Source organism: Pseudomonas sp. TE6283 (genome assembly GCF_054060555.1).
The window spans coordinates 56860-111643 of record NZ_JBSSDH010000012.1 but is presented as its reverse complement, the minus strand read 5'-3'; the positions used below and the strand labels follow the sequence as shown (position 1 = coordinate 111643).

The following is a 54784-nucleotide window of genomic DNA, read 5'->3' as shown; positions in this document are numbered from 1 at the left end:
GCGGTCGAGTATCAGGCAGCGCACGGCGCGAGTTGGTCGGAGAAATGGCGCAAAGGCTGGTTGCGCAAGTTAGAGCTGTACGCCTTCCCAGTCATCGGCAAGCTGCCTGCCGGAGAGATTCAGACTGAACATGTCTTGAAGGTGCTGCAGCCGATCTGGGCAACGAAAACCCGTACCGCCGATGAAGTGCGCGGCCAGGTTGAGCAGGTGTTAGATGCCGCCAAGGCTCGCCGACTGCGTGATGGCGACAACCCGGCCCGCTGGCGTGGCCACCTGGATAACCTGCTGTCCAAGGCCGAAAAGAAGAAGGCCCGTCAGCGCCAGCACTTCCCCGCGATGAGGTGGCAGGACGTGCCGGCCCTGATGCAGAAGCTGGCGCAGGATGAGAGCCACGCAGCCGTCGCCGCTAGGCTGATGATTTTGTCGGGCGCACGTGCGCAGATGATCCGGTTTGCCGCTTGGGGCGAGTTTGACCTAGATGCAGGCGTTTGGTCGCTGCCTGCTGAGCGCATGAAAATGCGAAAAGCCTTCTCTGTTCCTCTGTCTGCCGAAGTCGTCGAAATGCTCAAGTATCTGCCGCGTATCGAGGGCAGTCCGTATTTATTCCCTGGCCAGGGTAAGACCGGCGCCATGCACGCCAACGCCGTCCGAAATCTGTTGCACGGACTTGGGCATGACGACGTGACCCGCCACGGCTTCCGTTCGAGCTTTCGAGATTGGGCGAACGAATGCACCCACTACCCGCGTGAAGTGTGCGAACTGGCGCTAGCGCATGACGAGCGCGACCAGACTGAGGCCGCATATTCCCGATCCGATTTTCTGGAGAAGCGCCGCGCCCTGATGGCCGATTGGGCGACCTACTGCACAAGCACTCCAGCCAATAACGTTGTCCCAATGCGGAGGGCGAAGTGATGAGCACGAAAAAGGCTCAGGCAGCTTCATGGAAATTCAAGTTTGGAAATGACGACGCACTAACACCGGCGATAAACGTGGCATTCCAAGAAATTGTCCAGTGGGCTCAACTTTACCGAACTGGCGACCTTATCAGTCGGGAAAATTGCCGCAAAAGGCTTATGGATGTTGCCGAGTCGTGGGTGGCATGGAAGTTTGAGGAAGCACAGAACGCCCAAAATGGATTCAAAGGTGCTAAGCAACGTCGGGAGGCACGCCAGCATGAATGGGATCTATGGCAGAAGCGTGCCGACGATATTTATGCGGGAAATCCGCACCTGAGCAAAACCGCCGTTTGCACTAAGGTAGCCGAAGAGTTTGGAGTCACTAGGGAGGCTGTCGGCAATCACGTTACCGGAGTGGGTAAGCCAAGGAAAAGCCGAAAGTAATCTTTTTCGGAAACCAGCGTCCGCGTTCCCATTTTTTCTGCCATTAAATCCGTAGCCACACATCCACAGCGCGCCAGCTAGGCGTATGGGAGTTTGGCTATGGCAGTTCGTTACATCATGCGCTTGCCGGAGGTTATGGCGGCGACCGGCTACAAGCGTTCCAGCATTTACAACTTCATGGATCGGGGCGAGTTCCCGAAGTGCCACCGCATCGGCCCGCGCGCCGTCGGCTGGGACAGCTTGGAAATTGAAGCCTGGATTCGCTCCAAGCTGGGAGGTCGCGCTTAATGACCAGCCAACAAAAAAGCGCCCTACCGGCGAGTGACTGGTACCGGATGGGTGGCGGCTATTCTTGCCGCTTCATCCTACGAAATGGCGAATTTGAGGTGGTTTGGGCTCCACGCCCTCCAAACCCGCGAAACCAACGACGGATCATCAAAGCAGGCAAATATTTCGCTGCCCGGCATGAGTTTCTAACGAAAGTGGCGGAGGACATTGGCGGCAATGTTCTTTGCGTCGACGTGTGAAAGGGGGCGAACTATGAATATCGCCTCCAGCGTACTGGCCATGTCCAGCGACGCGGCAAGTCATGAAAAAGTAGCAGTCGGATTTCTGGACCACTGCCGGGCGGATGTATCCGAGGTAAAACAACTCACTGTTAACGAACTCAACGAGTTGCTAAAGGAGCCGTCTATTGGTTGCAAAGATGGCCCTGCAATCGTGCCCGCGAATATGCCCAAAGGCCCACGCAAAGCGGAACGTGTACAGTCTGTTTCCCTACTCGCGCTGGACATTGAAGCCAAGGCCGTGGCGGTCAAGGATGAACACGGCAACGGCAAAAAAGACGAAAACGGCGATATCATTAAGCAAGTGATTGGCACCGAGCCACCATCGCCGGGGGAAATGCAAGCTGAGCTGCAATTGCAAGGCTTTGACAGCATTCTGCACACGACCTATTCGCACACCACCGAGCATCCGCGCTACCGCATCATTCTGTTTCTATCGAGGCCACTGAAACCCAGTGAACTCAAGCCACTGGGATCATATGTTATCCGTTTGCTTGGCCTTGCCGACTGCGCCGACACGGCCTGCCTGGACCCTTCGCGTCTGTTCTACATGCCGCGATGCCCAAACGAGGAACGTAAACTCCACTATTGCCATGCGCGGGTAGCGGGCGAGCGGCTGAACGTTGATGTCATGCTGCTGGAGGCAGGGCGTGAGCAAGCGGCGCAGGAGACGTTGCAGACGCAACGCCGGGCGCCGCTTAACGGAAGTGTGATAGACGCATTCAATGCGCAGAATGAAGTGGGGCCGATCCTGGAGCGCTACGGGTACACACCACAACGCGGCGGGAGATGGTTGTGGGAAGGATCGACGACCGGCGCGGCGGGTGTGCGGCTATTGCCGGACGGGGGCAAGGGGGAACGTGTTTATTCCAGCCATGGTGGCGACCCGCTGAACGATGGCCACGCTCACGATGTGTTTGACTGCTTTCGAATCCTGGAGCACGGAGGGAACACCGCTGCGGCAATGAAAGATGCGCGGCGACTACTGGGGATGGTGGCTGCCGATACGGCCTCGCTTACTCCAGTGGATCTGTCAGATGTTATGAGCACCCAGCTCGATCCGGTGCACTATGCCGTTAATCCCTGGATGCCAAGAAGACATGTGACGTTATTCGGCGGGCACGGAGGTATCGGTAAGTCGAGCTTGGCATTGGCTATCAGTGCACACGTAGCGTGTGGTCTACCGTTCGCCGGCTTTGAGGCCCAGCAGTGCTCGGTGCTGTTCGTAAGCCTTGAAGATGAGCCAAGCATCGTTCGATATCGCCTTCGTAAAATCATCGACGCCTACACTCTGCCAGCGGACAGCGTGCTGGCAAACATGCGACTACTCGATGGCACCCAGGGCTTCGCCGCGCTGATGACAGAGGGGACAGGCTTCAATGCGGAGCCTGAGTTCACCAAGGCTTTTCGGGAACTGGAGGATCAGGCGGCGGGGGCAGGGCTGATAATCATCGACAATGCCTCCGACGCCTTTGACGCTAACGAAAACAGCCGTAGAAGCGTGCGAGCATTTATCAGAAGCCTAGCCATCATGGCTCGCACAAATGACGCCGCCGTAGTCCTGCTGGCCCATATTGACAAAGCGTCGGCCAAGAACGGCGCACAAGGTAACAGTTACAGCGGCTCTACAGCGTGGCACAACTCTGCTCGGTCGCGCTTATCATTGCTAGAAGTAGACGGCCGCATTCAACTTGCCCATGAGAAAGCAAACATGAGCAAAAAAGCCGAACCATTGAGTATCACTTTCAGGGACAGTGTTCCGATGCCGGAATCTACTGCCTGGAGCGACACAGGACTAACTAACGAAGATTACGATCAGTGCGAAATAATGCGCGCTCTGGAGGCTGCAGTAGAAGCCGGAATCAACGTACCAGCCAGCGTAACCCCCGGAGCTTATTCGGCTATGAAAGCCTTGGAGTCACTACCTGAGTACATGGATACGTTCAGAGGTAAGGCGGGCTCCGCCCGCGCAGCTCGCGCCATTACGGCACTTGCCAGATCGGGTCGCATTGAGCGCATCGAGTACCGGAAACCTAACCGCCACCCCGCTGAGCGATGGGAAATAGTTCCGCGCCCTGCGTCACAGGCATAGCCAAAATGTGCGCTGCGTCACCCCCTTATACCCCCAGCGCACTGGCGCAGCGCCTTGGAGGGCTTGCGCTAGTGCGTTGAACTAGTTCAGCGCAGGATCGACGCAGTGGCGCAGGGCCTTTGAAGGCTTACGCTAGTGCTGCCCCAAGCATGGAAAGCTATGACTCCTGACCGTTCGTCGATTATTTTTCGATGGCTGGAAGCTGCTGGAAACCTCTGGAAAATAGGCAGCATCAGCGCCGAAAATCTGGATTGATAAGCAGTATTTTCAGCGCTAGGGTCTCAATCGGAAATCCATTTTCGTTTGAGGCTCAAGCACTTATGAACCTGCATCAGCTCCGCGAGCAGCGCACCGCAAAAGTCGCCGCCATGCAATCACTGGTCGATACCGCTGGCGCTGCTGGCCGTGACTTGACCGCCGATGAATCCAAGCAGTTCGATGCCCTGAAAGGCGAGGAACGCGCCCTCTCCGCCAGCATCGAGCGCCACGAACACTTAGCCACCCTGGAAGTACGCACCGCCGCACCGGTTGGCAAAGACACTGCCGCGTCTTTGGAAGGCCGTGTGTCGCTGCTGTCTGTTCTGCGCGCTGGTATGGAAGGCCGTAGCCTGACGGGCGCCGAGGCCGAGTATCACCAAGAAACTGAGCGCCGCACTGGCCGTAAAGCCGAAGGTGTGTTCGTGCCCATGGGCCTGCTGGAGCGCCGCGCCAACACCACCGGCACTGCGCCGGAGCTGGTGCCGACTGACCACCGCGCCGACCAATACATTGGCCCCCTGCGTGAAGCCCTCATGGCCCGCCGCTTGGGCGTGCGCGTGCTGTCTGGCCTGCGTGGCAATGTCGTTATTCCGAAGTTTGGCAGCGGACTGGAAACTGGGTGGGTCGCTGAAGGCGGCGCAGTGCCGGAAGGCGAGATGGCCTTCGACAACGTAACCCTGGCGCCCAAGCACGTCGGTGGCAAGACCGAAATGTCCCGCCAGCTTATCCAGCAGTCCAGCCCGGACATTGAAGCCCTGGTGCGTCAAGACCTAGCATTCCTGATTGCCAAACAAATCGACCGTGCCATCATCGCGGGCAGCGGCGCTAGCAACGAACCGCGAGGCATCATCAACACCGTTGGCATTCAGACCGGCAACCTGGCCACCTTGGACTGGGCCAGCGTCATGACCATGGTTCAGCAGTTCGAGGACACCGAGCTGACCAACGCCGCATGGCTGACCACCAGCACCGCAAAAACCAAGTTCGCCACCACTCTCAAGGAAGCCGGTCTGCCGGGTTACCTGTTGGAGAACGGCCAAGTGGGGGGCTACCCGCTGAATGTCACGCGCCAGTTTACCGCCGACAGCGCCGGCGACTCCCCGGTGCTGCTGGGTGACTTCTCGCAGGTGCTGCTGGGCATCTGGTCCGAGCTGGACATTCTGGTAAACCCGTTTGCCGAACCAGCCTACAGCCGAGGCGGTGTGCAGGTGCGCGCGATGGCCACCTGTGACGTGGCCCTGCGCTACCCCGAAGCCTTCGTATTGGCCGAGGCGTAACCATGGAACTGGAGCGCCGTTTTTCTGCCGGTGCTGCCGTGGAAGGTCGCCAGCTTGTCGGGCTGGCGGCCCCCTTCGGGGCAGAGACGAGCATAGGCGACTTCCGCGAGGTCATCGCGCCGGGAGCTTTCACCCGCACCTTGAGCGATAACCCGGACATTCTCGCCCTGGTGGATCACGACACCGGCAAGGTGCTGGGCCGTACCCGATCCGGCACGCTGGAGCTGCGCGAGACGCCCGAGGGACTGGAATACCGTCTGACCCTCCCCGATACCAGCACCGGCAATGATCTGCGCACCTTGGCCAAGCGCGGCGACCTGGGCGGCGTGTCATTCGGCTTCCGTGTCCTGCGTGACTCTTGGACCGGCGACCTACGCACGCTGCATGAAGTCGAGTTGCACGAAATCAGCATTGTGCAGGCACACCCGGCTTACCCGACCACTAGCGTTAGCCTGCGTTCCCGTGTAGGCGACTGCACCCGTCTGGCACTGGCTCGTCGCTACCTGGAGGCCATTGCGTGAAATTTCCCTGGTTCAAAAAGCACGAAACCCGCTCCGACACCTTCGACCCGTACTGGTCGCAATTCCAGTTCGGGCAAGACACTGCTGGCGTCCACGTTGACCACCGCACCGCAGAAGGCGTGAGCGCCGTCTATGCGTGTGTGAGTGCGATTGCAGAGACGGTGGCCAGCCTGCCGCTGGACGTGTACCGCCGTACTGATGACGGACGCGAAAAGGCTCGCAATCACCCGTTGTATCCCCTGCTGCATGATGCGCCCAACGATTGGCAGACCGCTCTAGAGTTCCGCGAGCTGCTGCAACGTCACGTCCTGCTGCGTGGCAATGGTTATGCGCGCATCGTCTGGAACGGCGCGGGCCGAGTCGAAGCACTCAAGCCACTGCATCCGGATAGCGTCACCGTCCTGACCAATGCCAGCAGCGACCGCTTGCTATACGACGTGACCGACCGCAACGGCAGGCTGACCCGCCTCACCGCTGATGATGTTCTGCATCTTCGCTTCCACTCTGATGATGGCGTGCTGGGCCGTTCGCCCATTCACGTGGCCCGCGACACAATCGGCCTTGCCCTAGCTGAGCAGACCCACGGTGCGAAGATGTTCGAGCAGGGCACCAAGTTGTCGGGCGTTATCGAAACCGCGCCAGGCACCACCAAAGAGCAAGCCGCGCAGATTCGCGAAAGCTGGGCCGTCGGCCAATCGGGCGTGGGCAACCACGGCAAGACCGCCGTGTTGCCACAAGGGGCGAAGTTCAACACCGTTTCCATGACGTTGGAGGATGCCGAGTGGATCGAGGCCCGTAAGCTGTCGGTCATCGAAGTTTGCCGTCTATTCCGCTGCCCGCCCGTCATCGTGCAATCCATGGAAAGTGCGAACTACTCCAACAGTGTGGAGCTGGCCCGCCAGTTCATTACCCTGACCTTGCGGCGCCACCTGGTCGCCTGGGAGCAAGCCGTTAACCGCACCCTGCTAGGCGGTTCATTCTTCTGTGAGCACAACGTCGAAGGCCTGCTGCGTGGCGACTCGACCACTCGCGCCGAGTTCTACCAGCGAGGCATCGAGGACGGCTGGCTGCTTAAATCAGAGGTGCGCCGTATGGAAAACCTACCCACTGTAGAAGGTATCGATGATGAGCAACAAACCACGCGTCAAGATGCAGCCAGACCGAATCACAGTAATCGACCCGTTCGAGGAAAGGAGGAAGAAACAAGCCACAGGGGAGCGGCCTGATGTCCCCGAAGAAAAAGGCGAGTTCGACATCACGCACCAAAGCGAGAAGTGTTCCGTTATGCAGCGCCGCGTGGCGCCGGATAAGGACTCAGGTTCTAGCTGAAGAACCGCTGTGCCGTACGTGCGCGGCTCGTGGTCTGGTGGTACCCGCCACTGATGTTGACCACATCAAAGACAGCCGCGCCGACTACAGCGACGACAACAGCCGCTCTAACCTTCAATCACTTTGCCACTCATGTCATTCGATCAAGACTGCCCGCAGCATGGGCAAGAGCGTGACGCTAGGCTGCGATGTGTCCGGCCTCCCTGTCGATCCGGCGCACCCTTGGAACCTCAAAAAATCACCAGCAGTTGACGGCACGCTGATCGCGCCCGACCTGCTTTTTAATCGTTAACTGCCTGAAAATCATGAAGACGACCGCTCGCCGCCCCCGATCTGACAGTGCCAAGGCCGCTGTAGCCGCTAGCCAGGCCGTTGCGCTTGGCCCGCTACAGCCGCCCACTCACGTCCGGCTGCGTGAGTCTGATCGCCCTTTCTGGAACGCCATTGTGACCGCTCGCCCACGTGATACCTGGACTGACGCTGACCTGGTGCTGGCCGGCAACCTCGCTAGGGCGTATGCCGACATGGAGACCTTGCAGGAGAGCATCGAGCGCGACGGCTTGTTGGTCGAAGGGAAGGTGAACCCAGCCTGTGAGCTGCTGGACAAGATGACCCGTCGCGCCCTGGCGACTGGCCGGCAACTGATGGTCGCCACCATTGCCACTGTGGGCAAGGCCCAGGACATTTACAAAGGGGCTGCGCTGGAGCGTGGCGCACGTCAGCACGAGGATGACGACCTGATCCCGACCTTGGGGACGCTGCAATGACCCGCGCTGAAAAGATCATCGCCTTTATCGAGCGCTATTGCGTCACGCCCGAGGGCGCGGACGTGGGCAAGCCGCTGCGCCTGGCCGAATTTCAACGCCAGTTCATCCGCGACGTGTACGACAACCCGCACGGCACCCGCCGCGCCATCTTATCCGTGGCCAGAAAGAACGGTAAGTCGGGCCTGATTGCTAGCCTGCTGCTGGCGCACCTTGTTGGCCCCGAGGCGAAGCAAAACAGCCAGCTTGTGTCTGGAGCCATGAGCCGAGACCAAGCCGCCCTGGTGTTCAACTTGGCCGCCAAGATGGTGCAGCTATCGCCCGCCCTGTCGAAGATCGTCCGCATCGTGCCCAGCGGCAAGCGGCTGCTGGGGTTGAACCTGAATACCGAGTTTCGTGCGCTTGCTGCCGATGGCAAGACCGCTCACGGCCTCTCCCCAGTGCTCGCCATTCTCGATGAAATCGGCCAGATTCGCGGCCCGCAATCCGACTTCGTGGACGCCATCACCACCAGCCAGGGAGCCCACTCGGCACCGCTGCTGATCGCCATCAGCACCCAAGCAGCCAACGACGCTGACCTGCTGAGCCAGTGGATCGACGACGCCAAAATCAGCAAAGACCCGCGCATTGTTTGTCGCCTCTACGCTGGAGCTGAAGGCTGCGACCTGATGGACCTGGAAGCGTGGAAAGCAGCCAATCCAGCATTGGGTCTGTTCCGCTCCGAGACAGACTTGCGCGAACAGATGCAACAGGCCGAGCGGATGCCTAGCATGAGCAACACCGCCCGCAACCTGCTGCTCAACCAGCGCGTCAGTCTGGACAGTCCATTCATCAGCCCAGACGTGTGGATGGCCTGTGACACCATGCCTGAGCCATTCGAGGGCCTGGTATATGCCGGCCTCGACTTGTCCGCCCGAACCGATTTAACGGCGCTGGTGCTGATCGGCAAGGCCGAGGGCGTGTGGCAGGTTCGCTCGTACTTCTGGACACCTGAGCAAGGGTTATTCGATCGCGCTAGAAAAGACCGTGCGCCCTATGACGTATGGGCGCGGCAAGGATTCATCCGCACCACGCCGGGGGCCACGGTTGACTTGGAAGCGGTGGCGCTGGACATGGCCGAAATCTTGAGTGACTGCGACGTGGCTGCAATCGCCTATGACCGATGGCGCATCGACGTGCTGAAGAAGGAATTGGAACGCCTGGGGCTGGAGCTGCCATTGGTGCCGCACGGCCAAGGGTTCCGAGATATGGCGCCGGCACTCGACGCCCTGGAGGCTGAGTTGCTGAATGGCCGTGTCGCCCACGGTGGCCACCCTGTCCTGACCTTTTGCGCGGCCAACGCCGTTGCAGTGAAAGACCCTAGCGGCAACCGCAAACTAGACAAGAGCCGTCGCACTGGCCGAATTGACGGCCTGCAGGCCCTGGCGATGGCGTTCGGCGCCGCACAGGTAGCCGAGGCCCCCGCCGATCTTGATACCGAGGTATTTTTCGTATGAGCCTGACCACCGCCGAAGCCAAGCAACACCTCAGAGTCTTGCATGCGCTGGAAGACGACTTGATCCAGCTTTATCTGGATGCCGCCAAGGGGCACGTTGCCAAGTATCTGGGGAACGATCTGCCCGATCCTATGCCCGAGCCAATTCAAGCTGCCGTGCTGCTGCTGACGGCCGACCTGTATGTTAATCGGGAGCGCCAGGGGGATCGCATTCTGTATGAGGGCACGGCCTATTCATTGTTGCTGGCGCCGTATCGAACAATGGAGGTGCTGTGATGAATACCGGACGCCGACGACACCCTATTGCAGTGGAAGCATTCACCTACACCCGAGACCCTGATACTGGCGGGACAATCGAAGGATGGGCCGCTATCGGGACTGAGTGGGCCAGTCTGGACGGTATCAGCGGGAGAGAGTTCAACGCTGCTGGCGCACCGCAAAGTGTAGCAACGCACCGTGTGACCATTGCTTACCGGGACGACCTCACCACGTCGCACCGGTTTGTTTACCTAGATAAGAAATACGACCTCAAAGCCCTTCTGCCTAACAACGATCGCACCGAGCTGGTGTGCATGTGTCAAGAAGGGCTGTTGACCTAATTCACCGCTGCCCGTGCGGCCCTTCGGGGGTTACGGGACGGGGTATAGTCGTGAGTCACCCGTCATGAAAGAACCGCGACAGCTTGCAGGCACTCCCTCCTACCGACATTGACGTCGGGCCGTGGCAAGCATACCCGCCCGCGCTTGGGCAAAAAAGAAGCCCCGTCTGAGTGATTCAGTGCGGGGCTTTTTTCTCGCCTGTTCAAAGTACCAACATTTTATGTTCTGGATCTGGTTTTAGCTCCTCGGCTGCATCTGCCCATTCCTCTGCAGTGTCATAAATCTTCTTCAACGCTTCAGGTGATGGTTTTTCCTTGCACGCTGCAACCATTGCTGGGATCAGCAATTTTAAGAATTCTGCTTTAGTGCCTGTGTTCATGGTCGCCCCCGTTGAAATAATGCACGCCACCCCAGCCTAGCAACAGATTCATTCCGACGCCAAAGTGTGGGTCAAAGTGTGGGTCGAGATGGCGAAATTGCGCAGAGACCAGTAATTACGCGATTTATAGGCATTAAAAAGCCGGCTTGTGGCCGGCTTCTCGGGGACGGTCTTGGCTCATTTTTGATAAGCCGCAACCGCCTTAAACGGTTGGCAACATGGCCTGAAAAAGATGGCGGACGGCTGTGTGAGGCGTCGCCAGGCCCTCTGGAATGCGGCTTGCACCATCAGGGGGCGTGATGTGCGGCGTAGCATACCCGTGTGTGCGACACATGCCCAGCAAAAAGTGAGGTGCTTTAGGCGGGGCGTGCCGGGCGCAGGCTTGACCACCAGAACACCCAGCCGAGGATTTCCACGTTCTGCACCCGGCGCTGATAGGCCGTATAGCGTTCGCTGGGGTGGTTGAGACGGTCATGGCTGTGCAGGCACAGCGTGCCATTGTGGCCAAGGGTGAGGTGCTGCACCCGCAGGCGGCCATTGTGCAGCAGGGCATAGCATTCGCCCTCGACCACCCGGGTACAGCTGCGGTCGATAGCCAGCAGGGTGCCCTGGGGCAGCAGGGGGGCCATGTTGTTACCCGGCATGCCGAGGCAGATGGCCTTTTCTGCGTTGACCTGCACGCACTCCAGCGCTCGCCGGGGTATCGGCTGGTAGTGCCCAGGCAGTGCCAGCAGTCTGCCATCCCGCACCTGGTGCAGGGGCAGGTGGGCCAGGTCGGTGTCCAGGGCCTGCAGCGGCGGCGGCAGGGCCAGGTCTGGCACCGCCGGTGATATGGGTGCCAAGGGCGTCGGATGCTTTGGTCCCTCGCCACTGCGCAGCCAGCGCCTGCGCACGCAGAACAGGTCGGCAATCTCGTCGATCCGAGCCTGGGGCACACCGCGCTTGAACCAGTTGTTGACGTGCTGCGGCGTTACCTTGCGCTGGGCGGCAAAGTCGGACGGGGTCAGGTTGCACTCCAACAGGAGGCCTTTGAGACGGTCACCGGATGTTTTCATGGTGCCGAGTCTATAGACCCTGGAAGGGTGTGGAAATCAACCCGATGTCGAAGGGATTTGTAGGAAATGTGGTGGCTTGTAGGGCAATACCTAGGGGCGGGTAAGAAGTTTCGCTCTGTGTGTGATTTCCCTTGGCGATCGCCCATAAAAAAGCCCTGCCAAAGCAGGGCTTTTCCTTGTGTCAGCCTCAGCCCTTGTAGGCAGCGACCGACTTGGTGATCGCGGCGCGGGCGGCGTCGGCGCCTTCCCAACCTTCGATCTTGACCCACTTGCCCTTCTCGAGATCCTTGTAGTTCGCGAAGAAGTGTTCGATCTGCTGGATCAGCAGGGCTGGCAGGTCGGTGTATTCCTTCACGTCGACGTACAGCTGGCTCAGCTTGTCATGAGGCACGGCGATGACCTTGGCGTCGCCGCCGCCGTCGTCGGTCATGTTCAGCACGCCGACCGGACGGGCGCGGATCACCGAGCCTGGAGCGACCGGGTACGGGGTCACGACCAGCACATCCAGCGGATCACCGTCGTCGGCCAGGGTGTTGGGGATGTAGCCGTAGTTGGCCGGGTAGAACATCGGGGTGGCCATGAAACGGTCGACGAACAGGGCATCGCTGTCCTTGTCGATCTCGTACTTGATCGGCGCGTGGTTGGCCGGGATTTCGATGGCGACGTAGATGTCGTTCGGCAGGTCTTTGCCGGCTGGAATCTTGCTGTAGCTCATTGGGCAATGCCCCCGTGTTTGATCAAAAAAGTGGCGGCGATTATAGGCATATTCCCACGGTGGGTGCCACGCCCGGCCTGATGTGCGGGCGTTCAGGCGTGGCTTTCGCGGTAGTCCGGGTGTTCGGCCTGCAGGCGTGTCAGACGCTCGAGCGGGTCCTGGCGGTAGAACAGCTTCAGCTGCTGGTAGACCTGCGGCCAGGCCTGGTGCAGCAGGTCGGGGGCGCTGAAGAAGTATTCGCTGGTGACGGCGAAGAATTCGGCCGGGTTTTCCGCAGCGTAGGGGTCGATGGCCGTTTCGGCGTCCGGGTCGGCATCGAGCTGGCGATTCATCTCGTCATAGGCCTGCTGCATGGCCTGGGCCCATTCCTCCACGCGCATGCCGTGGTGCAGCGGCGGAAGGCCGTTGGCATCGCCGTTGAGCATGTCCAGCTTGTGCGCCAGCTCGTGGATCACCAGGTTGTAGGCTTCCCAGCCGCCGCTGGCCAGCACGCCGGGCCAGGCCAGGATCACCGGGCCCTGCTGCCAGGCCTCGCCGCTGTGCTCGGCGTCCCAGACATGCTCCACGCCGCTGGCATCGCGGTGGCGCTGGGGGCTCTTGAAATCGTCGGGGTAGAGGATTATCTCGTGGAAGCCCTGGTACCAGTTCAACTCGCCCAGGTGCAGCAACGGCAGTTGGGCCTGGGCGGCGAGGAACAGGCGCTGCTCGTCGTCGAGCTCGACGCCCGGCAGGGTGGTCAGGTGTTTGTCGTGCAGGAACAGCACGCTGGCTTCACGCAGCCAGCGGTCTTCCTCGTCGCTGATGCCGTCCAGCAGCGGCAGGCGATCGCGGATCACTTGCCACATGTGCGGATCGACTGGATAGCGGGCCAGGGTGCGCCGGCGGCGCCAGGCGCTGAACGACCACATGCGCCGGTCAGTGGGCCTTGGCCGTGCGGCCGAAGCGACCGCGCAGCAGGCCGAGGATCATCGGCACCAGCGACAGGACGATGATGCCGACCACCATCAGCGACAGGTGCTGCTTGATGAACGGCACGTTGCCGAAGAAGTAGCCCAGGGTCACCAGGCCGCCGACCCACAGCAGCGAGCCGGCCACGCTGAACGCCAGGAAACGCGGGTAGTGCATGTGGGCGATGCCGGCGACGAACGGCGCGAACGTGCGCAGGATCGGCAGGAAGCGCGCCAGGGTGACGGTCTTGCCGCCGTGGCGTTCGTAGAACTCGTGGGTGCGCTGCAGGTAGTCCTGGCGGAAGATCTTCGAGTTGGGGTTGCGGAACAGGCGTTCGCCTGCGGTGCGCCCGATCACGTAGTTGGTGCTGTCGCCGAGGATCGCCGCGGCCATCAGCAGGCCGGCCAGCAGCACCGGATCCATGCCGCCACCGGCGGCCACGGCGCCGGCGATGAACAGCAGCGAGTCGCCCGGCAGGAACGGCATGACCACCAGGCCGGTCTCGCAGAAGATCACGGCGAAGAGGATGGCGTAGATCCAGGGACCGTAGTTGTTGACCAGCAGGTCGAGGTAGGCATCGAGATGCAGGATGAGGTCCAGCGGGTTGAAATCCATGTACAGCACCTGTGTTCTTGACCCGCTTCTACGGGCGCGCAATGACGGACAGTGCCATGGTTTGGGACGGTTTACCGGCTAGGCGGGTAACTTTTCGCACATGACAGGAGGGGGATTATACGGCGAAGTCCGGATTGTGCCCGGAGAGTTTGTAGCGGAGCGTTACGACGGGGTCATTGTGCTTCCAATGGGCGAGTCTGCTGTAACGCGGCTCCTGGAGCGGCCTTGCGTCGCGATGGGGGGCGCAGCGGCCCCAAAATGTCGAACCATGCAAAATCGCCGGGGCCGCTGTGCGGCCCATCGCGACGCAAGGCCGCTCCCACAGCGATCACAAGAGCGCCAGGCATCAATCCTGACTGATCGGCAGGATGTAGTTCTCGAACTCGGTGTCCTTGCGAAACCCCATGGATTCATAAGTCTTGCGCGCCACCTCGTTGTCGCTGCTGGTGGACACGCGCATGCGCACGGCGTTGGATTGCTTGGCCATCTTCTTGGCCTCGCGCATCAGGTTGTCGGCGACCAGCATGCGGCGTGAGTCCTCGGCCACGTAGATGTCGTTGAGGATCCACACGCGCTTGAGCGACAGCGAGGAGAAGCTCGGATACAGCTGGCAGAAGCCCAGCAGGCGGTCGTCGCCGTCATCCGGCAGCGCCAGGTAGATGATCGACTCCTTGCGCTTGAGGCGCTTCTCGAGAAAGGCCCGCGAACTGTCCGGGTAAGGCAGTTGCCCATAGAACTCACGGTATTTCACGAACAAAGGGGTGAGCAGGTCGAGGTGTTCCAAGGTTGCCTGGATGATGCGCATGGGCGGGCCTCTGAGTCCATTGGGGGTACGGCGGATTGCCTGCAGCGTCCTCTGGCATGCTGCCTAAAGCAGGCTAGAAGCGCAATCCGCCTTCCGTGACATGTTTTTTACCCTTCGCCGAGTAGGAAGTTTCCGTTTTTGCTGGTGGATTCCTCACTGTCGATGCTGTGGACCTCCGCTTCGTCCTTCAGATTCACCCCCGACAGCTGACGCCTGCACGCCTCGCGCATCAGGTACAGCAGGCGGTGGGCGGCCAGGCCGTAGCTCAGGCCCTCCAGGCGCACGTTGGAGATGCAGTTGCGGTAGGCATCGGTCAGGCCGACCTTGGGTGCGTAGGTGAAGTACAGCCCCAGGCTGTCGGGTGAACTCAGGCCTGGACGTTCGCCGATCAACATGACTGTCATGCGCGCGCCAAGCAGTTCGCCCACTTCGTCGGCCACCGCGACCCGGCCTTGCTCCACCAGGATCACCGGGGCGCTGCTCCAGCCATCGGCGGCGGCCTGCTCCTCGAAACGGCTCAGGAAGGGCAGGGTGTGGCGGTGCACGGCCAGCGCCGACAGGCCATCGGCGACAACGATCGCCAGGTCGACGCCGCCGGGGTTGGCGTGGGCGTGCTCGCGCAGGCACTGGGCCGAGTCCTCATGCAGGCGCCGGCCAAGATCCGGGCGTTGCAGGTACTGGTGGCGGTCGCAGGCAGCGCTGTGCAGCAGCAGGCTGTCGCGGCCGCGCTCGCCTAGTTGCTGGCGCAGGCCGACGTGGTCGAACGGCAGGTGCACGGCATCGCGGGCCTGGGCATGGGCGAACTGGAAATCGAGCTGGGCGCCGGTGGGCAGGCTGATGCCGGTGCGGCCGAGGGCGATGCGCGCCGGGGTGAGGTTGCGCAGGGCCAGCCAGGGGTTCTCGGGGGTCGGGGTGTGTCGGTCCATGGTCATCCCTATGCAAGCTGCGCCAGGGCCTGGCGGAAGGCCGGCGGCAGGTTGTCGCCGAAGCGGATGCGGCCGTCGGCCTGGGTGAAGATGCCGGTGCGCTCCAGCCACGCCTCGAATTCCGGCCCGGGCTTCAGCCCCAGGGTCTGGCGCGCGTAAAGCGCGTCGTGGAACGAGGTGGTCTGGTAGTTGAGCATGATGTCGTCAGAGCCGGGGATGCCCATGATGAAGTTGATCCCGGCCACCCCCAGCAGGGTCAGCAGGGTGTCCATGTCGTCCTGGTCGGCTTCGGCGTGGTTGGTGTAGCAGATGTCGCAGCCCATCGGCACGCCCAGCAGCTTGCCGCAGAAGTGGTCCTCGAGGCCGGCGCGGATGATCTGCTTGCCGTTGTACAGGTATTCCGGGCCGATGAAACCAACCACGGTGTTGACCAGGAACGGCTTGAAGTGGCGGGCCACGGCGTAGGCGCGGGTCTCGCAGGTCTGCTGGTCGACGCCATGGTGCGCGTTGGACGACAGCGCGCTGCCCTGGCCGGTCTCGAAGTACATCAGGTTCTGCCCGACCTTGCCGCGCTTGAGCGACAGGCCTGCCTCGTAGCCCTCCTGAAGCACGTTGAGGTTGATGCCGAAGCCGGCGTTGGCCGCCTCGGTGCCGGCGATGGACTGGAACACCAGGTCCAGCGGCATGCCACGGTTGATCGCCTCGATCGAGGTGGTGACGTGGGTCAGCACGCAGGATTGGGTGGGAATGTCGTAGCGCTGGATGATCGCATCGAGCATCTCCAGCAGCGCGCAGATCGAGGCGATGCTGTCGGTGGCCGGGTTGATGCCGATCATGGCATCGCCATTGCCGTACAGCAGGCCGTCAAGGATGCTTGCGGCGATGCCGGCCGGCTCGTCGGTCGGGTGGTTGGGCTGCAGGCGCGTCGACAGCCGCCCGCGCAGCCCCATGGTGCCGCGAAAGGCGGTGACCACGCGGATTTTCTGCGCCGCCAGCACCAGGTCCTGCACGCGCATGATCTTCGACACCGCCGCCGCCATTTCCGGCGTCAGGCCCGGCGCCAGGGCGCGCAGGCTGTGCTCGTCGGCGTGCTCGCTGAGCAGCCAGTCGCGCAGCCCGCCGACGGTCAGGTGGCTGACCGGAGCGAAAGCTTGTGCGTCGTGGGTGTCGATGATCAGGCGGGTGACTTCGTCCTGTTCATAGGGAATCAGCGCCTCGTTGAGAAAGTGCTTGAGCGGGATGTTGGCCAGGGCCATCTGCGCCGCCACCCGCTCGCCGTCGTTGCTGGCGGCGACCCCTGCCAGGTAGTCGCCAGAGCGCGCCGGACTGGCCTTGGCCATCACCTCTTTGAGGCTGTCGAAGCGGTAGACCTGGTGGCCCACCGTATGGGTGAAACTTGCCATACAGAATCTCCAGGGCGCCGCAGGCTTGGCCTGCGGCGCAAGTCGGCAATCAGTGCAGGGCCTCTTCGGCCTTCTGGATCGCGGCGAATTCCTCTTCCGGGGTACCGGCCACCAGGTGGTGACGGCTGTAGAAAGCAAAGTAGGCAATTAATACTGCATAGATCACTGCAGCGCCAATCACCACCCTTGGATCGACCAGGAACCCGGCGACCACGGCGATGCAGGCCAGCACCAGGGCAACGCTCGAGGTGAAGATGCCGCCGGGCGTGCGATACGGACGCTCCATTTTCGGGCGGCGGATACGCAGGGTGATGTGCGCGGCCATCATCAGTACGTAGGACAGCGTGGCGCCGAACACCGCCACCAGGATCAGCAAGTCGCCCTGGCCGGTCAGCGACAGGGCGAAGCCGATGATGCCGGGGATCACCAGGGCCAGCACCGGGGCCTTGCTCTTGTTGGTTTCCGACAGCTTGCGCGGCAGGTAGCCGGCACGGGAAAGCGCGAAGATCTGCCGCGAATAGGCGTAGATGATCGAGAAGAAGCTGGCGATCAGGCCGGCCAGGCCCACCAGGTTGACGAAGCCGCCCATCCAGGTGGAGCCGCCGTAGGCCTTGGACAGTGCCTCGACCAGCGGGTTGCCGGAGGCCTTGAGGGCTTCGGAGCCGGCGCCGCCGGGGCCGACCACCAGGATCAGCAGGGCGAAGGCCAGCAGCACCAGCATCGCGCCGATCAGGCCGCGGGGCAGGTCGCGTTTGGGGTTCTTGGTCTCTTCGGCGGCCAGCGGCACGCCCTCGACCGCGAGGAAGAACCAGATTGCGTAGGGAATGGCCGCCCACACGCCGACATAGCCGAACGGCAGGAAGCTGCTCGCACCGACTGCGTCAGTCTTGGCGATGTCGAACAGGTTGGCTGCATCGAAATGGGGCACCATGCCGATCAGGAACACCGCCAGGGCGATGGCGGCGACGGCGGTGATGATGAACATCAGCTTCAGCGCCTCGCCCACCCCGAAGATGTGGATGCCGATGAACACGATGTAGAAGGCCAGGTAGATCATCCAGCCGCCGATGCCGAACAGCGACTGGCAGTAGGCGCCGATGAACACGGCGATGGCCGCGGGGGCGATGGCGTACTCGATGAGGATCGCCGTGCCGGTGAGGAAGCCGCCCCAGGGGCCGAAAGCGCTGCGGGCGAAGCCGTAGCCGCCGCCGGCGGTGGGGATCATCGACGACAGTTCCGCCAGGGAGAAGCACATGCACAGGTACATGGTGGCCATCAGCAGGGTGGCGAGGAACATGCCGCCCCAGCCGCCCTGGGCCAGGCCGAAGTTCCACCCGGCGTAGTCGCCGGAGATCACGTAGGCCACGCCCAGGCCCACCAGCAGGACCCAGCCGGCGGCGCCTTTTTTCAGTTCACGTTGCTGGAAATAGTCCGATCCGACTTTTTCGAAGTCGACGGAGGAACTCGCCGGCGCGCTGCCGGAATGATCGCTTGGCATAGGGTTCACCTGTTGTTTTTCTTAGGTTGCCGGAGGGACTGCCGGCCACTGGTGATTCGTTTTGCAGGAAGCGGGCCAGAGCGGTTCGTGCACGCGAGCCGCACTGGTCTGATGGGCCTCATCGCGGGGCAAGCCCGCTCCCACGTTGGGGCGTGGAGCGGGCTTGCCCCGCGATTGCGTGCTTAGAAGAAGCCCAGCGGGTTGATGTCGTAGCTCACCAGCAGGTTCTTGGTCTGCTGGTAGTGGTCGAGCATCATCTTGTGGGTTTCACGGCCGACGCCGGACTTCTTGTAGCCACCGAATGCGGCATGCGCCGGGTACAGGTGGTAGCAGTTGGTCCACACGCGGCCGGCCTTGATACCACGGCCCATGCGATAGGCGCGGTTGATGTCGCGGGTCCACACGCCGGCACCGAGGCCGAACTCGGTGTCGTTGGCGATGGCCAGGGCCTCGGCTTCGTCCTTGAAGGTGGTGACGCTGACCACAGGGCCGAAGATCTCTTCCTGGAACACGCGCATCTTGTTGTTGCCCTTGAGCAGGGTCGGCTGGATGTAGTACCCGCTGGCCAGCGCGCCTTCGAGCTGCTCCACCTTGCCGCCGGTCAGCAGCTCGGCGCCTTCTTCCTGGGCAATCTTCAGGTACGACTGGATCTTCTCGAACTGCTGCTGGGATGCCTGGGCGCCGACCATGGTGTCGGTATCCAGCGGGTCGCCGCGCTTGATCTGCAGGACCTTCTTCATCACCACTTCCATGAACTGCGGGTAGATCGACTCCTGCACCAGGGCGCGCGACGGGCAGGTGCACACCTCGCCCTGGTTGAAGAACGCCAGCACCATGCCTTCGGCGGCCTTGTCGATGAACGCAGGCTCGGCCTGCATGATATCCTCGAAGTAGACGTTGGGCGACTTGCCACCAAGCTCGACGGTGGACGGTATGATGTTCTCGGCCGCGCATTTCATGATGTGCGCGCCGACCGGGGTGGAGCCGGTGAAGGCGATCTTGGCGATGCGCTTGCTGGTGGCCAGGGCTTCACCGGCCTCGCGGCCATAGCCTTGGACCACGTTGAGCACGCCCTTGGGCAGCAGGTCGCCGATCAGTTCCAGCAGCACGGTGATGCCCAGCGGCGTCTGCTCGGCGGGCTTGAGCACCACGCAGTTGCCGGCGGCCAGGGCCGGGGCCAGCTTCCAGGCGGCCATCAGCAGCGGGAAGTTCCACGGGATGATCTGCCCGACCACGCCCAGTGGCTCGTGGATGTGGTAGGCCACGGTGGTTTCGTTGATCTCGGCGGCGCCGCCTTCCTGGGCGCGGATGCAGCCGGCGAAGTAGCGGAAGTGATCGACCGCCAGCGGGATATCTGCGTTGAGGGTTTCGCGGATCGGCTTGCCGTTGTCCCAGGTCTCGGTGATGGCCAGCAGTTCGAGGTTCTGCTCGATGCGGTCGGCGATGCGCAGCAGGACGTTGGAGCGGTCCTGCACCGAGGTGCGACCCCAGGCGTCGGCGGCGGCATGGGCGGCGTCGAGGGCCTTTTCGATGTCTTCGGCGCTGGAGCGGGGGAACTCGGCGATCGGCTGGCCGTTCACCGGCGAGGTGTTGGTGAAGTACTCACCCTTTACCGGAGGAACGAACTCACCACCGATGTAGTTGCCGTAGCGGCTCTTGAAGGAAACCTTCGCGCCCTCGGTACCGGGATGTGCGTAACGCATGGTGTGTCTCCTGGTCGTTGTGATTGTTGCGGAGTGTCCAAGCGTAGAGCAAAGGTCGGGCCAGCGCCTGGAGGTCCTTGTATATCAATGACTTGGGTCAAGATCGGGCAGTGGCTGGCGCGGCCCTGTGCCAGGGCCGGCACGGCCTGGGTGACACTTTGTACCGTTTGCGACACAACCTGTGACCACAGGGTCAGTGCAGCATTGCAAAGCGTTGCCGCCTGGAGGATGCTGGCAACACGCTCTATCTGCGGAGAACAACTACAAATGCAGAGCAATCCGTTCAGTCGCCATGCCCAGCAAGTGCTCACGGTCGCCCACGGCCAGGCCAGCGGGCCGGGCAGCGACCCGTCGATCGCCCGCTCCTGGCTGCGCTGCCTTGAGGATTACCACCTCGACCCGGCCCGGGCCCAGGCCCCGGTGGTGCTCGAGCACGGCCGCCTGCTGGAGAGCCGCGAGCGCCTGCATCAGGTACTGCAGATCGCCGACAACGAGATGAACAGCCTGCATCAGCAACTGTCCGGCAGCGGTCACGCGGTGCTGCTGACCGATGCCCGCGGGGTGATCCTCAACTGCGTCACCGCCCCTGGCGAGCGGCGCATCTTCGAGCGGGCCGGGCTGTGGCTGGGCGCCGACTGGAGCGAAGCCCGCGAGGGCACCAACGGCATCGGCACCTGCCTGGTCGAGCGCCAGGCCCTGACCATTCACCGGGACGAACATTTCCGTGGCCGACACACCGGCCTGACCTGCTCGGCCAGCCCGGTATTCGACCCCCATGGCGAGCTGCTGGCGGTGCTCGACGTATCGTCGGCACGGCCGGATGTGTCGCGCCAGAGCCAGTTCCACACCATGGCCCTGGTCAACCTGTCGGCGAAGATGATCGAAAGCTGCTATTTCCTGCGTCATTTCGAGCAACAGTGGTTGCTGCGCTTCCACCTGCAGGCGGAGTCGGTCGGCCTGTTCAGCGAAGGGTTGCTGGCCTTTGACGGCGACGGGCGGATCTGTGCCGCCAACCAGAGCGCCTTGAACCTGCTGGGCACCATCCGTGGCGGCGTGCTGGGCAAGCCGCTGGACAGGTTCTTCGCCTGCAGCCACGACGAGCTTTTCAGCCGCGCCACGCCCCAGGGCAGCAGCGCCTGGCCGCTGCACACCCGCGATGGCCGCCAGGTGTTCGCCAGCCTGCGCGGCCAGGCCCGTGTGCCGGTGTGGTCGGTGCCGGTGGCCTTGCCCCGCGCCAGTGCCCCCGGCATTTGCCTGCTCGACCCGGCTCTGCGCGAGGACTTTCGTCGTGCCGTGCGGGTGTTCGAGCGCGACGTGCCCCTGCTGCTGCGCGGCGAGACCGGCTGCGGCAAGGAGGCCTTCGCCCAGGCCGTGCACCAGGCCAGCTCGCGTCGGCACAAGCCGTTCGTGGCAATCAACTGCGCGTCGATTCCCGAGAGCCTGATCGAGAGCGAGCTGTTCGGCTATCGCGGCGGCAGCTTCACCGGCGCGCGCAAGGAGGGCATGCGCGGCAAGCTGCTGCAGGCCGATGGCGGCACCTTGTTGCTGGACGAGATCGGTGACATGCCACTGGCGCTGCAGACCCGCCTGTTGCGGGTGCTCGAGGAGCGCCAGGTGGTGCCCATCGGCGGCGAGCCGCAGGCGGTGGATGTGCGGATCGTCAGCGCCACCCACCGTGACCTGCTGGAACGGGTGGCGCAGGGCGGTTTCCGCGAAGACCTCTATTACCGGCTCAATGGCCTGGAAGTCGCCCTGCCGGCGCTGCGCGAGCGCAGCGACAAGGCGCAGTTGCTGGACTTCCTGCTGGCGCAGGAGACCGAGGGGCAGGCCATCACTCTCGACCCGCCCGCCCGCCAGGCGCTGCTGGACTTCAACTGGCCGGGTAACGTGCGGCAGATGAGGAATGTGCTGCGTACGTTGGTGGCGCTGTGCGAAGGCGCGCATATCGAGTTTTCCGATCTCCCGGCAATTGTCCGCCATGGCGCGCCCTCTGTACGAGCGGCCTTGTGTCGCGAAAGGGCCGCAGAGCGGCCCCAGGATCCTGATCATGTCGCTGAAATCGCCGGGGCTGCTGCGCAGCCCTTTCGCGACACAGGGCCGCTCCTACACGCCGAGCGCGATGCGCTGCTCGCCGTACTGGAGGCAAACCGCTGGCACCTGACCCGCGTCGCCGAGCATCTGGGCATCAGCCGCAATACCTTGTATCGAAAACTGCGCAAACACGGCATCGCCAGGGCCGGTTGAGCGAAACAGCGAGTGCGATTTCCCTCGCCCTGGGCTACCCTGCCTCGACGTTTTGCGAGGTCGATCATGCACATTCATATTCTCGGTATTTGCGGCACTTTCATGGGTTCGCTGGCCGTGCTGGCCAAGGAGCTGGGCCACCGCGTCACCGGCTCCGACGCCAATGTCTATCCCCCGATGAGCACCCAGCTCGAGGCCCAGGGCATCGAGCTGACCCAAGGCTACGACCCGGCCCAGCTGGAGCCGGCACCTGACCTGGTGGTGATCGGCAACGCCATGTCGCGGGGCAACCCGGCGGTGGAGTACGTGCTGAACAAGGGCCTGCCCTATGTCTCCGGCCCGCAGTGGCTGGCCGACCATGTGCTGCAGGGCCGCTGGGTATTGGCCGTGGCCGGTACCCATGGCAAGACCACCACCAGCAGCATGCTGGCCTGGGTCCTGGAACACGCTGGCATGAGCCCGGGCTTCCTGATCGGCGGCGTGCCGCAGAACTTCTCGGTGTCGGCGCGCCTGGGCGGTACGCCGTTCTTCGTGGTCGAGGCCGACGAATACGACAGCGCCTTCTTCGACAAGCGCTCCAAGTTCGTCCACTACCACCCGCGCACCGCGATCCTCAACAACCTCGAGTTCGATCACGCGGACATCTTCCCCGACCTGGCGTCCATCGAACGGCAGTTCCATCACCTGGTGCGCACCATCCCCAGCGAAGGCCTGGTCATCCACCCGACCACCGAGCAGGCGCTGGAGCGGGTCATCGGCATGGGCTGCTGGACCCCGGTGCAGACCACCGGCGAAGGCGGGCAATGGCAGGCGCGCCTGCTCAGCGCCGACGGCTCGCGTTTCGAGGTGCTGTTCGACGGTGAGGCACAGGGTGTGGTGGATTGGGCGCTGACCGGTCAGCACAACGTCGCCAACGCCCTGGCTACCTTGGCCGCCGCCCGTCATGTCGGCGTGGCGCCGGCCATGGGCATCGAAGGCCTGAGCGCGTTCAAGAGCGTCAAGCGGCGCATGGAGAAGGTCGCCGAAGTGCAGGGCGTGACCATCTATGACGACTTCGCTCACCACCCGACCGCCATCGCCACCACCCTCGACGGCCTGCGCAAGCGCGTCGGCGAGGCGCCGGTGATCGCGGTGATCGAGCCACGCTCCAACTCCATGAAGCTCGGCGCCCACCGCGATGGCCTGCCGGAAAGCGTCAACGACGCCGACCAGGTGATCTGGTACGCGCCGCCCAACCTGGGCTGGGACCTGGCGGGCACCGCCGCGCAGTGCAAGGTGCCGAGCGTGGTGGCCGACAGCCTCGAAGCCATCATCGAGCGCATCAAGGGCCAGGCACGCCCGGGCACCCATGTGGTGATCATGAGCAACGGCGGCTTCGGCGGCCTGCACGGCAAGCTGGCCGAGGCGCTGAAGTGAACGGGCCGGAACGCATCACCCTGGCCATGACCGGCGCCTCCGGGGCGCAGTATGGCCTGCGTCTGCTCGACTGCCTGGTGCGCGAGGACCGCGAGGTGCACTTCCTCGTCTCCAAGGCCGCGCAGCTGGTGATGGCCACCGAGACCGACGTGCTGCTGCCGGCCAAGCCCCAGGCCATGCAGGCGTTCCTCACCGAGTATACCGGCGCGGCCGACGGGCAAATCCGCGTGTACGGCAAGGAAGACTGGATGTCGCCGGTGGCCTCGGGCTCCGGCGCGCCGGCGGCGATGGTGGTGGTGCCCTGTTCCACCGGCACCCTTTCGGCGATCGCCACGGGCGCCTGCAACAACCTGATCGAGCGTGCCGCCGACGTGACCCTCAAGGAGCGTCGGCAATTGATCCTGGTGCCGCGCGAGGCGCCGTTCTCCACCATCCACCTGGAGAACATGCTCAAGCTGTCGCAGATGGGCGCGGTGATCCTGCCGGCGGCACCGGGGTTCTACCACCAGCCGCAGAGCATCGACGACCTGGTCGATTTCGTTGTGGCGCGCATCCTCAACCTGCTGAACATCCCGCAGGACATGCTGCCGCGCTGGGGCGAGCATCACTATGGGGTCGATGATTGAAGCGGGTGCTGGCGGGGCTGGTGATACTGGCCCAGCTCGGCGGCTGCGCCACGGTGCGTACTCTCGACGCCAACAAGCCGGGGGCGCCGGTGGTGTATGCCGGGACGCGTCTGGACCTGTACGTGATCAACGGCGGTTGTTGTCCCCGGGACCGCTTTGGCGCCGAAGCGCCGGACTATCCGGGGCTGGACCTGCCGGGCAGTGCGTTGCTGGATACCTTGCTGCTGCCGTTGTCTTTGTTGACGGCAGCGGGGGTGGGCTTTAACGCCACCGGCGGTCTTTGATAGCCAAAGGCTGCTGTGCAGCCCAATCGCCGGCTTGCAGGCGATTGGCGTGGTTCAAGATTGACTATTTCTTCCCCAGCTTGCGCAGCTCGTCGGACTCAACCACCCGAATCCCGTCTTCCTCTTCCAGCGCCAGACGCCACAACGCCCGAGCCAGGGTGCAGGCCTCGATGCCCCGGTACTTGCCCGGTATCAGGCGGGCGAAGGGCGCCGCCATCCGTTCACCCAGACGCGGCTCGATCCGCTCGCCCAGCAACAGCGAAGGCCGCACGATGGTCAACTGCGGCCAGTCCTGCTGCTTGAGCGCCTCTTCCATCTCGCCCTTGACCCGGTTGTAGAAAACCGACGATTTCGGATCGGCGCCCAAGGCGCTGATCACCAGCAGGTGGCGGGCGCCCATCTCGCGGGCACGCTTGCTGAAGGCCACGACCATGTCCAGGTCGACGGCGCGGAAGGCGTTTTCCGAGCCGGCCTGCTTGAGCGTGGTGCCCAGGCAGCAGAAGGCGATATCGACGCGGCCGGCCAGTTGCGGGAGAAACACTGCCGGGTCGCCCACCGGGTTTTCCAGGTGCGGGTGCTCGGCCAGGGGGCGGCGGGTCGGTGCCAGCACGCGGCTGATGGTGGGCTCGTTGAGCAGGCGGTCGAGCAGGTGTTCACCCGTCAGACCCGTGGCACCGGCAAGCAGGACATGTTGAGGCGTCAGGTACATGATGTCTCTCCCTCGTTACTACACAGCTTAGTGGGCGCCAGGTGTTTTTGCCCGTTGCCCAGAAGCTGGCTGGGCTTCATTGCGCAGGGCTTGCTCGGCCTGTTGGCGGCGCAGGCGCTGCCAGTGGCTGATCACTGCCGGCGGCGCCCAGAGCTGCGGCTCCGAGGCTTCGAAGCCCTCCCTTCGTTCTCTTTCGGCAACGCTTTGCCGCGCCAGTTCAAACGCCTGTTTCAAGTCGTCAGTCTGGTTCAGCGCCTGGGCGAACAGGGCGTCGCCGAAATAGGTGAAGTCGGCTTCTTCTGAGCAGCCGAACGACACCCGGTCGGGGCGCGCGGCGGTCATGACCAGGGTGCGGTCGTCCTTGAGCGGAGCGATGTAGCCACCCGAATAGCAGGCCGAGATGACGATTACCTTGTCGCGGTCTTTCAGCGGGGCCAGGGCGCTGGCCAGCTCGTCCGCGGAGAGGTCGGCCAGTTGCAGGCGCGGCTGGTCGAGGACCAGTTGGTGGTCATGGCTGCCATGGCTGGTCAGGTAGATGAACACCAGGTCCTCGGGGCCGCTGCGCTCGGCCAGGGTGCGGGCGGCACGGGTGAGGTTCTCGCGGGTGGCCATCGGGCGGTCGGCCAGGTGGTCGCGATGGTTGACCAGGGTCACCTGGCCGTGGGCGCCGAAGCGCACCTTGAGCATGTTGCTGACATAGTCGGCCTCGCGCAGGAATACGCTCTGCTGGCCGTCGCCGGCTACCACCAGGCTGTACAGCTGCACCGGCGGCACCGACGCCGGCACCTTGGCCAGGGCATCGGCCAGCAGCTTGCCCTGGTTGAGCAAGGCCAGGTCCAGTGGGTCGGGCAGCAGGTTGCCCTGGGCATCGCGCACGCGCACGCCGTTGACCCAGGTGCCGCTCTCGATCCGTCCGTCCGGGTGGGTCAGCTTGCCGCGACCGTGGTAGGTGTCGTCGGCGAAACCGCCGACGTACTGGCTGCCGTCGGCCAGCTGCAAGGTACCGCTGCCGGCGAAGCGCCAGTCGCGAAAACCGCCCTTGTAGCGGCTGCCGTCGCTGCCCAGCAGTTCGCCCTGGCCGACCAGTGAGCCATCCTTGAAGTCGCCGATCCAGACGTCGCCGTCGGCGCTCTCGTAGCGCCCCCGGCCTTCGAGGCGGTTGTCCTTGAATTCGCCGATGTACTGCTCGCCATCGGCGCTGTCGTAGGTGCCGGCGCCTTGCAACTGCCCGTCGATGAAGTGGCCGCTGAACTGGTTGCCGCTGGCGTCGCTGCGCACCCCGGCGCCATTGGGCTTGCCCTTGGCGAACAGGCCCTGGTAGCGGCTGCCGTCGGCCAGTTCGAGTTGGCCGGCGCCTTCGTACTGGTCGTCCTTGAACTGGCCGCGGTAGGTCTGGTCGTTCTGCTTGAGCGTGCCCTCGCCGTCGCGTCGGCCATGCTTGAAGGTGCCTGCATAATGGCTTCCGGGGGTGGTCAGGTCGCCCAGTCCCTGGAACAGGCCTGCACTGAACTGGCCGCGATAGACCTCGCCGTTGCTGCCATGCCATTCGCCCTGGCCATGCCACTGGCCGTCCTTGAAGGTGCCGGCATACCAGCTGCCGTTGGGGTAGTCGATGCGTCCCTCGCCTTGCAGCAGGCCATCGACCACCTGGCCGCGGTAGCGGCCGCCGTCGGGCAGCCGGGCGTCCGGAGGCGACAACGGTTCACCTTCGCCGCAGGCGGCAAGCAACAGGATCAAGGTCAGGGGAAGCAGGGGGCGCATGGCGGGTTCCGCGGCAATCGATGCGCCGAGTATGCCGCAGAACGCGCGGGTGCGTGAATCGGGGCCGCGTGGCGGCCCCAGGGGCGCATCAAACGAAGCAGAGCGACAGCGGTTCGGCGATGTAGGCGGGTTTTTCTTCGCCTTCGATCTCGAGGGTGACGGTGGCCTTGAGCAGCCACTGCCCCGGTTTCTTCTCGGTGGCGTCGGTCAGGTCGACCTTCAGTCGTACCTGGCTGTCGACCTTCACCGGCTGAATGAAGCGCACGCTGTCCAGGCCGTAGTTGACCACCATCTTCAGCCCTTCGGGCAGCACGAGGATGTCTTCCATCAGCTTGGGGATCAGCGACAGGGTGAGGAAACCATGGGCGATGGTGGTACCGAACGGCGTTTTCTTCGCCTTTTCGGGATCGACATGGATGAACTGGAAATCGCCAGTGGCCTCGGCGAACAGGTTGATGCGTTGCTGATCGATCTTCAGCCAGGCGGAACGTCCCAGTTCCTTGCCAACGTACTGCGAAAGCTCTGTAACGGGTACATAGGGCATCGCGACATCTCCAGATTGTCATTTGGTACGACTGTGCAAGATCAGCACGGCGAACCGTTTCAGTCAAGTTGACTGCTTTTCGCCGAATATCGCCTTATAGGCAGTTGCTTAGCGTGCTTATAATGGCCGCCATGCTCTGAGGGAGGTCCATATGCTGTTGCGTGGTTTGACCTGGCTGGTGCTGTTCCAGTTGCTGGGAACGGCGATCAACCACCTGTTGCTGCCCATCCTGCCCGGGCCCATCATCGGCCTGTTGTTGTTGATGGCCTTCCTGATGACCCGTGGCGAGGTTGGCGAGCCGCTCAACGAGGCCGCTGGCAGCCTGTTGCGCTACCTGCCGCTGCTGCTGGTGCCGCCGGCGGTGGGGGTGATGGTCTACGCCAGGGACATCGCCGCCGACTTCTGGGCCATCGTCGGGGCCTTGCTGATCTCCTGCCTGCTGACCCTGGTGTTCGTCGGCGTGCTGATGCAGAAGCTGATCCACCGCCAGGGCAAGCGCGAGGAGCAGCCATGATCCTCGACTGGCACGGCGCGCTCGAGGCGGTCATCCATCATCCGTTGTTCGGCATCGGCATCACGTTGGCCGCCTACCAGCTGGTGCTGGCGGGCTACGAGAAGACCCGCTGGATCTTCCTGCAACCGGTGCTGGTGTCGATGCTGGTAGTGATCGGTATCCTCCTGGCCTGCGGCATCGACTACGCCGAATACCGCAAGAGCACCGAGATCATGAACATCCTCCTGGGGCCGGCCACCGTGGCCCTGGCGGTACCGCTCTACCTCAACCTGCGGCGCATTCGGCAGCTGTTCTGGCCGACATTTACTACGCTGGTAGTCGGAGGCCTGTTCGCCACCGTGGCGTGCCTGGCGCTGGGGTGGTGGTTCGGTGCCGAACACATGATCCTGATGACCATGGCGCCGAAATCGGTCACTTCGCCGATCGCCATGCTGGTGGCCGAGCAGATCGGTGGTGTGGCGGCCCTGGCCGCGGTGTTCGTGCTGATCACCGGGGTTATCGGTGCGATCTTCGGCCCGGCGCTGTTGACCCGATGCGGCGTGCTCAGTCCCGAGGCGCGAGGCATGGCGCTGGGGGTGACCGCCCATGCGGTGGGCACTTCGGTGGCCTTGCAGGAAAGTGATGAATGCGGCGCCTTCGCCGCGCTGGCGATGAGCCTGATGGGGGTGGCCACGGCGGTGTTCCTGCCGTTGGCGGTCAGCCTGGTGGCTTGAGGAGTCGAGATGACGTTACCGCTGTTTCCCCTCAATACCGTGCTGTTCCCCGGTTGCCTGCTCGACCTGCAGATCTTCGAGGCGCGCTACCTGGACATGATCGGCCGCTGCATGAAGCAGGGCGCCGGTTTCGGCGTGGTGTGCATCCTTGAAGGCGAGCAGGTGGGCAAGGCACCGCCGGTGGTGGCCTCGCTCGGCTGCGAGGCGCTGATCCGCGATTTCGTGCAGCAGGACAACGGCCTGCTGGGTATTCGCGTCGAGGGCGTGCGGCGGTTTCGTGTCGAGCAGACCGAGGTGCAGAAGGACCAGCTGATGCTCGCCGAGGTGCAATGGCTCGCGGACCTGCCGGACAGTCCGTTGGTGGAGCAGGACGACGACCTGCTGGCCTTGCTGCTGGCGTTGGGCGAGCACCCGATGGTCGAGGCGCTGGACATGCCGCGCGACGTGGACGGGCGCCAGTCGCTGGGCAACCAGCTGGCGTACCTGCTGCCGTTCATGGAAGAGGACAAGCTCGACCTGCTGGCCATCGATTCGCCACAGCTGAGGCTGGAGGCGATCCAGGCGCTGCTCGAGCGGATCCAGGGCGAGTTGTTCGCCTGAGCTGCCCAGGCCCGCTCCAACACCTCGCGAGTGCATCAGTACTGGTAACGCAACAACGCCTTTGGCAGTGCATGCAGGGCAAAGAACGCCAGCAACGCGACGCAGGCCGGCAGCACCAGCCACCACACCCGTTGCGGCAGCGCCACCAGCGGCTGGCGATGCTGCACTAGGGTCAGGCTTGCCGCGCACACGCAGCACGCCAGCAGTGCCCCGGCCAGGATGTCGGTCGGCCAGTGCGCCCCGAGGTACACCCGCGACAAGGCGATCGCCAGTGCCGGCAGGCAGCCCAGCATGACCCAGGTCAGGCGCATGCGCGGTGGCTGCCCGCGACCGGCCAGTACCGCCAGCACCAGGAAGAAGGCGAAGGACGCCGAGCTGTGGCCGCTGGGCATGCTGTAGCTGGTCAGCGGATCGACCAGCACTTCGGGGCGGGCGCGGGCGAACAGCCATTTCAAGGTGCCGTTGGCGGCGGCGGTGCCGATCAGCGTCGCCCCGGCGAACAAGGCATGGCGCCATTGCCGGGCCAGCAGCAGCAGGCCGGTGAGCAGGCCGCCCAGGAAAAACTGGGTACGGAAGTCGCCCAGGCGGGTGACCAGCACCACGGCGCCGTCGATGACCTGGCTGCGGTGTTCCTGGACCAGGGTCATCACGCCCTGGTCGAACTCGCTCAGGTATGGCCAGCCGATGAACAACGCGGCCACGGCCAGGCCGCTGAGGGCGGCGATCAGGCGGGTGCCATGGCGCTGGTCGCGGATGCTGGTGCTCAGGCTCAGGCCGATCAGTACCGCCAGGGTGCCGACGACGATTCCGGCGTCCAGCCAGAACCCTTCCGGCAGTGGCAGGCGCATGGCCGCGCCGGTGGCCCAGCCCGGCAGCAGGTAGGCCACCGACCAGCCGGCGCCGGCCACCAGGCTCACGGCGATGAAGCGCGGCAGTGGCATGTCGAACATGCCGGCAACCATCGGCAGCATCGGCCGTAGCGGGCCGATGAAGCGGCCGACCAGCAGGCTGGCGATGCCGTAGCGCTGGAAGTACGCCTCGGCGCTGCCGATCCACTGCGGGTGGCTGCGCAGCAGCGGCAGGCGGCGGATGTTCTGGTGGAAGTACTTGCCGATGCCATAGGAGATCGCATCGCCCAGCACGCCGCCGAGGAAGCCCAGCAGCAACGTCTCGCCGAGGCTGAAGGCACCGCTGCCGGCCAGCACGGCGACGGCGAACAGCAGCACGGTGCCGGGCACGATGATGCCGGCGATGGCCAGGCATTCAACGCAGGCCACGATGAAGATGGCCAGGCCCAGCCACTGCGGGTTGGCGCCAAGCCAGGCGGTCAGGCTGTCCAGCCATTGGCCCATGGTTCAGTTTCCTTGTTCGAGCATGAAGAAGTCTTTCCCTTCGACCTGGCCGCGGCGCAGCGGGTTTCGGGTGCAGAAGCGCGCGTAGTCGGCATCGACGAAACGGTAGGGCAGGTGTTCGTCGCGACCGTGGGGGATGCCCAGGCGGGTGGTCTGGATCACCCTTGGCACCGGGATGCCGCAGTCCTCGACATACAGGCGCTCGGGGTCGAAGCGCCGGGCGTCCCAGTGCGGCACCTTCAGGCCCATGGCCCGGCACAGCAGAGTCTGGCCGTTGCACAGGCGTTCGGGGGGCCGCAGGTTGCCGCTGGTGTCGGGGTTGTTCAGTTGCATCCGGGCCAGGCTGTTGGCGTCGGACATGGTGTCGGTCCACGGGTAGGCGGACTTGATCAGCACCGCGTTGCCTGGGCCGTGGGCGCTGAAGTTCAGCGAGTCGCCGCCACGGGCGTAGTACATGTAGATGTGCCCGCCGTCGAGGAACAGCGCCTTGCGCTTCTCGGTGAAGCCCAGGGAGGCGTGGCTACCCTTGTCGGTCAGGTAGTAGGCCTCGGTCTCGATGATCCGCGCCGCCAGCCAGAGATCGCCTTGGCGATGGCGAATGACCTTGCCCAGCAGCTCGCGGGCGAGGGTCTGGGCATCGCGGTCGAAGAAGCTGTCGGGCAAGGCCCGGGCCGGGCAGGGTGCTGGAGCGGACATACGCACGGTTCGTGGTTGTGAAGGCGGCGATGATAGCAATGAATGGCTTAATCGAGACTGAATCAGATTGACGCGATGGCAGGGCATTTCCGCTTGCGCATATCGGGCTGCATGCCCCAAAGGGCGTGGGCGCCGGCTTTCCCCTTGCTGGGGTTGAGGTATTTTTCGATACGGGTGGTTACATCTTTCCTACACATTCCTTCCAGCATTTTCTACCATCCGCCACCCGCCGCTGGGCGTACCCGAGCGCTCCAGTTATAATCAGCCGATTTCCCCTTTGCCAAGACATCGAGCCCATGACCGAGTCCGTTCTTGACTACATGACCCGCCTGGGTCGCGCCGCCCGTGAGGCCTCGCGGGTGATCGGCCGTGCCAGCACCGCGCAGAAGAACCGCGCCCTGCAGGCCGCCGCCGACGCCCTCGACGCGGCCCGCGACGCGCTCACCGCAGCCAACGAACAGGACCTGGCCAACGGTCGCAAGAACGGCCTGGAGCCGGCGCTGCTCGACCGCCTGGCACTCACCCCCGCACGCATCGACGGCATGATCACCGGCCTGCGCCAGGTGGCCAGCCTGCCGGATCCGGTCGGCGCCATCCGCGACATGAGCTACCGTCCGTCGGGCATCCAGGTCGGCAAGATGCGCGTGCCGCTGGGTGTCATCGGCATCATCTACGAGTCGCGCCCCAACGTGACCATCGACGCCGCCAGCCTGTGCCTGAAGTCAGGCAATGCCACCATCCTGCGCGGCGGCTCCGAAGCCATCCACTCCAACCGCGCCATCGCCGCCTGCATCCAGCGCGGCCTCGCCGAGGCCGGCCTGCCGCCGGCGGTGGTGCAGGTGGTCGAGACCACCGACCGCGAGGCCGTGGGCGCGCTGATCAGCATGCCGGAGTTCGTCGATGTGATCGTCCCGCGCGGCGGCCGTGGCCTGATCGAACGCATCAGCCGCGATGCCCGGGTGCCGGTGATCAAGCACCTGGACGGCATCTGCCATGTCTTCGTCGATGCCCACGCCGACCTGGACAAGGCCTGGCGCGTGGCTTTCAACGCCAAGACCTACCGCTACGGCATCTGCGGCGCCATGGAAACCCTGCTGGTGGACCAGGCCGTGGCCGAGCGCTTCCTGCCGGAAATGGCCCGCCGCTTCCACGACAAAGGCGTCGAGCTGCGCGGCTGCGAGCGCACCCGCGCGATCATCGACGCCAAGCCTGCCAGCGAAGACGACTGGCACACCGAATACCTCGACGCGATCCTGTCGATCCGCGTTGTCGACGGTCTGGAGCAGGCCATCGAGCACATCAACCACTACGGTTCGCACCACACCGACGCGATCATCACCGAGCACCAGGGGCAATCCCGGCGTTTCATCGCCGAAGTCGACTCGGCATCGGTCATGCTCAACACCCCGACCTGCTTCGCCGATGGCTTCGAGTACGGCCTGGGCGCGGAGATCGGCATCTCCACCGACAAGCTGCACGCACGTGGCCCGGTCGGCCTGGAAGGCCTGACCTGCGAGAAGTACGTGGTGATCGGTGACGGGCAGCTGCGCGGCCAGGAGTCGTGCTGAGTTGAGCAACGCTGTGGCAGTCCGGCGCGTCGGCATTCTCGGCGGTACCTTCGACCCGGTGCATATCGGCCACCTGCGCAGTGCGCTGGAGGTGGCCGAGTTCATGCGCCTGGACGAACTGCGCCTGCTACCCAACGCCCGTCCGCCGCACCGCGACACGCCGCAGGTGTCGGCCCAGGACCGCCTGGCCATGGTGCGCGGCGCGGTGGCCGGGGTTGAATGCCTGAGTGTCGATGCCCGTGAGCTGGCCCGCGACAAGCCGTCGTACACCATCGACACGCTCGAATCGATCCGCTCTGAATTGAACGCGCACGACCAGCTGTTCCTGGTGCTGGGCTGGGACGCGTTCTGCGGACTGCCCAGCTGGCATCGTTGGGAAGAGCTGCTGCAACACTGTCATATCCTGGTGCTGCAGCGCCCGGATGCCGATGTCGAACCCCCTGACGAGTTGCGCAACCTGCTGGCGGCGCGCTCGGAGAGCGATCCCACCGCCATGTCCGGCCCGGCGGGGCACATTTCGTTCGTCTGGCAGACCCCGCTCGCGGTGTCCGCCACGCAAATCCGACAGCTGCTGGCCAGCGGCAAGTCGGTGCGGTTCCTGGTGCCGGACGCAGTACTGGCCTACATCGAGGCGCACGATCTGTATCGTGCGTCCAACTGACGGCGCCCGCGGGCGCCTCATTCAATGAGTTGAACGAGTTTTATATGACCAAGCAGAAAATCAATGGCATCAGTGGCGAAGAACTGGTCGAGCTGACCAAGGCCGCACTGGAAGACGTCAAGGCCCAGGACATCCAGGTCATCGACGTGCGTGAAAAGCACAGCCTGACCGACTACATGATCATCGCCACCGGTACCTCCAACCGCCAGATCAACGCGATGCTGGAAAAGGTCCGCGAAGCGGTCAAGGCCAAGGGCGCGCAGCCGCTGGGCGAAGAAGGCAAGGGCGACAGCGACTGGGTGTTGCTGGACCTGAACGACGTCATCGTGCACATGATGACCGCCGCCGCCCGCCAGTTCTACGACCTGGAGCGCCTGTGGCTGGGTGCCGAGCAGAGCCGTGCCGCCGATGGCAAGCACCACAGCCCGGAAAACACCCACGACTATTCCGACAAGCTCAAGGACCGGGAATAAGGTCGCGCCGTGCGTCTGCGTCTGATCGCGGTCGGCTCGCGCATGCCCAAGTGGGTCGAGGAAGGCTGGCATGAGTATGCCAAGCGCCTGCCCCCGGAGCTTGCGCTGGAGCTGGTTGAAATCCCGCTGAACACCCGCGGCAAGAATGCCGATGTCGCCCGCCTGATCCGTCAGGAGGGCGAGGCGATGCTGAGCAAGGTGCAGCCTGGAGAACGCATCGTCACCCTCGAGGTCCATGGCAAGCCCTGGAGTACCGAGCAACTGGCGGGCGAGCTGGACCGTTGGCGCCTGGATGCGCGCACGGTCAACCTGATGGTGGGCGGCCCGGAGGGGCTGGCGCCGGAGGTCTGCGCGCGCAGCGAACAGCGCTGGTCGCTGTCGCCGCTGACGTTGCCGCACCCGTTGGTAAGGATACTCATCGGCGAGCAGATCTACCGCGCCTGGACCGTGTTGTCCGGGCATCCCTACCACAAATGAACCTGTAAGCCTGTCCGATGCCGCAGCAGATCCGCCTCAAGGACCACGAGAAAGACGCCCGCCTGGTGCGCAACCGCGTTGTCGTGGGCGCCGTGGCGGTGGTACTGCTCGTCTGCGTGCTGATCGCCCGGCTGTATTACCTGCAGGTCATCCAGTACGACTATCACTCGACGCTGTCGGAGAACAACCGGGTGCATGTGCAGCCGATCCCGCCGACCCGAGGGCTGATCTTCGACCGTAACGGTGTGGTGGTGGCGGACAACCGCCCCAGCTTCAGCCTGGTGATGACCCGCGAGCGCGCCGGCAACGCCGGCAAGTGGCAGGACGTGCTGGATGTGATCGTCGAAGTGCTCGAGCTCACCCCCGACGACCGTGCCCTGTTCGAAAAGCGCATGAAGCAGGGGCGTCGGCCATTCGAGCCGGTGCCGATCCTGTTCGAGTTGAACGAGGAGCAGATTGCCCGCATCGCGGTCAACCAGTTCCGTTTGCCCGGCGTGGAAGTGGCGGCGCAACTGGTTCGCCATTATCCCCAGGGCGCGCATTTCGCCCATTCGGTGGGCTATGTCGGACGGATCAACGAGAAGGAACTCAAGACCCTCGACCCGGTGAACTACAGCGGCACCCACCACATCGGCAAGACCGGCATCGAACGCTTCTACGAAGACGAGTTGCATGGCCAGGTGGGCTACGAGGAAGTCGAGACCAACGCCCGTGGCCGCGTGCTGCGAGTGCTCAAGCGCACCGACCCGAAGCCTGGCAAGGACATCGTCCTGAGCCTGGACATCAAGTTGCAGGAGGCCGCCGAGCAAGCGTTGGGCGGGCGCCGTGGCGCCATCGTCGCCCTCGATCCGCGCACCGGCGAAGTGCTGGCCATGGTCAGCCAGCCGAGCTTCGACCCCAACCTGTTCGTCACCGGCATCGGCTTCAAGGCTTACGCCGAACTGCGCGATTCGATCGACCGGCCATTGTTCAACCGCGTGCTGCGCGGCCTCTACCCGCCAGGCTCGACCATCAAGCCGGCGGTGGCGATCGCCGGTCTCGACAGCGGCGTGGTGACGGCGGGCAGCCGGGTGTTCGACCCGGGCTACTACCAACTGCCCAACTACGATCACAAATACCGCAACTGGAACCGCACCGGCGATGGCTGGGTCGATCTGGATGTGGCGATCATGCGGTCAAACGACACGTACTTCTACGATCTTGCACACAAGATGGGGATCGATCGGTTGTCCAGCTACATGAACAAGTTCGGTATCGGGCAGAAGGTCGCCCTGGACATGTTCGAAGAGTCGCCCGGGTTGATGCCTTCCCGTGAATGGAAGCGCGCCACCCGCCGCCAAGCCTGGTTCCCCGGCGAAACCCTGATCCTCGGCATCGGCCAGGGCTATATGCAGACCACGCCGCTGCAGTTGGCCCAGGCCACCGCGCTGATTGCCAACAAAGGCGTGTGGAACCGTCCACACCTGGCCAAGACCATCGAAGGCCAGCCTCCGGTGGACGAGAACCCCATGGAAAACATCGTCCTGCGCGACAAGTCGGACTGGGCCAAGGTCACTCACGGCATGGAGCAGGTGATGCACGGCACCCGCGGCACCGCTCGCAAGGCCGCCATTGGCTCGCAGTACCGCATCGCCGGCAAGAGCGGTACTGCTCAGGTGGTGGCGATCAAGCAGGGTGAGAAGTACGACCGCAACAAACTCCAGGAACGCCACCGCGACCATGCGCTGTTCGTCGCCTTTGCCCCGGCCGACGATCCGCGGATTGTGGTCTCGGTGATGGTCGAGAACGGCGAGTCCGGCTCCGGCGTCGCCGCCCCCGTGGTGCGCCAGGTCATGGATGCCTGGCTGCTTGACGAGAACGGCCGGCTCAAGCCTGAGTTCGCCCCCGCCACAGTCGCCCAGGAATCGGCCCCGTGAAGAACAACTTCGACCGCATGCTCTCCAGCGAGGACGTGATGCGCAGGCGCGCCAGCTTCCTGCAGCGCATTCATATCGACGGCCCCTTGCTGCTCATCCTGCTGACGCTCGCCGCCGGCAGCCTGTTCGTGCTGTATTCGGCCAGCGGCAAGAACTGGGACCTGTTGATGAAGCAGGCCAGCTCGTTCGGCATCGGCCTGGTGTCGATGTTCATCATCGCCCAGCTCGAGCCGCGTTTCATGGCGCGCTGGGTGCCGCTGGCCTACCTGGCCGGGGTGTTCCTGCTGATCGTGGTGGACGTCATGGGCCACAACGCCATGGGTGCGACGCGCTGGATCAACATTCCCGGGGTGATCCGCTTCCAACCCTCGGAATTCATGAAGATCATCATGCCGGCGACCATCGCCTGGTACCTGTCCAAGCGCACCTTGCCGCCGCACCTCAAGCATGTGGCGATCAGCCTGGTCCTGATTGGTGTGCCGTTCATCCTCATCGTGCGCCAGCCGGACCTGGGCACGGCGCTGCTGATCCTCGCCTCCGGCGCTTTCGTGCTGTTCATGGGCGGGCTGCGCTGGCGCTGGATCGTCAGCGTGATCGCTGCGGCGGTGCCGGTGGCGGTGGCGATGTGGTTCTTCGTCATGCACGACTACCAGAAGCAGCGCGTACTGACCTTCCTCGACCCGGAAAGCGACCCGCTGGGCACCGGCTGGAACATCATCCAGTCCAAGGCGGCGATCGGTTCGGGCGGGGTGTTCGGCAAGGGCTGGCTGCTGGGCACCCAGTCGCACCTGGACTTCCTGCCGGAAAGCCATACAGACTTCATCATCGCCGTGCTCGGCGAGGAGTTCGGCCTGGTCGGCATCTGTCTGCTGCTGCTGATCTACATCCTGCTGATTGGCCGCGGGCTGATGATCACGGCCCAGGCCCAGACCCTGTTCGGCAAGCTGCTCGCGGGCAGCCTGACCATGACCTTCTTCGTTTATGTGTTCGTCAATATCGGTATGGTCAGCGGCCTCCTGCCCGTGGTGGGCGTGCCGCTGCCCTTCATCAGCTATGGCGGAACTTCGTTGGTGACGCTGCTGTCAGCGTTTGGCGTTCTCATGTCGATCCATACGCACCGCAAGTGGATTGCACAGGTTTGAAAAAGGTGAAGAATTTCATGCAAGCAGTGCGTGGCTGGGCTGCCCGCCTGGCGCCGTGGTTCGGCGCGATGGGGCTGTTCGGCGCAATCCAGCAGGCCAATGCCGGCGACTACGACGGCTCGCCGCAGGTGGCCGAGTTCGTTGGCGAGATGACCCGCGACTACGGCTTTGCCGGTGAGCAGTTGATGGGCGTGTTCCGCGAGGTGCAGCGCAAGCAGGCGATCCTCGACGCGATTTCGCGGCCGGCCGAGCGGGTCAAGCCGTGGAAGGAGTACCGCCCGATGTTCATCACCGACGCGCGCATCGCCCGCGGTGTGGATTTCTGGCGCCAGCACGAAGCCGTGCTGGCCCGCGCCGAGCAGGAATACGGTGTGCCGGCGCAATACATCGTCGCGATCATCGGCGTGGAGACCTTCTTCGGCCGCAACACCGGCAACTACCGGGTCATCGATGCCCTGTCCACGCTCGGTTTCGACTACCCGCCACGGGCCGAATTCTTCCGCAAGGAGTTGCGCGAGTTCCTCCTGCTGGCTCGCGAGGAGCAGCTCGATCCGCTCACGCTCAAGGGTTCCTACGCCGGCGCCATGGGCCTGCCGCAGTTCATGCCGAGCAGCTTCCGCGCCTATGCCGTGGACTTCGACGGCGACGGCCACATCAATATCTGGAACAACCCGGACGATGCCATCGGCAGTGTCGCCAGCTACTTCAAGCGCCACGGCTGGGTGCCCGGGGAGCCTGTGGTCAGCCGCGCCGACGTGACCGGCGCGCGGGCCGACGAAGGCCTGACCACCGGCATCGAGCCGACCAGGACTGTCGCGCAGTTGCGGGCGCTGGGCTGGTCGGGTCATGATGCGTTGCGCGATGATCTGCCGGTCACCGCCTTCCGCCTGGAAGGCGCGGATGGTCCCGAGTACTGGATGGGCCTGAAAAACTTCTACGCGATCACTCGCTACAACCGCAGCGTGATGTATGCCATGGCGGTGCATCAGCTTTCGGAACAGCTGGTTCTGGCACGGGGCGTCAAGTAAATGCGCGAACTCTTCACCGTCAATACCGCAAAACTGCTCACCTGCGTCGCCGTCGGCCTGGTACTGGCCAGCTGCTCGTCGAGCCGGCCCTCCACCCCGCAGAGCGGCAACACCGTGCGTGCGCAGCCGGGCCTGGACATCAACCGCGCGCACAAGGACGGCGCGCCTTGGTGGGATGTGGACGTGAACAAGATCCCCGACGCCACGCCGACCGTGCATACCGGCAACTACAAGGCCAACCCCTACACGGTGCTGGGCAAGACCTACTACCCGATGCAGGACTCGCGCAACTACCGCGCCGAGGGCACTGCCTCCTGGTACGGCACCAAGTTCCATGGGCAGAACACCGCCAACGGCGAGCTGTACGACCTGTATGGCATGAGCGCGGCGCACAAGACCCTGCCGCTGCCGGCCTACGTGCGGGTGACCAACCTGGCCAACGGCCGTAGCGTGATCCTGCGGGTCAATGACCGTGGCCCGTTCTACTCAGACCGCATCATCGACCTGTCCTACGCCGCGGCCAAGAAGCTCGGCTATGCCGAGATCGGCACTGCCCATGTACGCGTCGAAGGCATCGATCCGCAGCAATGGTGGGCCCAGCGTGGCCAGCAGCCGCCGATGGTGCTCAAGGAGCCCCAGGTGGCCCAGGCCCAGCCGCTTCCTGCCAGCACCGGTCGGGTCGAGCAGTGGACCCCGCCGCCGCAACAGCACGCGGCGCCGGTTGTGCCGGTGCAGGTGGGTGGCAACAACGTGCCGAACGCCAGCGGTGGCAGCATCCTGCAAGTGGGCGCGTTTGCCAACCCGGATGCTGCCGAGTTGCTGCGCTCGAAGCTGAGCACCATGGTCAGCGCACCGGTGTTCATCAGCTCGGTGGTGCGCAACCAGCAGACCTTGCACCGGGTGCGCCTGGGGCCGATCAACAGCCAGGGTGAGATCCAGCAGGCGCAGGACAGCATTCGCCTGGCGAACCTGGGGCAGGCGAAGGTCGTGACCGACTGACGCCCGCGCCGGGACATTCGTGGGCCAACCCGCTACCACCGGGATTCGCTTCGCCTGTGCGAGTGGGTTGACCCGCGAAACAGAGCACGCCGACCTGTCGGTTTGTTCATGAATTGCCGGGCAATGACATGTACAATGCCCGCTTTTGCCCGCAGCGGCATTACGTCGCACTGTCGGGCCAGGCCATCGGCCATAAAACTAGACTGACGGGGCGCTGGGCAAACGAACTTGCCCACGGAACATCAGACCATTAGCGATTTACGAGAGACGGATGAACATCACCAACCTTGCCAAACGACTTTGCCTGCCCGTTCTGCTGATGATCATGCCCGCTGCGTTCGCAGCGGAGCAGATGATGCCGGCACCACCGCAACTGGCCGCCAAGTCCTATGTACTGATGGACGCGTCCAGCGGCAACGTGCTGGTCGAGAACAACGGTGACGAACGCCTGCCGCCGGCCAGCCTGACCAAGCTGATGACCGCCTACATCGCCACCCTCGACATCCGTCGCGGTCAGATCGGCGAGAACGACCCGGTGACCGTCAGCGAGAACGCCTGGCGCACCGGCGGTTCGCGCATGTTCATCAAGGTCGGCAGCCAGGTGACCGTCAGCGACCTGCTGCACGGCATCATCATCCAGTCTGGCAACGATGCCTCGGTCGCCCTGTCCGAGCACATCGCCGGCAGCGAAGACGCCTTCGCCGACATGATGAACAAGACCGCCGCCGACCTGGGCATGGCCAACAGCCACTTCATGAACCCGACCGGCCTGCCGAACCCGGAGCACTACTCCTCGGCCCACGACATGGCCCTGCTGGCGCGCGCGATCATCAACGAAGATCCGGCGCACTACGCCATCTACTCGCAGAAAGAGTTCTTCTGGAACAACATCAAGCAGCCTAACCGCAACCTGCTGCTGTGGCGCGACAAGACCGTCGATGGCCTGAAGACTGGCCACACCGACGAGGCCGGCTACTGCATGGTCGCCTCGGCCGTGCGTGACGGCCAGCGCCTGATCGCCGTGGTGTTCGGCACCAACAGCGAGCAGTCCCGCGCCGCCGAGACCCAGAAGCTGCTGACCTACGGTTTCCGCTTCTTCGAAACCCAGACCTTCTACCAGAAAGGTACCGAGCTGACCCAGGCCCAGGTATGGAAAGGCGCGACCAACCAAGTGAAAGCCGGCCTGGCCAACGACCTGACCATGACCATGCCTAAAGGCCAATTGAAACGCCTCCAGGCTTCGATGACCATGAATCCGCAACTGACCGCTCCAATCGCCAAAGGTGACGTGATCGGCAAAGTGGAAGTCAAACTGGACGAGAAAGTGGTTCACAGCGCTGACCTCATCGCCCTCGACGGCGTGGAGGAAGCTGGTTTCTTCGGCCGTATGTGGGATAGCATCCGCCTGTTCTTCTACGGTTTGTTCAACTGATACGTGACCTGCACGCCCCCGTGAACCAGGCGGGGGCGATGTTGCTGCCACGGCTTACGAGGCCGTTTCCGCCATGAGCGAAGAAGACGTCAAGTCGCACAAGATCGAATTCCCGTGCGAGGACTACCCGATCAAGGTGATCGGCGACACCGGTGTTGGTTTCCGCGACACCGTGATCGAGATCCTCAGCAAGCACGCCAAGGTCGACCTGTCGACCCTGGCCGAGCGCCAGAGCAAGGAAGGCAAGTACACCACGGTACAACTGCATATCGTTGCCGAGAGCGAGAACCAGCTGCACGACATCAACAGTGCCCTGCGTGCCACCGGCATCGTGAAAATGGTGCTGTGATGTCCGGTGTGCTCGGTATTCGCGATCTTGGCCTGCAGCCCTATGAACCGGTGCTGGAGGCCATGCGCCGCTTTACCGAGCAACGCGGCCCGGACAGCCAGGACGAAGTCTGGCTGGTCGAGCACCCGCCGGTATTCACCCAGGGCCAGGCCGGCAAGGCCGAGCACCTGCTGATCCCGGGGGAAATCCCGGTGGTGCAGACTGACCGCGGCGGCCAGGTCACCTACCACGGCCCCGGCCAACTGGTGGCCTACCTGCTGTTGGATGTGCGGCGCCTGAGCATCGGCGTGCGCGAGCTGGTCAGCCGCATCGAGCAGACGCTCATCGACCTGCTCGCCAGCTACGGTGTGCAGGCCGCGGCCAAGCCCGATGCCCCGGGCGTCTACGTCGATGGCGCGAAGATCGCGTCCCTTGGCCTTCGAATTCGCAACGGTCGTTCCTTCCACGGCCTTGCCCTGAACGTGGACATGGACCTTGCGCCATTCCGCCGAATCAACCCCTGTGGGTATGCGGGGCTGGCCATGACCCAGCTGCGTGACCTGGCAGGCCCGATCGAACTCGACGAGGTCAGGACAAGGCTGCGCGGACAGCTGGTCAGGCACCTCGACTATGCTGAGCAGACGACCCTCACGGGCGGAATCGACTGATTATGACAACTGTGCAAGAAGCCGTGCCGAACCTGATCCCCACGCAAGACGTGACTCCGCGCCCTGCGCCCAAGAAAGTCGAGGCCGGCGTGAAACTGCGCGGCGCCGAGAAGGTGGCGCGCATCCCGGTGAAAATCATCCCCACCGAAGAGCTGCCGAAAAAGCCCGACTGGATTCGCGTACGCATCCCGGTTTCGCCGGAGGTCGACCGCATCAAGCAACTGCTGCGCAAGCACAAGTTGCACAGCGTGTGCGAAGAGGCCTCCTGCCCGAACCTGGGCGAGTGCTTCTCCGGCGGCACCGCGACCTTCATGATCATGGGCGACATCTGCACTCGTCGCTGCCCGTTCTGCGACGTTGGTCACGGCCGTCCGAAGCCCCTGGACCTGGACGAGCCGAAGAACCTGGCCATCGCCATCGCCGACCTGCGCCTGAAGTACGTGGTGATCACCTCGGTGGACCGCGACGACCTGCGTGACGGCGGTGCCCAGCACTTCGCCGACTGCATCCGCGAAATCCGCGCGCTGTCGCCGGGCGTCCAGCTGGAGACCCTGGTACCGGACTACCGTGGGCGCATGGACGTGGCGCTGGAAATCACCGCGCAGACCCCGCCGGACGTGTTCAACCACAACCTCGAGACCGTGCCGCGCCTGTACAAGGCCGCACGTCCGGGCTCGGACTACGACTGGTCGCTGGACCTGCTGCAGAAATTCAAGCAGATGGTCCCGCACGTGCCGACCAAGTCCGGCCTGATGCTGGGCCTGGGCGAGACCGACGACGAGGTGATCGAGGTCATGCACCGCATGCGCGAGCACGACATCGACATGCTGACCCTCGGCCAGTACCTGCAGCCGTCGCGCAACCACCTGCCGGTACAGCGCTTCGTGCACCCGGACACCTTCGCCTGGTTCGCCGAGGAAGGTTACAAGATGGGCTTCAAGAACGTCGCCTCCGGCCCGCTGGTGCGCTCGTCGTACCACGCCGATCAGCAGGCCCACGAAGCCAAGATCAAGCTCTGAACCGGGCTTGAGCGGGACATGCCGATGCGCGCCGGAAGGCGGCATCGGCATTTTTGTTTTTGAGCGATCTGTTTCAAGCGACAAGCTGCAAGGAGTGGCGCGATGAACTGCCTGGAAACTGCTGAATACCTGTTGCCCAAGGCCTTGCCTGACAACGCCTGCTTCGCCATCGTCGCACCGGCTGGGCCGGCGCGGCTGGATACCGACAAGGCCCGTCAATGGTTCGAAGAGCGTGGTCAGCAATGCCGCATCTACCCTGGAGTGCTGCAGGCGGACGGTTACCTTGCCGGCGGCGACGAGCAGCGCCTGCGCGACCTGCACGATGCGTTCAGCGCCCCTGACATCGACGCCATCCTGTGCATGCGCGGCGGTTACGGCAGCATGCGCCTGCTGGACCGCATCGACTTCGAACTGATCCGTCGCCATCCCAAGCCGTTGGTAGGTTACAGCGACATCACCGCCCTGCATTCGGCGCTCAACCGACATGCCGGGATGCTGGCCTTCCATGGCGCAATGCTCAATGCCGACCTGCTGGGGGGCAAGCTTGAGCCCACGGTCAGCTCACTGTTCGGGCAGTTGCGGGGGCGGCTGGGGGCGGGTGATGCGATTGACCATCCTGCCGAGTTCCCGCTCACCAGTGTGGTGCCCGGGATTGCCAGCGGGCGTCTGGTCGGTGGCAACCTGTCGCTGCTAGGCTCCACGCTGGGGACGTTGGCGGAAGTCGACACCCAGGACAGCATCCTGTTTATCGAGGACGTCAACGAGCCGCTCTACCGTGTCGACCGCCTGCTGACCCAGCTGCGCCTGGCCGGCAAGCTGGAAGGGGTGCGAGGGGTGCTGGTGGGGGACTTTGCCGGGATCACGGTGGCGGCGATGACGCCGCTGCTGCTGGACATCTTCGGCCCGCTCGGGGTGCCGGTGCTGGCCGGGTGGCGCAGCGGGCATTGTGATCCGAATGTGTGCCTGCCGTTGGGTGCGCGGATGAGGTTGGACAGCACAACCAAGTCAGTGATTCTGGAACAGCCCCTGTTCGAACGCTGAAAAGATCGCGGGGCAAGCCCGCTCCCACGCTCTGAGGTGTGGGAGCGGGCTTGCCCCGCGATGTATGGGTACGCGTCAGCGACGCAGGCTATCAAGCAACTTGTGCGTCGGATACCCATCCGCCGGCCAACCCTGCGCCTGCTGCGCATTGCGGATCGCCTTGCGGGTATTGGCGCCGATGATCCCATCCGGATTGCCTGCTTCATGCCCGTTGGCATTGAGCAAGGTCTGCAACTCGATCCGCTCGCTGCGGCTCAGCGGCAGGTCCTCTTTCGGCCAGCTGCCGGCAATGAACCCCCATCCAGAGAAACGATCCCCCAGCAGGCTCACCGCCAGCGCGTAGGACGACGAGTTGTTGTACTTGAGGATGGCGCGGAAGTTGTCCAGCACCAGGAACGCTGGCCCCTTGGCGCCCGCGGGCAGCAGCAGGGCGGCGGACAGCTGGCTGCTGCCGGCGGGCAGCGTGGTACCGGCAGGCAGTTTCACGCCCAGCTGCAGCCACTCGCTGACACTCTTGCGCTGGCTGCCATCGGCCAGCCAGTAGTCGAAGCCGGCGGGCACCTGCACTTCGAAGCCCCAAGGCTGGCCACGCTTCCAGCCGGACGCCTGCAGGTAGTGCGCGGTGGATGCCAGGGCGTCGGCGGTGCTGTTCCAGATGTCGCGGCGGCCGTCGCCGTCGAAGTCCACGGCGTGGGTCAGGTAGGTGGTCGGGATGAACTGGGTCTGGCCCATGGCGCCAGCCCAGGAGCCGCGCATCGCATCGGGCTGGATATCGCCGTTCTGCAGGATCTGCAAGGCGGCGATCAGCTGGTCCTGGGCGAACTGCGGACGGCGGCCCTCATAGGCCAGGGTGGCCAGCGAGCGGATCACCGACTTGCTGCCCTGGAACTGGCCGAAATTGCTTTCCATGCCCCAGACCGAGACCAGAACCTGGCGATCGACGCCGTAGCGCTGTTCGATGCGGCTCAGCAGCTCGGCATTCTGCTCGAGCAGTTTCTTGCCGTTGCGCACGCGCAGTGGCGACAGGGCGCCGTCCAGGTACTCCCACACCGGGCGGGTGAACTCGGGCTGGCTGCGGTCGGCCTTGATCACGTCCATGTCCGGGGTGACGCCGAGGAAGGCGCGGTCGAACAGGTTGGCACTGATACCGGCCTGCAGGGCTTGCTGGCGGAAGCCGGCCTGCCATTGGGCGAAGGTCTGCAGGGGCTGGATTTCACCGTTGGCCTCGGGCGCGGTGCCGGGCAGGGTGACGACGGGAGCGGGCTGGGCGGGCGCCAGCGGCAGGGCGTCGGCGGCGGTGGGTTTCTCGGCGCAGGCGACGAGCAGGATGAAGCTTGTGGCCGCGATCAGCTGGCGGGGTTGCCAGCGGAGAGTGAGACGAGAGGGCATGCACGGATCCAGAATTGCAGGTCAGGTGCCGACCATACCATGCCTGCGCATTTCATGCCTTTCATGCCGCCATAAAGCAGGAAGCCTCCCAATCTCTCGATTGGAAGGCTTCGCGGCGGTAGCTGCCTTTGCCTTTTTCCGGCCGTTCCTGGCGGCAGCGGAACAGCGGTTGGGCGACGATGGACTTGGCCTTGTTGGGGCCGTGCTTTTTCGGCTTCTTGCTCATGGCGGATTCCCGGTCTGGGTGGATGGCGGGCGCACTTTAGGCCTGTGGCGCTACGTGAGCCAATTGATTGTGTTTATGGCGGCGGGCCTGACCGGCGATGCGCTTTATTCGGCAGGCAGTGCCAAGCGCTGTCCGGCCATGAGCAGGGACAAGCGAGCCAGGCTGGTCCACGGCGAGCCCTCGGCCTGTCCCTTGATCTGCGCATCGATACGCTGGGCATCCTGCAGCAGCATGGCCCAGCGCTGCGCGGAGAGGCGCTGCAAGGCCTTGCTCACCAACGGACGACGTTTGTCCCACACCGGCGGGCGGGCCTGGCTGAATGCCTTGTCCAGCGGTACGCCCTGGCTGAACTGCTGTGCAAGCCCCGCCAGCAGGCGCAGCTCGCGGGCCAGGGCCCAGAGAATCACCGGCGGCTCCACGCCTTCGCCGCGCAACCCTTCGAGCATGCGCAAGGCGTGGGCCGCCTCGCCGTTGAGAATGGCGTCAACCAGACCGAAGACATCAAAACGGGCACTGTCGGCGACGGCGGCCTGGACGGTCTCCACGGTGATCTGGTTGCCTTCGGCCAGCAGCTTGAGCTTTTCGATCTCCTGGGCGGCCGCCAGCAGGTTGCCCTCGACCCGAGCGGCAATCAGGTCGACAGCATCACGCTGGGCTGACAGGCCGGCCTGTGACAGGCGCTGGTTGATCCACTGCGGCAACTGCTGGGCGTCCACCGGCCAGATCTGTATGAACTGACAGTGCGCGCCTTCGATCAGCGCCTTGCCCCACTTGGTCTTCTGCGCGCTGCCGTCGAGCTTGGGCAGGCTGATCAGCAGCAGTGTGTCTTCGGCCGGATTGGCGCAGTATTCCATTAGCGCGGCGGCGCCCTTGTCGCCGGGCTTGCCCGAGGGCAGGCGCAGTTCCAGCAATCGGCGCTGGGCAAAGAGCGACAGGCTGGCGCCGGCCAGCAGCAGGTTGCCCCAGTCGAAATTGGCGTCGGCGCTGAACACCTGGCGTTCGTCATAGCCCTGCTGGCGTGCGGCGCTGCGGATGGCGTCGGCGGCTTCCTGGCACAGCAGCGGATCGTCGCCGCTGACGATATAGACAGGTGCCAACGGGCCTTGCAGGTGTTTGTTGAGTTGGGCGGGCGCGAGCTTCATGGGGAGAGGCGGGGCACCTCAGGTGCCCCGTTCAGGCTCAGGGAGCCGGGACTTCCAGTGGCGATTGCTGGGGTGTCTCGTCCTGGATGCGCTGGGCTTCCTGCAGGGCGCGGGCCTCGGCTTTGGCGCGCTCGTCAGCCTTGCGCTGAAGGTCGTCCAGACGTGCCGGGGTAAGCTGCTGCAGGCGAACCATCATGCCCTGCACCAGGTCGCGACGCATTTCCTGGCGGACCTGCGCTGCCTCCTGGCCTGAGCCGTTGATGTTGTTGCCGTTATACACGTAGTACTTTTGCACTTGCAGCTTGTCTTCCAGCAGCACTGTGTCGTTCTGGCCTTCGACCACATAGTTCAGCACGGTGGTCAGCTCGTATTCGGCCGAGCGGTTACCGCCCGTGTAGGTCGCAGCGCGCTGGGTCTCCTGCTCATTGGTAAGCACGAGCTTGTATGGGGCGCCGGCGTAGACCTTCACGCCGCTGTTCTGCAGCGTGCGACGCAGCTGGGTGACGGTTTCGCCATAGGCGTTGCGTGCGCTGAGGTCCAGTTCCTTGATGGTCAGCTCGGTGGTGCCTGTGCCGCGCAGCTGGAAACCGCAGGCGCTGAGCAGGACAGCCAGGCCCATTACCAGCAGATTGCGTTTGATCATGTGTGTAGCTCCCTCGTTGACCGATTACGCCCGCCTGCAGGGTGTGCAGGCGGGCGTTGCCATCAGTTGGCGACGATGTTGACCAGTTTGCCCGGGACGACGATGACCTTGCGGATGGTCAGGCCGTCGGTGAAGCGCAGGACGTTCTCGTTGCTGCGGGCGGCGGCTTCGATGTCCTCGCGGCTGGCGGCGGCCGGCATTTCGACCTGGCCACGCAGCTTGCCGTTGACCTGCACCACCAGGGTCACGGTGTCCTGCACCAAGGCGCTTTCGTCGACGGTCGGCCAGGCCGCGTCGATCGCCGCCTGATCATGGCCCAGCGCCTTCCACAGCTCGTGGGAGATGTGCGGGGTGATCGGTGCCAGCAGCAGGGTGACGGCCTCGAGGCCTTCCTGCAGCAGGGCGCGGTCCTGGGCGGTGGCCTGTGGGGCCTTTTCCAGCACGTTCATCACGGTCATCACCTGGGCGATGGCGGTGTTGAACTTGTGGTACTGGCCCACGTCGGTGCTGGCCTGCTTGATGGCAGCGTGGATGGCGCGGCGGATGACCTTCTGCTCGTCGCTCAGGGCGGCGATGTCCAGCTGGCCCGGCAGGCCCTGGGCCACATGGGCCTGGGCCAGGCGCCAGACGCGGCGCAGGAAGCGGCTGGCACCCTCGACGCCGGAGTCGGACCACTCCAGGCTCATGTCGGGCGGCGAGGCGAACATCATGAACAGGCGGCAGGTATCGGCGCCGTACTGCTCGATCATCGATTGCGGGTCGACGCCGTTGTTCTTCGACTTCGACATCTTCTCGGTACCGCCGATTTCCACCGGCAGGCCGTCGGTCTTCAGGCGCGCGCCGATGATCTTGGCCTTGGCGTCACGCTCGACTTCGACGTCGGCCGGGTTGAACCAGTCCTTGCCGCCGTTGCTGGCGACACGGTAGTAGGTTTCGGCGACGACCATGCCCTGGGTCAGCAGGTTCTTGAACGGCTCGTTGGAGGTCACCAGGCCTTCATCGCGCATCAGCTTGTGGAAGAAGCGCGCGTACAGCAGGTGCAGGATTGCGTGTTCGATACCGCCGATATACTGGTCCACCGGCAGCCAGTGGTTGGCGGCTTTTGGATCGACCAGGCCCTTGTCGTAGTTCGGCGAGGCGTAGCGGGCGAAGTACCAGGACGACTCGACGAAGGTGTCCATGGTGTCGGTTTCGCGCTTGGCCGCGGTGCCGCATTTCGGGCAGGTGCACTCATAGAATTCGGGCATGCGCGCCAGCGGCGAGCCGGCGCCGTCTGGGACCACGTTTTCCGGCAGGGTGACCGGCAGCTGGTCTTCCGGCACCGGTACGTCGCCGCAGGACGGGCAGTGGATGATCGGGATCGGGCAGCCCCAGTAGCGCTGGCGGCTGATGCCCCAGTCGCGCAGGCGGAACTGGGTGCGTGACTTGCCCAGGTCCTTGCGGATCAGCGCGGCCTCGATGGCGTCGAAGGCGCCCTGGAAGTCCAGGCCGTCGAACTCGCCGGAGTTGATCAGCTGGCCATGCTCGCCGTAGGCGGCCAGCCACTCGCTGCCGACTTCGTCGCCGACGCTGGTGCGCACCACCGCCTTGACCGGCAGGTTGTACTTGTGGGCGAACTCGAAGTCGCGCTCGTCATGGGCCGGCACGGCCATGACCGCGCCATCGCCGTAGTGCATCAATACGTAGTTGGCGACCCACACCGGCAGTTTTTCGCCGGTCAGCGGGTGCTCGACGAACAGGGAAGTGGCCATGCCTTTCTTCTCCTGCGTGGCCATGTCGGCCTCGGCGACGCTGCCGCTCTTGCACTCGTCGATGAACGCCTGCAGCGCCGGGTTGCCCTGGGCGGCCTGGGTGGCCAGCGGGTGTTCGGCGGCGACGGCCACGTAGGTCGCGCCCATCAGGGTGTCCGGACGGGTAGTGAAGACCTTCAGGGTGCCCGCGTGACCGATGCTGGCCTGGTCGTACGGGAACTGCACCTCCATGCCGCGGGACTTGCCGATCCAGTTGCGCTGCATGGTCTTGACCTGCTCGGGCCAGCCCGGCAGCTCGTCGAGGCTTTCCAGCAACTCGTCGGCGTAGTCGGTGATGCGGAAGTAGTACATCGGGATTTCGCGCTTCTCGATCAGCGCGCCCGAACGCCAGCCACGGCCGTCGATGACCTGCTCGTTGGCCAGTACGGTCTGGTCCGCCGGGTCCCAGTTCACGGTGCCGTTCTTGCGGTAGATGATGCCCTTCTCGAACAGGCGGGTGAACAGCCACTGCTCCCAGCGGTAGTAGTCCGGCTTGCAGGTGGTGACTTCACGCGACCAGTCGATGGCCAGACCCAGGCTCTTGAGCTGGGTCTTCATGTAGTCGATGTTCTCGTAGGTCCACTTGGCGGGGGCGACGTTGTTCTTCATCGCGGCGTTTTCCGCCGGCATGCCGAAAGCGTCCCAGCCCATCGGTTGCAGGACGTTCTTGCCCAGCATGCGCTGGTAGCGGGCGATCACGTCACCGATGGTGTAGTTGCGCACGTGGCCCATGTGTAGCTTGCCGCTCGGGTACGGGAACATCGATAGGCAGTAGTACGTGTCTTTGCCTGGCTGTTCGGTGACAGCGAACGATTGTTGCTCGTCCCAGGCATTCTGGGCGGCGGCTTCTACATCACGGGGCGTGTATTGTTCGTGCATGGCTACTTTGTATTGAGAGGAATAAGAGACATGTTCCAGGCAGCTCGACCTCGCTGCGTCCGGCACTCCGGTATCTTATGAGAGTGAACGCCGTAGCATACATGAGCGCCGCGCGTCGTGGGAAACCCTGATTGCATTGCCCGTCGCCCGGGCCGTTGGTCGCGGCGCCCGGCCGCTTTTGCGAGTGACGCTAAGCTCATCTGTGGGGGGAGATATTCTTACCTTCAATGAGGTGAACGGATGGGAGAGTCGCAACTAACCGCAAACAAGCCGGAGCTATATGAACGCCTGATCGACCGCCTTGGCCTGGCACTGGAAGTGGCCAGGACCTCGGTGCGATTGCGCGACGAGATGCCTGCCGAACTGGAGTTGCGTGGCCTGAGTCATGCCGAGTTCGAGGTCATCAAGGCCTATCTGGAAACCCTTCCGGAGAGCCGTTTTGCCAGTGCCGGTGCCTACCCGCAACCGGAGCCTTCCTCGGCCAGGATCGTCTGGCTCAAGGACCGCAAGCGCTCCGGCGCCCCAGCCAGCTCCAGGACGTTGTCGTCCCGATAGCCGTTCAGGGTTGCAGGCGCGGATCACGCGCCGGTTTTGCGCAATGCATGCATCGATCGGCGCCGGTTGCCCTTGAGGTCCGGTGCCGATCCTCTTAGGCTGCACGCCTTCCATGGAGGTGTGTGATGCCGCTGCGTTTTTTCATCAAACAATGGCTGATGCCGCCCGGCATCCTGTTCCTGCTGTTGCTGGCTGCCTGGTGGTGGCGCCGTCGCCGTCCGCGTCTGGCGGCGGCCTGCTTTGCCCTGGGCTTGGGGGGCTTGTGGTTGATGAGCCTGCCGTTGACTGTCGAGCAGGTTGCCCGGGCTCTTGAAACAGAGCCAGCGTTGAGGGCCGATGAATGGTCGAGTCTGGCGACCAGGGCCGATGCCATCGTGATCCTGGGGGCCGGGCGCGAGCGCGGTGATCCAGCGTGGGAAGGCACCGACCAACCGACCTACGTAGCGCTGGAGCGCATGCGCTATGCCGCCCAGCTGGCCAAGGCCTCGGGGTTGCCGGTGCTGACCAGCGGTGGCTTGCACTATGGCGCACCGCCTAGCGAAGCTCAGCTGATGGCTGACCGGCTGCTGGCCGACTTTGCTGTGAAGGTCACCTGGAAGGAGGAGGCTAGCCGTACCACCTGGGAAAACGCCGAGTTCAGCGCCAAGGTGTTGCAGCCGCTGGGCATCAGGCGCGTGGTGGTGGTGACCCAGGCCTGGCACATGCAGCGTTCGCGCTGGAGCTTCGAGCGGGCCGGGTTCGAGGTGGTGTCGGCGCCGGTGGGCTTCCTCGGGCGCGATCATGCGCGACCGTTCGCCGGGTTGCTGCCGGAAAGCCGGGCCATGTGGCAGAACGGGCAGCTGCTGAACGAGGCGGTGGGTTTGCTGGGGTATCGGTTGTTCTACTGATGTCCAGCGTACACGCCCTCTGTAGGAGCGGCCTTGTGTCGCGAAAGGGCCGCAAGGCGGCCCCAGGATCTCATTGTTGACACAAAGACCGCTGGGGCTGCTTCGCAGCCCTTTCGCGGCACAAGGCCGCTCCTACAGGGGGGCGTCGATCAGACTGTCTTGGCAATCCGCCCGGCCAGCAGCGCCCACCCCAGCAATAGCACGCAGACGATCGCCAGCGGCCACGAGCGCCATTGCAGGTAGGGCGTCAGCTGTTGCATCGGCACCACTTCGCCGTACAGCACGGCCCGCTGGAACTGCGGGATTTGCGCGGTGATCCTGCCGAACGGGTCGATCAGTGCCGTCACGCCGTTGTTGGTGGCGCGGATCATCCAGCGACCGGCCTCCAAGGCACGCATCTGGGCCATCTGCAGGTGCTGCAGGGGGCCGATCGAGGTGCCGAACCAGGTGTCGTTGCTGATGGTCAGCAACAGGTCGCTGCGTGCGGCAAGGCTGGCGGCGAACTCGGGGTAGACCACTTCGTAGCAGATGTACGGTGCCACCTGGTAACCCTTGGCCTGCAGCAGGGGCTGGTCCTCGGGGCCGCGGGCGAAGTCCGACATCGGCAGGTTGAAGAACTCGATCAGGCCGCGCAGCATGTCCTGCAGTGGCACGTACTCACCGAACGGCACCAGTTTCTGCTTGAGGTAGGTGCCGTCGCCTTCGCCGGTCACGGTGACGCCGTTGAAGTAGCGGCGCTGGTGGTGGACCATCTGCCGCACCGGCACCCCGGTGATCAGCGCCGAGTGCCGTTCGGCGGCAAAGCTGCCCATCATGTCGATGTAGCCCTGGGCCTGGTCCTTGAGCACCGGCACGGCGGTTTCCGGCCAGACCAGCAGGTCGACGGGTTTCGAGCTGAAGCTCATGTCGCGGTACAGCGCCAGTTGCGCATTGATGTGCGCCGGGTCCCATTTCAGGTCCTGCTCGACATTGCCCTGCAGGGCGGCGACCTTCAGCGGATCGCCCGCCGGCTCGGTCCAGGCATGGTCCTTGAGGGCCAGGCCGAGGATCCACGGCGCCACCAGCAACACCGCGCCGACCGCCAGGAACGAACGGCGTTCACGCAGGCGGTACAGGTTGCACAGCAAGGCGGCGCTCAAGGCCAGGACGAAGGACACCAGCCAGACGCCACCCAACGGGGCGAGGCCGGCGAGTGGACCGTCGAGCTGGCTGTAGCCAGCGTACAGCCAGGGAAAGCCGGTGAGGAACCAGCCACGGAAGGCCTCCTGCAGCAACCACAGGGCGGCGAAGCACAGGGCATCGGCCAGTGGCGCCTCGTCGCGGCGCAGCCAGCGCGCCCAGAGCCAGGCGGGCAAGGCGAAGAAGAACGCCAGGCAGGCGAAGAACGCCAGCAGCAGGGCGATCGCCAGCAGTGGCGAGGCGCCCCCGTAGGTGTTCATGCTGACGTAGATCCACCAGGTGCCGGCGCCGTAGAGACCGAAGCCGAAGCACCAGCCACGGCCCAAGGCCTGGCGCGGCGTCAGTTCGCGCAGGCCAGCGTAGAACAGGGCGATGGACAGGATGGCCAGCGGCCAGACGTCGAACGGTGCCAGGGCCAGCAGGGTGGAAGCGCCGGCCGCCATGGCCAGCAGGTTACCGGGCCAGCCGGGGCGGGTGATCCAGCGCATTTTCGTCCTTAACGGTTGATCGGGGTCAGGCGCAGCAGGTGTACCCGCCGGCTGTCTGCGTTGAGAATACGGAAGCGGTAGCCGCCGATCTCGGTGGTTTCGTTGCGCTTGGGCAGATGGCCGAAAGCGCTCATCACCAAACCGCCGACGGTGTCGAACTCGTCATCGGAGAATTCGCTGTCGAAGAACCCGTTGAAGTTCTCGATCGGCGTCAGCGCCTTGACCAGGAAGTCTCCGCTGGGCAGCGGCTTGATGTAGCTGTCTTCCTCGACATCGTGCTCGTCCTCGATATCACCGACGATCTGCTCGAGCACGTCCTCGATGGTCACCAGGCCCGCCACGCCGCCGTACTCGTCGATGACGATGGCCATGTGGTTGTGGTTGGCGCGGAACTCGCGCAGCAGCACGTTCAGACGCTTGGACTCGGGCACGAAGGTGGCCGGGCGCAGCAGGTCCTTGATGTTGAAGCTGTCGCCGTTCTCCTTGAGGATCAGCGGCAGCAGGTCCTTGGCGAGCAGGATGCCGAGCACATCGTCATGGCTCTCGCCGATCACCGGGTAGCGCGAGTGCGCGGCGTCGATCACCGCCGGCAGGAACTCGCGCGGCGACTGGCTGGCCTTGATGCTGATCATCTGCGAGCGCGGCACCATGATGTCGCGCACCTGCAGGTCGGCGACCTGGATGGCGCCTTCGACGATGGTCAGCGCTTCGCTGTCGAGCAGCTTGTTCTGATGGGCTTCGCGCAGCAGCTCGAGGAGCTCCTGGCGGTTTTTCGGCTCATGGGCAAAAGCCTGGGTCAGCTTACCCAGCCAGGACTTCTGCCCGTTGCTCGATCGGTCTTCGCTCATGGCGGTTACTCGTGATCCTTGCAGTATCAGTGTGTGATTGTTTCGGTTTCGTCGTCGGCGTAAGGGTCCGGATGACCCAGTTCCGCCAGCAATTGCCGTTCCAGCGCTTCCATTTCCTCGGCTTCATCATCTTCGATGTGGTCGTAGCCGAGCAGGTGCAGGCAGCCGTGGATGACCAGGTGTGCCCAGTGCGCCTCCAGGGACTTGCCCTGTTCGGCGGCCTCGCGCTCGACCACCGGCACGCAGATCACCAGGTCGC

General features: G+C 64.1%; 58 protein-coding genes (2 of these 58 running past the window's edge). 35 read left to right on the top strand and 23 right to left on the bottom strand.

Translation table 11 applies throughout. The features are described 5' to 3' along the window. The 13 genes from ACVWZ5_RS17095 to ACVWZ5_RS17035 form a co-directional block, all read left to right on the top strand. Positions 1–912, top strand: partial view of a tyrosine-type recombinase/integrase gene (locus tag ACVWZ5_RS17095; RefSeq protein ID WP_457340748.1) — the 3' portion only. It extends 330 nt beyond the left edge of the window; 912 of the gene's 1242 nt are visible here — the last part of the coding sequence; the start codon falls outside the window, past its left edge; the stop codon is at positions 910–912. Next, a complete protein-coding gene (locus ACVWZ5_RS17090; RefSeq protein WP_330508876.1) occupies positions 912–1340 on the top strand; it encodes a hypothetical protein in 429 nt (142 codons plus the stop codon). Before ACVWZ5_RS17095 ends, ACVWZ5_RS17090 begins: the two co-directional genes overlap by 1 nt. Positions 1341–1439: 99 nt before the next feature. Then, on the top strand, positions 1440–1628 hold the full coding sequence (locus tag ACVWZ5_RS17085; protein ID WP_330508877.1) for an AlpA family transcriptional regulator: 189 nt from the start codon (positions 1440–1442) through the stop codon (positions 1626–1628). Further along, on the top strand, positions 1628–1867 hold the full coding sequence (locus ACVWZ5_RS17080; RefSeq protein ID WP_330508878.1) for a hypothetical protein: 240 nt from the start codon (positions 1628–1630) through the stop codon (positions 1865–1867). The genes ACVWZ5_RS17085 and ACVWZ5_RS17080 overlap by 1 nt, the downstream gene beginning before the upstream one ends. A gap of 13 nt (positions 1868–1880) precedes the next feature. Then, complete coding sequence (locus ACVWZ5_RS17075) at positions 1881–3998, top strand: AAA family ATPase (protein WP_457340747.1); 2118 nt, start codon at positions 1881–1883, stop codon at positions 3996–3998. 320 nt (positions 3999–4318) lie between these two features. Continuing rightward, the gene (locus tag ACVWZ5_RS17070; RefSeq protein ID WP_330508880.1) at positions 4319–5533 is read left to right on the top strand and encodes a phage major capsid protein; all 1215 of its coding nucleotides are present in this window, start codon (positions 4319–4321) and stop codon (positions 5531–5533) included. 2 nt (positions 5534–5535) lie between these two features. After that, the gene (locus ACVWZ5_RS17065; RefSeq protein WP_457340746.1) at positions 5536–6054 is read left to right on the top strand and encodes an HK97 family phage prohead protease; all 519 of its coding nucleotides are present in this window, start codon (positions 5536–5538) and stop codon (positions 6052–6054) included. Then, complete coding sequence (locus ACVWZ5_RS17060) at positions 6051–7280, top strand: phage portal protein (protein WP_457340745.1); 1230 nt, start codon at positions 6051–6053, stop codon at positions 7278–7280. The genes ACVWZ5_RS17065 and ACVWZ5_RS17060 overlap by 4 nt, the downstream gene beginning before the upstream one ends. Continuing rightward, a complete protein-coding gene (locus ACVWZ5_RS17055; protein ID WP_457340744.1) occupies positions 7280–7675 on the top strand; it encodes an HNH endonuclease in 396 nt (131 codons plus the stop codon). The genes ACVWZ5_RS17060 and ACVWZ5_RS17055 overlap by 1 nt, the downstream gene beginning before the upstream one ends. A gap of 154 nt (positions 7676–7829) precedes the next feature. Further along, positions 7830–8150, top strand: a complete 321-nt coding sequence (locus ACVWZ5_RS17050; protein ID WP_457340743.1) for a hypothetical protein — start codon at positions 7830–7832, stop codon at positions 8148–8150. Further along, entirely contained in the window at positions 8147–9643 is a 1497-nt protein-coding gene (locus tag ACVWZ5_RS17045) for a terminase large subunit (protein WP_457340742.1), read from the top strand. Before ACVWZ5_RS17050 ends, ACVWZ5_RS17045 begins: the two co-directional genes overlap by 4 nt. Further along, complete coding sequence (locus tag ACVWZ5_RS17040) at positions 9640–9918, top strand: head-tail connector protein (protein ID WP_457340741.1); 279 nt, start codon at positions 9640–9642, stop codon at positions 9916–9918. The genes ACVWZ5_RS17045 and ACVWZ5_RS17040 overlap by 4 nt, the downstream gene beginning before the upstream one ends. Next, positions 9918–10241, top strand: coding sequence for a phage head closure protein (locus tag ACVWZ5_RS17035; RefSeq protein WP_457340740.1), 324 nt, complete (start codon positions 9918–9920; stop codon positions 10239–10241). The genes ACVWZ5_RS17040 and ACVWZ5_RS17035 overlap by 1 nt, the downstream gene beginning before the upstream one ends. A 202-nt stretch (positions 10242–10443) precedes the next feature. Here the strand turns inward: ACVWZ5_RS17035 and ACVWZ5_RS17030 are convergent, their stop codons facing one another. From ACVWZ5_RS17030 to exaC, 10 genes are all read right to left on the bottom strand, one after another. Continuing rightward, positions 10444–10620 carry a hypothetical protein gene (locus ACVWZ5_RS17030; protein ID WP_457340739.1) on the bottom strand — a complete coding sequence of 59 codons (177 nt, stop codon included), beginning with the start codon at positions 10618–10620 and terminating at the stop codon, positions 10444–10446. A gap of 356 nt (positions 10621–10976) precedes the next feature. Further along, entirely contained in the window at positions 10977–11675 is a 699-nt protein-coding gene (locus tag ACVWZ5_RS17025) for a LexA family transcriptional regulator (RefSeq protein WP_446846909.1), read from the bottom strand. Positions 11676–11862: 187 nt separating this feature from the next. Then, positions 11863–12390 (bottom strand): inorganic diphosphatase, encoded by a 528-nt coding sequence (gene ppa / locus ACVWZ5_RS17020; protein WP_028690314.1) that lies wholly within the window; start codon positions 12388–12390, stop codon positions 11863–11865. A 92-nt stretch (positions 12391–12482) separates the two neighbouring features. Further along, positions 12483–13298 (bottom strand): M90 family metallopeptidase, encoded by an 816-nt coding sequence (locus tag ACVWZ5_RS17015; protein ID WP_062575317.1) that lies wholly within the window; start codon positions 13296–13298, stop codon positions 12483–12485. A 7-nt stretch (positions 13299–13305) separates the two neighbouring features. Next, positions 13306–13953 (bottom strand): DedA family protein, encoded by a 648-nt coding sequence (locus ACVWZ5_RS17010; protein WP_062575316.1) that lies wholly within the window; start codon positions 13951–13953, stop codon positions 13306–13308. Positions 13954–14299: 346 nt separating this feature from the next. After that, positions 14300–14758 (bottom strand): GNAT family N-acetyltransferase, encoded by a 459-nt coding sequence (locus ACVWZ5_RS17005; protein ID WP_028690317.1) that lies wholly within the window; start codon positions 14756–14758, stop codon positions 14300–14302. 107 nt (positions 14759–14865) lie between these two features. Next, entirely contained in the window at positions 14866–15684 is an 819-nt protein-coding gene (eutC, locus tag ACVWZ5_RS17000) for an ethanolamine ammonia-lyase subunit EutC (RefSeq protein WP_062575788.1), read from the bottom strand. 8 nt (positions 15685–15692) lie between these two features. After that, on the bottom strand, positions 15693–17087 hold the full coding sequence (locus tag ACVWZ5_RS16995; RefSeq protein WP_062575315.1) for an ethanolamine ammonia-lyase subunit EutB: 1395 nt from the start codon (positions 17085–17087) through the stop codon (positions 15693–15695). Between the two features lie 49 nt (positions 17088–17136). Continuing rightward, positions 17137–18585 (bottom strand): ethanolamine permease, encoded by a 1449-nt coding sequence (gene eat / locus ACVWZ5_RS16990; protein WP_084941828.1) that lies wholly within the window; start codon positions 18583–18585, stop codon positions 17137–17139. Positions 18586–18767: 182 nt separating this feature from the next. Next, entirely contained in the window at positions 18768–20288 is a 1521-nt protein-coding gene (gene exaC / locus ACVWZ5_RS16985) for an acetaldehyde dehydrogenase ExaC (protein ID WP_050707143.1), read from the bottom strand. A 267-nt stretch (positions 20289–20555) separates the two neighbouring features. On the opposite strand from exaC, the gene ACVWZ5_RS16980 reads away from it, so the two are divergent. The 4 genes from ACVWZ5_RS16980 to ACVWZ5_RS16965 all read left to right on the top strand — a co-directional run bounded on the left by ACVWZ5_RS16980 (position 20556) and on the right by ACVWZ5_RS16965 (position 24858). Then, on the top strand, positions 20556–22532 hold the full coding sequence (locus ACVWZ5_RS16980) for a sigma-54-dependent Fis family transcriptional regulator (protein ID WP_084941829.1): 1977 nt from the start codon (positions 20556–20558) through the stop codon (positions 22530–22532). Positions 22533–22598: 66 nt separating this feature from the next. Then, the gene (gene mpl, locus ACVWZ5_RS16975) at positions 22599–23948 is read left to right on the top strand and encodes a UDP-N-acetylmuramate:L-alanyl-gamma-D-glutamyl-meso-diaminopimelate ligase (RefSeq protein WP_050707141.1); all 1350 of its coding nucleotides are present in this window, start codon (positions 22599–22601) and stop codon (positions 23946–23948) included. Further along, positions 23945–24574 (top strand): flavin prenyltransferase UbiX, encoded by a 630-nt coding sequence (gene ubiX, locus ACVWZ5_RS16970; protein ID WP_084941830.1) that lies wholly within the window; start codon positions 23945–23947, stop codon positions 24572–24574. The genes mpl and ubiX overlap by 4 nt, the downstream gene beginning before the upstream one ends. After that, entirely contained in the window at positions 24571–24858 is a 288-nt protein-coding gene (locus ACVWZ5_RS16965; RefSeq protein WP_062575311.1) for a YceK/YidQ family lipoprotein, read from the top strand. The genes ubiX and ACVWZ5_RS16965 overlap by 4 nt, the downstream gene beginning before the upstream one ends. Before the next feature lie 64 nt (positions 24859–24922). On the opposite strand, the gene ACVWZ5_RS16960 is transcribed toward ACVWZ5_RS16965, so the two are convergent. The 3 genes from ACVWZ5_RS16960 to ACVWZ5_RS16950 form a co-directional block, all read right to left on the bottom strand. After that, positions 24923–25567: an oxidoreductase gene (locus ACVWZ5_RS16960; protein WP_028690375.1), complete on the bottom strand. Its 645-nt coding sequence runs from the start codon at positions 25565–25567 to the stop codon at positions 24923–24925. 27 nt (positions 25568–25594) lie between these two features. Beyond that, entirely contained in the window at positions 25595–27328 is a 1734-nt protein-coding gene (locus ACVWZ5_RS16955; protein ID WP_062575310.1) for a C13 family peptidase, read from the bottom strand. A gap of 88 nt (positions 27329–27416) precedes the next feature. Next, positions 27417–27872, bottom strand: coding sequence for a MaoC family dehydratase (locus ACVWZ5_RS16950; protein ID WP_028690377.1), 456 nt, complete (start codon positions 27870–27872; stop codon positions 27417–27419). A 151-nt stretch (positions 27873–28023) separates the two neighbouring features. On the opposite strand from ACVWZ5_RS16950, the gene ACVWZ5_RS16945 reads away from it, so the two are divergent. Genes ACVWZ5_RS16945 through ACVWZ5_RS16935 form a run of 3 tightly spaced genes read left to right on the top strand, consistent with a single transcriptional unit; the run spans position 28024 to position 29699 of the window. After that, positions 28024–28386, top strand: coding sequence for a CidA/LrgA family protein (locus ACVWZ5_RS16945; protein ID WP_028690378.1), 363 nt, complete (start codon positions 28024–28026; stop codon positions 28384–28386). Then, positions 28383–29099 carry an LrgB family protein gene (locus ACVWZ5_RS16940; protein WP_028690379.1) on the top strand — a complete coding sequence of 239 codons (717 nt, stop codon included), beginning with the start codon at positions 28383–28385 and terminating at the stop codon, positions 29097–29099. The genes ACVWZ5_RS16945 and ACVWZ5_RS16940 overlap by 4 nt, the downstream gene beginning before the upstream one ends. Positions 29100–29108: 9 nt before the next feature. Next, positions 29109–29699 (top strand): LON peptidase substrate-binding domain-containing protein, encoded by a 591-nt coding sequence (locus tag ACVWZ5_RS16935; protein WP_028690380.1) that lies wholly within the window; start codon positions 29109–29111, stop codon positions 29697–29699. Positions 29700–29734: 35 nt separating this feature from the next. On the opposite strand, the gene ACVWZ5_RS16930 is transcribed toward ACVWZ5_RS16935, so the two are convergent. Continuing rightward, positions 29735–31051 carry a bifunctional DedA family/phosphatase PAP2 family protein gene (locus tag ACVWZ5_RS16930; RefSeq protein ID WP_084941832.1) on the bottom strand — a complete coding sequence of 439 codons (1317 nt, stop codon included), beginning with the start codon at positions 31049–31051 and terminating at the stop codon, positions 29735–29737. 3 nt (positions 31052–31054) lie between these two features. Beyond that, on the bottom strand, positions 31055–31747 hold the full coding sequence (locus ACVWZ5_RS16925; RefSeq protein ID WP_084941833.1) for a DNA-3-methyladenine glycosylase: 693 nt from the start codon (positions 31745–31747) through the stop codon (positions 31055–31057). 296 nt (positions 31748–32043) lie between these two features. On the opposite strand from ACVWZ5_RS16925, the gene ACVWZ5_RS16920 reads away from it, so the two are divergent. The 13 genes from ACVWZ5_RS16920 to ACVWZ5_RS16860 all read left to right on the top strand — a co-directional run bounded on the left by ACVWZ5_RS16920 (position 32044) and on the right by ACVWZ5_RS16860 (position 44499). Further along, positions 32044–33315 (top strand): glutamate-5-semialdehyde dehydrogenase, encoded by a 1272-nt coding sequence (locus ACVWZ5_RS16920; RefSeq protein ID WP_096049261.1) that lies wholly within the window; start codon positions 32044–32046, stop codon positions 33313–33315. Between the two features lies 1 nt (position 33316). Continuing rightward, complete coding sequence (nadD, locus tag ACVWZ5_RS16915; protein ID WP_062575307.1) at positions 33317–33976, top strand: nicotinate-nucleotide adenylyltransferase; 660 nt, start codon at positions 33317–33319, stop codon at positions 33974–33976. Positions 33977–34020: 44 nt separating this feature from the next. Beyond that, positions 34021–34449 (top strand): ribosome silencing factor, encoded by a 429-nt coding sequence (rsfS, locus tag ACVWZ5_RS16910; protein ID WP_062575306.1) that lies wholly within the window; start codon positions 34021–34023, stop codon positions 34447–34449. 9 nt (positions 34450–34458) lie between these two features. Next, on the top strand, positions 34459–34926 hold the full coding sequence (gene rlmH, locus ACVWZ5_RS16905) for a 23S rRNA (pseudouridine(1915)-N(3))-methyltransferase RlmH (protein WP_023631106.1): 468 nt from the start codon (positions 34459–34461) through the stop codon (positions 34924–34926). Between the two features lie 17 nt (positions 34927–34943). Beyond that, positions 34944–36842: a penicillin-binding protein 2 gene (gene mrdA / locus ACVWZ5_RS16900; protein WP_062575305.1), complete on the top strand. Its 1899-nt coding sequence runs from the start codon at positions 34944–34946 to the stop codon at positions 36840–36842. 38 nt (positions 36843–36880) lie between these two features. Next, complete coding sequence (rodA, locus tag ACVWZ5_RS16895) at positions 36881–37984, top strand: rod shape-determining protein RodA (RefSeq protein ID WP_062575787.1); 1104 nt, start codon at positions 36881–36883, stop codon at positions 37982–37984. Positions 37985–38001: 17 nt separating this feature from the next. After that, complete coding sequence (mltB, locus tag ACVWZ5_RS16890) at positions 38002–39012, top strand: lytic murein transglycosylase B (RefSeq protein ID WP_062575304.1); 1011 nt, start codon at positions 38002–38004, stop codon at positions 39010–39012. Then, positions 39013–40011 (top strand): septal ring lytic transglycosylase RlpA family protein, encoded by a 999-nt coding sequence (locus ACVWZ5_RS16885; RefSeq protein WP_028690389.1) that lies wholly within the window; start codon positions 39013–39015, stop codon positions 40009–40011. 271 nt (positions 40012–40282) lie between these two features. Further along, the gene (locus ACVWZ5_RS16880) at positions 40283–41443 is read left to right on the top strand and encodes a D-alanyl-D-alanine carboxypeptidase family protein (protein ID WP_062361950.1); all 1161 of its coding nucleotides are present in this window, start codon (positions 40283–40285) and stop codon (positions 41441–41443) included. A gap of 73 nt (positions 41444–41516) precedes the next feature. After that, positions 41517–41792, top strand: a complete 276-nt coding sequence (locus tag ACVWZ5_RS16875) for a DUF493 domain-containing protein (RefSeq protein ID WP_062575303.1) — start codon at positions 41517–41519, stop codon at positions 41790–41792. After that, the gene (gene lipB, locus ACVWZ5_RS16870) at positions 41792–42439 is read left to right on the top strand and encodes a lipoyl(octanoyl) transferase LipB (RefSeq protein WP_028690391.1); all 648 of its coding nucleotides are present in this window, start codon (positions 41792–41794) and stop codon (positions 42437–42439) included. The genes ACVWZ5_RS16875 and lipB overlap by 1 nt, the downstream gene beginning before the upstream one ends. A gap of 2 nt (positions 42440–42441) precedes the next feature. Continuing rightward, positions 42442–43458 carry a lipoyl synthase gene (gene lipA, locus ACVWZ5_RS16865; protein WP_028690392.1) on the top strand — a complete coding sequence of 339 codons (1017 nt, stop codon included), beginning with the start codon at positions 42442–42444 and terminating at the stop codon, positions 43456–43458. 102 nt (positions 43459–43560) lie between these two features. After that, positions 43561–44499 carry an LD-carboxypeptidase gene (locus tag ACVWZ5_RS16860; protein ID WP_343581238.1) on the top strand — a complete coding sequence of 313 codons (939 nt, stop codon included), beginning with the start codon at positions 43561–43563 and terminating at the stop codon, positions 44497–44499. Positions 44500–44574: 75 nt separating this feature from the next. On the opposite strand, the gene ACVWZ5_RS16855 is transcribed toward ACVWZ5_RS16860, so the two are convergent. The 5 genes from ACVWZ5_RS16855 to leuS form a co-directional block, all read right to left on the bottom strand. After that, positions 44575–45888 (bottom strand): lytic murein transglycosylase, encoded by a 1314-nt coding sequence (locus tag ACVWZ5_RS16855; protein WP_062575300.1) that lies wholly within the window; start codon positions 45886–45888, stop codon positions 44575–44577. A 61-nt stretch (positions 45889–45949) separates the two neighbouring features. Next, positions 45950–46114, bottom strand: coding sequence for an alternative ribosome rescue factor ArfA (arfA, locus tag ACVWZ5_RS16850; RefSeq protein WP_028690395.1), 165 nt, complete (start codon positions 46112–46114; stop codon positions 45950–45952). Between the two features lie 104 nt (positions 46115–46218). After that, positions 46219–47256 carry a DNA polymerase III subunit delta gene (gene holA, locus ACVWZ5_RS16845; protein ID WP_028690396.1) on the bottom strand — a complete coding sequence of 346 codons (1038 nt, stop codon included), beginning with the start codon at positions 47254–47256 and terminating at the stop codon, positions 46219–46221. Positions 47257–47293: 37 nt separating this feature from the next. Then, entirely contained in the window at positions 47294–47899 is a 606-nt protein-coding gene (locus tag ACVWZ5_RS16840; RefSeq protein ID WP_062575299.1) for an LPS-assembly lipoprotein LptE, read from the bottom strand. A 62-nt stretch (positions 47900–47961) separates the two neighbouring features. After that, positions 47962–50568 (bottom strand): leucine--tRNA ligase, encoded by a 2607-nt coding sequence (gene leuS / locus ACVWZ5_RS16835; RefSeq protein WP_062575298.1) that lies wholly within the window; start codon positions 50566–50568, stop codon positions 47962–47964. 240 nt (positions 50569–50808) lie between these two features. Here leuS and ACVWZ5_RS16830 point away from each other — a divergent pair, with 240 nt between their 5' ends. Both ACVWZ5_RS16830 and ACVWZ5_RS16825 read left to right on the top strand, forming a co-directional pair. After that, positions 50809–51123 (top strand): hypothetical protein, encoded by a 315-nt coding sequence (locus ACVWZ5_RS16830; RefSeq protein ID WP_062575297.1) that lies wholly within the window; start codon positions 50809–50811, stop codon positions 51121–51123. Between the two features lie 125 nt (positions 51124–51248). Continuing rightward, complete coding sequence (locus ACVWZ5_RS16825; protein ID WP_062575296.1) at positions 51249–52010, top strand: YdcF family protein; 762 nt, start codon at positions 51249–51251, stop codon at positions 52008–52010. A gap of 149 nt (positions 52011–52159) precedes the next feature. Here the strand turns inward: ACVWZ5_RS16825 and lnt are convergent, their stop codons facing one another. The 3 genes in view from lnt to ybeY are tightly spaced (at most 26 nt apart) and all read right to left on the bottom strand, a layout consistent with a single transcriptional unit that may run on beyond the window. Continuing rightward, positions 52160–53677, bottom strand: coding sequence for an apolipoprotein N-acyltransferase (lnt, locus tag ACVWZ5_RS16820; RefSeq protein WP_084941837.1), 1518 nt, complete (start codon positions 53675–53677; stop codon positions 52160–52162). 8 nt (positions 53678–53685) lie between these two features. Next, positions 53686–54525, bottom strand: coding sequence for an HlyC/CorC family transporter (locus tag ACVWZ5_RS16815; protein ID WP_028690402.1), 840 nt, complete (start codon positions 54523–54525; stop codon positions 53686–53688). A 26-nt stretch (positions 54526–54551) separates the two neighbouring features. Next, positions 54552–54784 carry the end of an rRNA maturation RNase YbeY gene (gene ybeY, locus ACVWZ5_RS16810; protein ID WP_062575294.1) on the bottom strand. It continues 241 nt past the right edge of the window, so only the last 233 of its 474 coding nucleotides appear in the window; its start codon lies beyond the right edge, outside the window; the stop codon is at positions 54552–54554.

Bases quoted from the DNA above. Each gene is read 5' to 3' on its own strand.
- ACVWZ5_RS17015 (WP_062575317.1), bottom strand. From the start codon at position 13,298: ATGTGGTCGTTCAGCGCCTGGCGCCGCCGGCGCACCCTGGCCCGCTAT.
- ACVWZ5_RS16930 (WP_084941832.1), bottom strand. From the start codon at position 31,051: ATGGGCCAATGGCTGGACAGCCTGACCGCCTGGCTTGGCGCCAACCCG.
- ACVWZ5_RS16980 (WP_084941829.1), top strand. From the start codon at position 20,556: ATGCAGAGCAATCCGTTCAGTCGCCATGCCCAGCAAGTGCTCACGGTC.
- ACVWZ5_RS16920 (WP_096049261.1), top strand. From the start codon at position 32,044: ATGACCGAGTCCGTTCTTGACTACATGACCCGCCTGGGTCGCGCCGCC.
- ACVWZ5_RS17090 (WP_330508876.1), top strand. From the start codon at position 912: ATGAGCACGAAAAAGGCTCAGGCAGCTTCATGGAAATTCAAGTTTGGA.
- ACVWZ5_RS17075 (WP_457340747.1), top strand. From the start codon at position 1,881: ATGAATATCGCCTCCAGCGTACTGGCCATGTCCAGCGACGCGGCAAGT.
- ACVWZ5_RS17045 (WP_457340742.1), top strand. From the start codon at position 8,147: ATGACCCGCGCTGAAAAGATCATCGCCTTTATCGAGCGCTATTGCGTC.
- ACVWZ5_RS16925 (WP_084941833.1), bottom strand. From the start codon at position 31,747: ATGTCCGCTCCAGCACCCTGCCCGGCCCGGGCCTTGCCCGACAGCTTC.
- ACVWZ5_RS16945 (WP_028690378.1), top strand. From the start codon at position 28,024: ATGCTGTTGCGTGGTTTGACCTGGCTGGTGCTGTTCCAGTTGCTGGGA.
- ACVWZ5_RS17070 (WP_330508880.1), top strand. From the start codon at position 4,319: ATGAACCTGCATCAGCTCCGCGAGCAGCGCACCGCAAAAGTCGCCGCC.
- holA (WP_028690396.1), bottom strand. From the start codon at position 47,256: ATGAAGCTCGCGCCCGCCCAACTCAACAAACACCTGCAAGGCCCGTTG.
- ACVWZ5_RS16940 (WP_028690379.1), top strand. From the start codon at position 28,383: ATGATCCTCGACTGGCACGGCGCGCTCGAGGCGGTCATCCATCATCCG.
- ACVWZ5_RS16935 (WP_028690380.1), top strand. From the start codon at position 29,109: ATGACGTTACCGCTGTTTCCCCTCAATACCGTGCTGTTCCCCGGTTGC.
- mrdA (WP_062575305.1), top strand. From the start codon at position 34,944: ATGCCGCAGCAGATCCGCCTCAAGGACCACGAGAAAGACGCCCGCCTG.
- ppa (WP_028690314.1), bottom strand. From the start codon at position 12,390: ATGAGCTACAGCAAGATTCCAGCCGGCAAAGACCTGCCGAACGACATC.
- ACVWZ5_RS17040 (WP_457340741.1), top strand. From the start codon at position 9,640: ATGAGCCTGACCACCGCCGAAGCCAAGCAACACCTCAGAGTCTTGCAT.
- ACVWZ5_RS16960 (WP_028690375.1), bottom strand. From the start codon at position 25,567: ATGTACCTGACGCCTCAACATGTCCTGCTTGCCGGTGCCACGGGTCTG.
- ACVWZ5_RS17085 (WP_330508877.1), top strand. From the start codon at position 1,440: ATGGCAGTTCGTTACATCATGCGCTTGCCGGAGGTTATGGCGGCGACC.
- ACVWZ5_RS16950 (WP_028690377.1), bottom strand. From the start codon at position 27,872: ATGCCCTATGTACCCGTTACAGAGCTTTCGCAGTACGTTGGCAAGGAA.
- rodA (WP_062575787.1), top strand. From the start codon at position 36,881: ATGCGCAGGCGCGCCAGCTTCCTGCAGCGCATTCATATCGACGGCCCC.
- mltB (WP_062575304.1), top strand. From the start codon at position 38,002: ATGCAAGCAGTGCGTGGCTGGGCTGCCCGCCTGGCGCCGTGGTTCGGC.
- ACVWZ5_RS16815 (WP_028690402.1), bottom strand. From the start codon at position 54,525: ATGAGCGAAGACCGATCGAGCAACGGGCAGAAGTCCTGGCTGGGTAAG.
- ACVWZ5_RS17025 (WP_446846909.1), bottom strand. From the start codon at position 11,675: ATGAAAACATCCGGTGACCGTCTCAAAGGCCTCCTGTTGGAGTGCAAC.
- ACVWZ5_RS16825 (WP_062575296.1), top strand. From the start codon at position 51,249: ATGCCGCTGCGTTTTTTCATCAAACAATGGCTGATGCCGCCCGGCATC.
- eutC (WP_062575788.1), bottom strand. From the start codon at position 15,684: ATGGACCGACACACCCCGACCCCCGAGAACCCCTGGCTGGCCCTGCGC.
- lipB (WP_028690391.1), top strand. From the start codon at position 41,792: ATGTCCGGTGTGCTCGGTATTCGCGATCTTGGCCTGCAGCCCTATGAA.
- ACVWZ5_RS16875 (WP_062575303.1), top strand. From the start codon at position 41,517: ATGAGCGAAGAAGACGTCAAGTCGCACAAGATCGAATTCCCGTGCGAG.
- ACVWZ5_RS17055 (WP_457340744.1), top strand. From the start codon at position 7,280: ATGTCCCCGAAGAAAAAGGCGAGTTCGACATCACGCACCAAAGCGAGA.
- ACVWZ5_RS17030 (WP_457340739.1), bottom strand. From the start codon at position 10,620: ATGAACACAGGCACTAAAGCAGAATTCTTAAAATTGCTGATCCCAGCA.
- lnt (WP_084941837.1), bottom strand. From the start codon at position 53,677: ATGCGCTGGATCACCCGCCCCGGCTGGCCCGGTAACCTGCTGGCCATG.
- ACVWZ5_RS17010 (WP_062575316.1), bottom strand. From the start codon at position 13,953: ATGGATTTCAACCCGCTGGACCTCATCCTGCATCTCGATGCCTACCTC.
- ACVWZ5_RS16885 (WP_028690389.1), top strand. From the start codon at position 39,013: ATGCGCGAACTCTTCACCGTCAATACCGCAAAACTGCTCACCTGCGTC.
- lipA (WP_028690392.1), top strand. From the start codon at position 42,442: ATGACAACTGTGCAAGAAGCCGTGCCGAACCTGATCCCCACGCAAGAC.
- ACVWZ5_RS16860 (WP_343581238.1), top strand. From the start codon at position 43,561: ATGAACTGCCTGGAAACTGCTGAATACCTGTTGCCCAAGGCCTTGCCT.
- ACVWZ5_RS17080 (WP_330508878.1), top strand. From the start codon at position 1,628: ATGACCAGCCAACAAAAAAGCGCCCTACCGGCGAGTGACTGGTACCGG.
- exaC (WP_050707143.1), bottom strand. From the start codon at position 20,288: ATGCGTTACGCACATCCCGGTACCGAGGGCGCGAAGGTTTCCTTCAAG.
- ACVWZ5_RS16955 (WP_062575310.1), bottom strand. From the start codon at position 27,328: ATGCGCCCCCTGCTTCCCCTGACCTTGATCCTGTTGCTTGCCGCCTGC.
- ACVWZ5_RS17005 (WP_028690317.1), bottom strand. From the start codon at position 14,758: ATGCGCATCATCCAGGCAACCTTGGAACACCTCGACCTGCTCACCCCT.
- ACVWZ5_RS17065 (WP_457340746.1), top strand. From the start codon at position 5,536: ATGGAACTGGAGCGCCGTTTTTCTGCCGGTGCTGCCGTGGAAGGTCGC.
- ACVWZ5_RS16995 (WP_062575315.1), bottom strand. From the start codon at position 17,087: ATGGCAAGTTTCACCCATACGGTGGGCCACCAGGTCTACCGCTTCGAC.
- ACVWZ5_RS16855 (WP_062575300.1), bottom strand. From the start codon at position 45,888: ATGCCCTCTCGTCTCACTCTCCGCTGGCAACCCCGCCAGCTGATCGCG.
- ACVWZ5_RS16830 (WP_062575297.1), top strand. From the start codon at position 50,809: ATGGGAGAGTCGCAACTAACCGCAAACAAGCCGGAGCTATATGAACGC.
- ACVWZ5_RS16880 (WP_062361950.1), top strand. From the start codon at position 40,283: ATGAACATCACCAACCTTGCCAAACGACTTTGCCTGCCCGTTCTGCTG.
- rsfS (WP_062575306.1), top strand. From the start codon at position 34,021: ATGACCAAGCAGAAAATCAATGGCATCAGTGGCGAAGAACTGGTCGAG.
- leuS (WP_062575298.1), bottom strand. From the start codon at position 50,568: ATGCACGAACAATACACGCCCCGTGATGTAGAAGCCGCCGCCCAGAAT.
- ACVWZ5_RS16840 (WP_062575299.1), bottom strand. From the start codon at position 47,899: ATGATCAAACGCAATCTGCTGGTAATGGGCCTGGCTGTCCTGCTCAGC.
- arfA (WP_028690395.1), bottom strand. From the start codon at position 46,114: ATGAGCAAGAAGCCGAAAAAGCACGGCCCCAACAAGGCCAAGTCCATC.
- ACVWZ5_RS17035 (WP_457340740.1), top strand. From the start codon at position 9,918: ATGAATACCGGACGCCGACGACACCCTATTGCAGTGGAAGCATTCACC.
- mpl (WP_050707141.1), top strand. From the start codon at position 22,599: ATGCACATTCATATTCTCGGTATTTGCGGCACTTTCATGGGTTCGCTG.
- eat (WP_084941828.1), bottom strand. From the start codon at position 18,585: ATGCCAAGCGATCATTCCGGCAGCGCGCCGGCGAGTTCCTCCGTCGAC.